Here is a 54642-nt window from a genome sequence, read left to right on the forward strand (position 1 = left end):
GGGACGGCCGTAGGCGGCTGTTCCCTCCTGTTCTCCCTCTGTTCGCTCAGCGGACGCTCAAATCCGCATAACGATCCGATTACCGCATCGGTATGGTTTGCGGTTTCCTAGGCGCTTTGTCCGGTTCTCCTTGTGGTGTGCGCCACAACCCTCCGGGTGGATCACCCGTAAGGACGTGATAAATCTTCACGACCACCCGGGGACGCCACCCATGTTCCCGGGGGCGCTTCGGCCGGCTGACCGCCGGTGGCACTCCATCCACATCCGGGGGGATCAGGACCTGGTCCGCGGCTTCGACGACCGAAGCGGGCGGGTCAGCATGGAGAAAGGCGCACCACCATGACCTCAGCGCAGGTCGACAAGCAGGACGACCGCTCCGGCAATGAGGCCCTGGGAACCGCCCACGGCGCCGCCGAGGGCGAGGGATACCAGCGGGGCCTCGGCGCCCGCCAGATCCAGATGATCGCGATCGGCGGAGCCATCGGTACCGGGCTCTTCCTCGGCGCGGGCAAGGCCATCTCGAAGGCCGGCCCCAGCCTCATCCTGGCCTATGCCATCGCGGGCCTGGTGATCTTCTTCATCATGCGGGCGCTGGGCGAGCTGCTCATGTACCGCCCCGTCTCGGGCTCCTTCTCGGAGTACGCCCGTGAGTTCGTCGGCCCGTTCTGGGGCTTCGTGACCGGCTGGACGTACTGGCTCTTCTGGGTCGTCACCGGCATCACCGAGGTCACCGCCGCCGCCCAGTACATGGCCTTCTGGACGCACAACGACGTCCCGCAGTGGCTGTACGCGCTGGTCTTCACGCTCATCCTGTACGCGGTGAACCTGATCTCGGTGAAGCTCTTCGGCGAGCTGGAGTTCTGGTTCTCGATGGTCAAGGTGACGGCCATCGTCGGCATGATCCTCATCTGCGCCGGCATCCTCACCGTCGGCTTCTCGGACGCCGCCGACACCGCCACCGTCGCCAACCTCTGGAACGACGGCGGCTTCTTCCCCAAGGGCATCGGCGGCACGCTGATGACCCTCCAGATCGTGATGTTCGCCTTCCTCGCCGTCGAGCTGGTCGGTGTGACCGCGGGCGAGTCCAAGGACCCCGAGAAGACCCTGCCCAAGGCCATCAACACCGTGCCGTGGCGTATCGCCGTCTTCTACATCGGCGCCCTGATCATGATCCTCTCGGTCGTCCCGTGGCACGAGTTCAAGCCGGGTGTCAGCCCCTTCGTCGCCGCCTTCGAGAAGATGGGCCTCGGCGTCGGCGCCGCGGTCGTCAACTTCGTCGTCCTGACGGCCGCCCTGTCCTCCTGCAACTCGGGCATGTACTCCACCGGCCGAATGCTGCGCGACCTCGCCCTCAACGGCCAGGGCCCCAAGGTCTTCACCAAGCTGACCAAGAGCGGCACCCCGCTGATCGGCACCACGGTCTCGGCCGCGCTGATGCTGGTCGGCGTCTGGATCAACTACAAGGCGCCGGGCAAGGCCTTCGACTACGTCGTCTCCTTCGCCACCATCTCCGGCATGTGGGCCTGGATCATGATCCTGGTCTGCCAGATCCGCTACCGCGCCAAGGCCGACCGCGGCGAACTCCCGCACTCCACCTTCCGCGCCCCCGGCGCCCCGTACACCAGCTGGTTCGCGCTGCTGTTCATCCTCATGGTCATCGTGATGATGGGCGTCGACAAGGACTCGCGGGTCTCCCTGTACTGCGCCCCGCTGTGGGGCCTGATCCTGGGCGTCTCCTACCTGGTCCTCAAGGCGCGCAACCCCGACAACAAGGCGTTCGCCAAGCGCTCGTAACACCGCGCTTCTCAGCATGCGGGCCGTTCCGTACCACTCCTCGGTACGGGACGGCCCGTCTGCTTATCCTTGCGCTCATGCTGACCCTCACCCAGGCCCTCTACGACCAGATCGTCGCGCACGCCCGCGCCGACCACCCCGACGAGGCGTGCGGCGTGGTCGCCGGCCCGGCCGGCACCGGCCGCCCCGAGCGGTTCATTCCGATGCTCAACGCGGCGCGCTCGCCCACGTTCTACGAGTTCGACTCGCAGGACCTGCTGAAGCTGTACCGCGAGATGGACGACCGGGACGAGGAGCCGGTGATCGTCTACCACTCCCACACGGCGACCGAGGCCTACCCCTCGCGCACCGACGTGACGTACGCCAACGAGCCCGGCGCCCACTACGTCCTGGTCTCGACGGCGGACACGGACGGCCTCGGGGACTTCCAGTTCCGCTCGTACCGGATCGTGGACGGTGTGATCGAGGAGGAAGAGGTCCAGGTCGTCCAGGCGTACTGAACCGGCCGAGGGGGGCGCGCGGCGGGCTCCGCCGCGCCCGTCGCCCGCATCCTGAGCAGAGTGCGCCCACCATCTGAGATCACACTCCGGAAAGCGGACCGGGAATCGATACGATGACCGCATGGTTCCCCACGACGTGAGCGAAGAGAAGCCGAGCAGCCCGCTGCTGGTGGCGCGCCTGCACGTCGACCTGTGCCGCCTGGCGAGCGCGATGTGTCCGCGCCCCACCGCCGTCTGAGCCGCGCCCGCACCACCGCGTACGCCCCGCGTACCCTCCGCACCATCCGCAGCACGCGCGCCGAGCCGCGCACCCCTGCCTTCCCCTCCCGACTCCTGACAGGAGCCCACGCCATGGCCATCGAGGTCCGCATCCCGACCATCCTCCGCACCTACACCGACGGCGCGAAGGCGGTCGAAGGCAGCGGGGCGACCATCGGCGAGCTCTTCGCCGACCTGGAGACCCGCCACACCGGCATCCGCGAGCGCCTCGTCGACGAGAAGACCGGCGGCGAGCTGCGCCGCTTCGTGAACGTCTATCTCAACGACGAGGACGTCCGCTTCCTCGCGGGCATCTCCACCGCGCTGTCCGACGGCGACAGCGTCACGATCCTGCCGGCCGTGGCCGGCGGCATGGTCTGAGGCTGATCGCCGTCATGCGCTACGACTCCGCGCTCGCCGCGGTCGGCAACACCCCGCTGGTCCGCCTGCCCCGGCTGTCGCCCTCGGACGACGTACGCATCTGGGCGAAGCTGGAGGACCGCAACCCGACCGGCTCGGTCAAGGACCGCCCCGCGCTCCACATGATCGAACAGGCCGAGAAGGCGGGCCGGTTGACGCCCGGCTGCACCATCCTGGAGCCGACCAGCGGCAACACCGGCATCTCGCTGGCCATGGCGGCGAAGCTCAAGGGCTACCGCATCGTGTGCGTGATGCCCGAGAACACCTCCCAGGAGCGCCGCGACCTGCTGAAGATGTGGGGCGCGGAGATCGTCCCCTCGCCCGCGGCGGGCGGTTCCAACACGGCGGTACGGGTCGCCAAGGAGCTGGCGGCCCAGAACCCGTCCTGGGTGATGCTGTACCAGTACGGCAACCCCGACAACGCGGGCGCCCACTACGCCACGACGGGCCCGGAGATCCTGGCCGACCTCCCCTCGATCACGCACTTCGTGGCGGGCCTGGGGACGACGGGCACGCTGATGGGCGTGGGCCGCTATCTGCGCGAGCGCGTCCCCGGCGTCCAGATCGTCGCCGCCGAGCCGCGCTACGACGACCTGGTCTACGGCCTGCGCAACCTGGACGAGGGCTTCGTCCCCGAGCTGTACGACGCGTCGGTCCTGACGAGCCGCTTCTCGGTGGGCTCGGCGGACGCGGTGACCCGCACCCGCGAACTCCTCAAGGAGGAGGGCATCTTCGCGGGCGTCTCCACCGGGGCGGCGCTGCACGCGGCGATCGGCGTGGGCCGCAAGGCGGTCAAGGCGGGCGCGCCGGCGGACATCGTGTTCGTGGTGGCGGACGGGGGCTGGAAGTACCTGTCGACGGGGGTGTACACGGCGGAGACGACGGAGGAAGCGATCGAGAGGCTGCGGGGCCAGCTCTGGGCTTAGGCGCGGGGCGGGGCGGTTCGGCCTGGGGTTCGTCTGCGGGCCGGTGGTGGGCGGGCCGCGCAGTTCCCCGCGCCCCTGTTTTGGTTCGGCCGGGGTTCGTCTGCGGGCGGGTGGTGGGCTGGTCGCGCAGTTCCCCGCGCCCCTGTTTTGGTTCGGCCTGGGGTTCGTCTGCCGGCCGGTGGTGGGTTGCTCGCGCAGTTCCCCGCGCCCCTTGAGGCGCCTCCCGGGGCCGGACATTCGGCGGGGCGGCGGAAAATCAGCCCCTCCGGCGTTTGAGGAGCGGGGTGCGGGGGCCGCAGGTCCCGCTTTCGGGGGCGGGGGGCGTAGCCCCGGATGAGGCGGCGGTCACCCTCCCCACCCCCCGGAGGGTTTGGGGAAGGGGCGGGGTGGGGGCCGAACCCCCTAGCCCGCCAGATACCTCACCTGATCCCACACCGTCGGATCCACCACCCCCACCCGCCGCCGAAACCCCCACACCCCCACATCCCGCAACTCATCCGTCTCCAGAAAGCTCGGCCGCCCCCGCGCGTCCCCGACCGTCCCCGGCGCCAGCGGGATCACCCCCGCCCGCTCCTCGTGGAACTTGCTGGTGATCTTCGCGACGAGCGCGCTGTCCCCCCGTACCGACAGCACCAGACAGGGCCGGTCCTTCGACCCCGGGCCGTCCTCGTAGGGCACCTCCGCCCACCAGATCTCCCCGGGCTGCGGGCGCCGCTTGGGCGCGCGCCGCGGACCGGCCGGCCGGCCGGGCGGCCGAACCCGCCCCCGGGGCCGGCCCGGCGGCCGGGCGCGCCCCCGTCCGTCCACCACCGCGGCCCCCAGCGCGACCACCACCACGGCGATCACCGCGAGCCACCAGGACGTGTCCATACCGCAGACGTTACCCGGCGGCCCACCCCCCGCGCGCGCTCCGTCCGCACTCCGCCCGAACCGGTGACAGCGCAGGTGAGTTCCCCCACAACGGCCCGCCACTGAGGAGCGACCGGCAGTGTGGCACCTTACGCTCGACGCACCGCACGACCTCCCACAGCCTTGCCCGTATCCCTTGCCGCTCCCGGAGGTTCACGCTCCATGAAGCTCACCGTCGTCGGCTGCTCCGGGTCGTTCCCGTCCGCGGAATCGGCCTGTTCGAGCTACCTCGTCGAGGCCGACGGCTTCCGGCTGCTCCTCGACATGGGCAACGGCGCCCTGGGCGAGCTGCAGCGCCACATCGGTCTCTACGACCTCGACGCGATCTTCCTCAGCCACCTCCACGCCGACCACTGCATCGACATGTGCGGCTACTTCGTCGCCCGGTACTACCGGCACGAGGGCGGGCGCTGCGCCCCCCTGCCGGTGTACGCGCCGGAGGGCGCCGAGCAGCGTCTGACCACGGCGTACGCCGACACGCCCTCCACCTCCTCCATGAGCGAGGTCTTCGACTTCCACACCCTGAAGTCCGGCTCGTTCGACATCGGCCCCTTCGCGGTCCGTACGGAGCGGGTCTGCCACCCCGTCGAGGCGTACGGCATCCGCATCGAGCACGGCGGCGCGTCCCTCACGTACTCGGGCGACACCGGCGTCTGCGAGGCGCTGCACGAGCTGGCCGAGGGCACCGACCTCTTCCTGTGCGAGGCGTCCTTCACGTACGGCAAGGAGGACATCCCGGCCCTCCACCTCAACGGCCGCGAGGCCGGCGCGCACGCCGCCCGCGCCCGGGCGGGCCGCCTGGTCCTGACCCACATCCCCCCGTGGACGGACGGCGATGTCAACCTGGCGGACGCTCGTCACGCGTACGAGGGACCGGTGGAGCTCGCGGTGCCGGGCGCGGTGTACGAGGTCTGAGCGGCGCACGTACGCGAAGGGCCCCCGGAACCGAGCGGTTCCGGGGGCCCTTCTCACCTCACCCGTACGGCTTACGCCTTCGTCAGGTCCTCGAGCTCCTCCTCGGGCTCGCGGCCCGGGGTGGCGAGGTTGAACTTGACGATCGCGAAGCGGAAGACGAAGTAGTAGATCGCCGCGAAGACCAGGCCGATCGGGATGATCAGCCAGGGCTTCTCCGCGAACTTCCAGTTGAGCAGGTAGTCGATGGCACCGGCCGAGAACGTGAAGCCGTGGTGCACGCCCAGCGCCCAGGTGACGGCCATCGAGACGGCGGTCAGGATCGCGTGGATCACGTACAGGACCGGCGCGATGAACATGAACGCGAACTCGATCGGCTCGGTGATACCGGTGACGAAGGAGGTCAGCGCGAGCGAGATCATCATGCCGCCGACGGCCTTGCGGCGCTCCGGGCGGGCGGTGTGGGTGATGGCGAGGGCCACGGCCGGAAGGGCGAACATCATGATCGGGAAGAAGCCGGTCATGAACTGTCCGGCGCTCGGGTCGCCGTGCATGAAGCGCTGGATGTCACCGTGCCAGGTGGCACCGGACGGGTCCGTGTAGGTGCCGATCTCCTGCCAGGCGACGGTGTTCACGAACTGGTGCATGCCGACCGGCAGCAGCGCGCGGTTCACGGCGCCGAAGATGCCGGCGCCGACCGAGCCCAGGTCGGTCATCCACTGGCCGAAGGAGGTGATGCCGTCACCGATCGGACCCCAGACCAGGCCGAAGAAGACGCCCAGCGCGGTGCCGATGAAGGCCATGAGGATCGGGACGAGACGGCGGCCGTTGAAGAAGCCCAGCCAGTCCACGAGCTTGGTGCGGTGGAACCGCTGCCACACGACCGCGGATATCAGGCCCATGACGATGCCGCCGAGGACCTTCGGGTCGTTGTACGTGGCCGGGACATCGACACCGTTGTTCTTGGTCGTGTTGACCACGGCGTCGGTCACCGGGAACGCGGTGAGCACGTTCTTGTAGACCAGGAAGCCGACCAGCGCGGCGAGGGCGGTGGAGCCGTCGGACTTCTTGGCGAAGCCGATGGCGACGCCGATGCAGAACAGCAGCGGCATGTTGGCGAAGACCGCGTCGCCGGCGGTCGCGAAGACCTTGGCGACCTTGTCCCAGCCGAGGCCGTCCTTGCCGAAGACATCGTCCTGACCGAGGCGGAGCAGAATGCCCGCGGCCGGCAGTACGGCGATCGGCAGCTGCAGGCTGCGACCGACCTTCTGCAGACCCTGGAACAGGCCGGCACCCCGCTTCTTCGCGGGCGCCGCCGTAGCGGTGGCCGTACTCATCAACTTCCTCCAGTTGGCAAGGCGCCGCCCGGGCATGGGAAAGTACGGGGGGACGGCGGCGTCTCAGGGGGGAACGCGGTGAAGCCCGCGTGGTCTACACCATTGAGTGGTGTAGACCAGTTGTAGCACGGTGAGGGTTAGATAAGGAACCTGCAATTTCTGTGTGCTGAGCCACGCATTCCGGCATGACGGACAAAGGCCCCGGACCCTGAGGTCCGAGGCCTGTGCCGTATCACCGCTTGGTTATCCCGCCGTTATTACTTCGTGTTCTCCCGCTCGATCTCCTCTTCCAGCTCCTCCGGTTCACGGCCGGGAGTGGGAAGGTCGAACTTGGTGATCGCGAACCGGAAGATGGCGTAATAGACGGCCGCGAAGACCAGCCCGATCGGAATGATCAGCCACGGTCTGGTCGCCAGGTTCCAGTTGATGACGTAGTCGATGAGACCGGCCGAGAAGCTGAAGCCGTCCTTCACGCCCAGCGCCCAGCTCACGGCCATCGAGACACCCGTGAGCAGCGCGTGGATCACGTACAGCAGCGGCGCGATGAAGAGGAACGAGTACTCGATCGGCTCGGTGATACCGGTGACGAACGAGGTCAGACCCACCGACAGCATCAGACCGCCCACCTGCTTGCGGCGGTGCGGCTTGGCGCAGTGGGTGATCGCCAGAGCGGCGGCGGGCAGCGCGAACATCATGATGGGGAAGAAGCCGGTGGTGAACTGGCCCGCGTCCTTGTCGCCCGCCAGGAACATGCTGATGTCACCGTGGACGACGGTCCCGTCCGGCTTGGTGAAGGTGCCGAACTGGAACCAGATGGGCACGTTGAGGAACTGGTGCAGACCGATCACCAGCAGCGCCCGGTTGGCGACACCGAAGATGCCCGCACCCCAGGCGCCGAGACCCACCAGCCAGTCGCTGAAGTTCTCCAGGCCGTCACCGATCGGCGGCCAGATCCACAGACAGATCGCGGCGAACGCGATGGCGACGAACGACATGATGATGGGGACCAGCCGGCGGCCGTTGAAGAAGCCGAGCCAGTCGACCAGCTTCACCCGGTGGTAGCGCTGCCAGAACCAGGCGGCGAGCAGACCCATGACGATGCCGCCGAAGACACCCGGGTTCTGGTACGTGAAGGCCGCCACGGTCCCGTCGTTGGCCTGGCACCCCGCCGCGATGACCTTCGCACCGGCGGCGCAGTCCTTGGGGAACTGGCGCAGCACGTTGTAGTAGACGAGGAAACCGGCCACGGCGGCGAGCGCGGTGGAGCCGTCCGCCTTCTTGGCCATGCCGATGGCGACACCGATGCAGAACAGCAGCGGCAGACCGATGTTGGCGTCGAGCAGCGCGCCGCCCGCACCGGCCATGACCTTGGCGACATCGGTCCAGCCGAGGCCGTCCTTGCCGAAGACGTCCGGCTGGCCGAGCCGGTTGAGGATGCCGGCCGCGGGCAGGACGGCGATCGGCAACTGGAGGCTGCGCCCCATCTTCTGGAGGTTCTGGAAGGCCCCGTTCCACCACTTCGGCCGGTCCGCCGCCGTGCTGTCCGCGCTCATCGGCGGCCCTCCGTCCCGTCCGTCCCGTCGGAACAAGCCAGTTCCGGGGTGCGTTGCACACTGGTGTAGACCAGTTGCGGTATCGTCCGGATCCTGGCCGCACGGGCGCGGTACCGGTGATCGCCATCCTTGGCCAGCGCGCGGACGCTCGCTCGCGTAACTGGGCCAAACGTGCGTTACGGTGACAAAGCGGAACCGCGGTCGGACGGATCTGCGGTGCGCCGCCACAGCGTTCTTTGAAAGAACAGGGAGACAGACATGGCCAGCAAGGCTGAGAAGATCGTCGCCGGGCTCGGCGGTATCGAGAACATCGAAGAGGTCGAGGGCTGCATCACCCGCCTCCGCACCGAGGTCATCGACCCGAGCAAGGTCGACGAGGCCGCGCTGAAGGCCGCCGGCGCCCACGGCGTCGTCAAGATGGGCACCGCGATCCAGGTCGTCATCGGCACGGACGCGGACCCGATCGCGGCGGACATCGAAGACATGATGTAACCCCAGCCACGCGCTGACCAAGGGGCCCTCCCGGCTGGGAGGGCCCCTTTTCGACGGACGACCCACGGTCCGCGGACGACCGACGTTTTTAGGGGCGCGGGGAACTGCGCGACCAACCCCCACGAACGGGCAGACGCCAACGCTCCCCGGGGGGCGCGGGGAACGGCGCGACCGGCCCCCCACGGTCTGCGGACGACCGACGCCTTTAGGGGCGCGGGGAACTGCGCGACCAGCCCCCACGGTCCGCGGACGACCGACCCCCCGGGGCGAAGCCCCGAAGGGGGCCACGGGGCGAAGCCCCGGAAGGGGGGCCGGGGGGCACACCCCCAGGAGCGAGACGCCCACGGGCTACGCTCGTGGCATGTCTCGTATCGACGGCCGCACCCCCGACCAGCTCCGCCCCACCACCATCGAACGCGGATGGAGCAAGCACGCCGAGGGCTCCGTCCTCATCTCCTTCGGCGACACCAAAGTCTTCTGCACCGCCTCCGTCACCGAAGGCGTCCCCCGCTGGCGCAAGGGCAGCGGCGAGGGCTGGGTGACCGCGGAGTACTCGATGCTGCCGCGCTCCACCAACACCCGCGGCGACCGCGAGTCCGTCCGCGGCAAGATCGGCGGACGCACCCACGAGATCTCCCGCCTCATCGGCCGCAGCCTCCGCGCCGTCATCGACTACAAGGCCCTCGGCGAGAACACCATCGTCCTCGACTGCGACGTCCTCCAGGCCGACGGCGGCACCCGCACCGCCGCCATCACCGGCGCGTACGTGGCACTCGCCGACGCCATCGGCTGGGCCCAGAACAAGAAGCTGGTCAAGGCCAACCGCCAGCCCCTCACCGGCACCGTCGCCGCCGTCTCCGTCGGCATCGTCGACGGCACCCCCCTCCTGGACCTCTGCTACGAGGAGGACGTGCGCGCCGAGACCGACATGAACGTCGTCTGCACCGGCGACGGCCGCTTCGTCGAGGTCCAGGGCACCGCCGAGGCCGAGCCGTTCGACCGCAAGGAGCTCAACGCCCTCCTCGACCTCGCCACCGGCGGCTGCGCCGACCTGGCCGCGCTCCAGACGGAGGCGCTGGGCCGCACGCTCGGCGCGTAGGGCCGGGCGCGGCAACCACAGGGCCACTCCCCGCGTCCCTAACGACACGGGCGTACGGGCCGAACCGTACGCCCGTCCGTATCTCCCGGGGAGGACCCGCCCATGCGCAGCAGCCGCCGCCGCGCCCTCGCACTCACCGCCGCCACCGCGGCCCTCGCCCTGCCCGCCGCCGTCGGGTGCAGCGCGGTCAGCAAGGCGCTGGACTGCGTCCAGACGGCCGACGCGATCGCCTCCAGCGTCGACGACCTCGGCCGGGCGGTCTCCAACGCCACCGACAACCCGGCGCAGGCGGACCAGGCCCTCAACGACATCGACACCGACCTGTCGTCGCTGAAGAACAAGACGGACAACGCCGATCTCTCCAAGGCGGTCGACAACCTCAACAAGGCGGTCGCCAACGTACGTTCGGCGATCAAGAACGGCGACAGCACGCCCGACATCAGCCCCGTCAAGGACGCGGCGAAGGAAGTCGGCAAGGTCTGCACCCCGTGACGCCATGACGCCGGACGCGCCCGGCGATACTGGGGGCATGACCCGCCTGATCCTCGCCACCCGCAACGCCGGCAAAATCACCGAGCTCCGCGCGATCCTCGCGGACGCCGGACTGCCCCACGAACTGGTCGGCGCCGACGCGTATCCGGAGATCCCCGACGTCAAGGAGACCGGCGCCACCTTCGCCGAGAACGCGCTCCTGAAGGCCCATGCCCTCGCGCGCGCCACCGGCCTGCCCGCCGTCGCCGACGACTCGGGCCTCTGCGTGGACGTACTGAACGGCGCCCCCGGCATCTTCTCCGCCCGCTGGTCCGGCACCCACGGCGACGACAAGGCCAACCTGGACCTGCTCCTGGCCCAGCTCGCCGACATCGCGGAGCCCCACCGGGGCGCCCATTTCGCCTGCGCGGCGGCCCTGGCCCTCCCCGACGGCACCGAGCGCGTGGTCGAGGGCCGCCTCCTGGGCACCCTCCGCCAGGAGCCCGCGGGCACCAACGGCTTCGGCTACGACCCGATCCTCCAGCCGAAGGGCGAGACCCGCACCTGCGCGGAGCTGACGGCCGAGGAGAAGAACAGGATCAGCCACCGGGGGAAGGCGTTCCGGGCGCTGGTGCCGGTGGTGCGGGAGCTGCTGGGCTGAGGTCGGAGCACAGAAGCGGCCTGCGTCTCGGTACTTCGATTCGCAGGCCGTTTGGTGTGCGGCGGAAGGGATTCGAACCCTCAAGCCCTTTCACAGGCCACAGATCCTAAGTCTGCTGTGTCAACCAGTTGCACCACCGCCGCTAGCCGCCTGCCATGGTACCGGGGCGGGCGGCTGCGGTGGATTGGGCGGGTGTCAGTTCACTTCTGGCGGCGGCTTCCCCGGCACCAAGTGCCGGTGATCGCGTGACAGTTGGGGCACAGCAACCGCAGGTTCTCGGCGCGGTCGTCGCTCCAGTCACCGTTGATGTGGTCGATCTCAAGGGTCATGGGCATTCCGTGCCAGACGGGGCCGGTTCCACAGTCCACGCACTCTTCGGGGACGCCGATCTCGCACAGAGCCCGGCGCAGCACCACGGTTCGCGTACGGCGGTCGCTGTCGTGCTTCACCAGTACGTCTGCAGGCCGTTTGGCCTGGGTCGGGCCGGGCCTGCCTCTCTGGTGTGCCTGCCCCAGGAAGTGCGAGGTGTCGATGCCGTCCTCGTCGGTCCACTGACGCAGCAACGTGCGCTGTCGACTGTTGTCCGGCCGCCCCAAGCGCCGCAGCGTGGCTGCGATGGAGAGCGAATTCCCCACGGCCTGCCGTAGTTCGGTCCTCGCCGGACGCCGGCGCCTGCCGCTGGGTCGGAAGTGTGAGATGTCGATTTCGTAGTGGGCGAAGCGCCGCTGGAGGTAGCGGGCGAGATGGCCGTAGGGCTTCGTCCCGAAGAAGGCGATGACCTCCTCGATGCTCTCGCAATTCCGCGCTGCTTCGGCCAGCCGCTCGCGCGTGTAGCGCGCGGTCGGGCTCACTGCCTGCTCGCTTTCCTGGCCTTGCCCCGGCCTCGATAGGTGTCCGTGGTCGAATGGCAGTTGGGGCACAGGAGCCGCAGGTTCTCGACCCGGTTGTTGTGCCAGTCCCCGTCGATGTGGTCGACCTCCAGGGGGAGTGGCTGGTCCTGCCAGACCGGCCCGATGCCACACAGGGCACAGCGTTCGGCTACGCCCACTGCTGTGAGCGCCCGCTTGAGGCGTTCGCCCGGCACCCTGCGGCCCGCCGGCTGTGCGACGAGCAGCGCTTCGGGCTCGCGTCGCCTTCTCCTGTCCCTGCCGCGGGATGGCGGCCGGAAGTGCGACGTGTCGATCCCGTACGCCTCGATGCGGCGGCTGATGTGCGTGTGGTGGCCCCCGACTACCTCGACCCCCAGCCGACGCAGCACTTCATACATGCTCGTGGACACCGCCACCACCGGCTCCAGCACTTCCCTGGTCCAGCGCACGCCATCGCGTTCGAAGTGGGCGGTCGGTATTCCCAGCTTCTTCATGCGCTCCGCGATATAGCGCCGCGACCCGCTCTTCGGATCGACCCCCAGCCGCGTCAACGCCTCCGACAACGTCCCCGAAGCCCCGGCCGCCTCCGCGAGCCGCTCGCGCGTATACGGGCTCGTGCCCATGAATATTCCCTCCGCCCCCGGCCAAGCGTTCGCAGCCTCGTACGGACTAACGACCCGCTGATCGGACAGTCACGCCCGAAATACGGAACGGCCCGCACCGCATATCGCGCGGTGTGGGCCGTCGGGGTTCGCCAGGGGGCGGGGGCCGGTGGCGGGACTCAGATCCCCAGATCCTTGATGATCTTCGCGACATGCCCCGTCGCCTTCACGTTGTACAGCGCGCGCTCGACCTTGCCCTCCTCGTCCACGACCACCGTGGAGCGGATGACGCCGGTCACCGTCTTGCCGTACAGCTTCTTCTCGCCGAAGGCCCCGTACGCCTCCAGGACCTGCTTCGACGGGTCGCCGACGAGGGTGACCTTCAGGGACTCCTGGTCGCGGAACTTCGCCAGCTTCTCCGGCTTGTCGGGGGAGACGCCGATCACGTCGTAACCGGCGCCGGCCAGCAGCTCCAGGTTGTCCGTGAAGTCGCAGGCCTGCTTGGTGCAGCCGGGGGTGAGGGCGGCGGGGTAGAAGTACACGATGACCTTGCGGCCCTTGTGGTCCGCGAGCGAGACCTCGTTGCCGTCCGCGTCGGGCAGGGTGAAGGCGGGGGCGGTGTCGCCGGGGACGAGTCGCTCGCTCATGGGATCTTCCTCCGGAAGGAACGGGGCAGTCTTACTCCAGCAGAGCCTAATGGGGGCCTGTGACAGTGCAGCGCCGGTAGAGCTGACAGACTGTCGATGACTGACAACCCCATACCCCGACCGAACAGACGGAGGCGGCGCAGTGTCGGAAGCCAGGACCCCTGCGCAGATCGAGGCGGACATCAGGCGCCGCCGGGACGAGCTCGCGGTGACCCTCGACGAGATCGGCGTACGGCTGCACCCGTCGACGATCGCCGGTGACGCCAAGGCGAAGGTCGCCTCGGCCGTGGACCGGACGGCCGGCCGTGCCTTCGTCGCGGTGAACCGGGCCGTCTCGGATGTGAAGGCCCAGTTCGTGAACGAGGACGGCGCGCCCCGCGTCGAGCGCATCGTGCCGGTCGCGCTGCTGGCCGTGGGGCTCGTGGGGCTGTTCGCCCTGTCGTCCGCCCGCAAGCGCCGCGGCTGACGGCTCCCGCCGCCTCATCCGGCTTCTTCTTCCGTGGCCCTTCGGCATACGCCGGGGGCAGGGACAGGTAGGTTCGGGTCCGTGAGCGAGAACACCCACGACGACAAGCTGCCCATCCGGATGCTCCACGACCGCGTGCTGGTCCGGTCCGACACACCCGAGGGCGAACGGCGCTCCGGCGGCGGCATCCTGATCCCGGCGACCGCCGCCGTCGGCAAGCGGCTGGCCTGGGCCGAGGTGGTCGCGGTCGGCCAGAACGTGCGGACCGTCGTAGCGGGCGACCGGGTGCTCTACGACCCCGAGGACCGCGCCGAGGTCGAGGTGCGCGGTATCGCCTACGTACTGATGCGGGAGCGCGATCTGCACGCCGTCGCCTCGGAGCGGGTGTCCGAGGACTCGACAGGGCTTTATCTCTGAAGTCGTACCCCCTGTAGCGCGTGACGTTGCGGGAACGACGGAGCGAGCGGAACGAGCGGAACGAGCGGAACGAAAGGGCTGGTGACCGCCGTCACCAGCCCTTTTCGACGCACGCTGCCCCGGCCGCCCTTTGCTACGGTGGAAGCACCCCGACGAGACGCGTCGTACCGGGTCATGACAAGACGACGCACCCCGCGTGTACGCCACGTACGCGCGCGTACGTCTCTCGGAGGTGTCTGTCATGGCCTGGGTTCTGCTGGTCGTCGCCGGTCTGCTCGAAGTCGGCTGGTCGGTCGGGATGAAGTACACGGACGGGTTCACCCGGCTGTGGCCCAGTCTGTTCACCGGCGCCGGGATCGTCGCCTCGATGGTGCTGCTCTCGCGGGCCGCCAGGTCCCTGCCCATAGGTACCGCCTACGGCGTGTGGGTGGGCATCGGCGCGGCCGGTGCGGCGGTGCTCGGCATGCTGGTGTTTGGTGAGCCCGCGACCGCCGCCCGGATCTTCTTCGTCTGTCTGCTGCTGGTGGCCGTGGTCGGCCTCAAGGCGACCTCCGGCCACTAGGGCGTGTTCCCCGAGGGTCAGCCCGTGCCTGCCCGGCGGCGCGGCCGGTCGGCGCCCCCGGCCGTCGTCCCGGTGGTCGTCTGGCCCGCCGTGACGCCGCCTTGCGTGGCCGCCGTCGTGCCTCCGGTGGTGGGCGCGCCGTCCGTGGTCCCGCCGGTGCTGCCGCCGTCGGTGGCGCCCCCGGTGGTGGCCCCGCCGTTGGTCGGGCCGCCGGTGGTGGTGCCGCCCGTGGTGGTCCCCGCGTCGGTCGTGGCCCCGGTGGTGCCGCCGGTCGTCCCGCCCGTCGGACCGTCCGTGGTGGCGCCGCCGCCCGTCGTGCCGCCGTCGGTCGTCCCGCCCTCGGTCTGCCCCTGCGTGCGGCCCTCGTCCTGGCCCTCGGTCCGGCCGGGCGGCGGGTTGGGGGTCTCCGGGTTGGGTGCCTGGGTCTCGACCGGCGGGGGCACGGAGGCGCCCTCCTGGAGCTGGAGGTCGAAGTCCTGGGGCTCGGTGTCCTTGAGCGCGCGCGCCGTGTACTGCGCCCACACCTCCGCGGGCGGCCCGCCGCCGTTCATCCGGGGCAGCCCCAGCGCCCCGTACAGCGGCTTCTGGGCGGCCGTGTCGGGGTCCTGGCCCATCACGGCGACGACGGTGGCCAGATCGGGCGTGTAGCCCGCGAACCAGGCCGCCTTGTCGTCCTCGGCGGTGCCGGTCTTGCCCGCTGCCGTACGTCCCGAGGCCTGTGCGGCCGTACCGGTGCCGCCCTCCACCACGCTCTGCAGGATCGAGGTGGTGGTGTCGGCGGCCTCGCGCGGGACGGCCTGCCTGGCGTCCTGCGCGGGCAGTTCCGCCTTCTCGTCGTCCTTGGTGACGGACTCGACCATCGTGTACGTGCCGTGCTTGCCGTGGTTGGCGAGCGTCGCGTACGCCTCGGCCATGTCCAGTACGGAGGCGGTCGCGGTGCCCAGCGCGATGGAGGGTCCGTTGGGCATGTCGGGGGTGGTGGAGGGGATGCCCAGGCCGACGGCGGTCTGGCGGACGTTCTTGGGGCCGACGTCGACGGCCATCTGCGCGTACACGGCGTTCACCGAGAGGTCGGTGGCGGACCGGACGGTGAGCTGTCCGTAGGACCTGCCGTCCTCGTTGGAGGGGTTGTACGGGGTGCCGGACCAGCCCTGGACGAAGCGCCTGTCGGTGCCGTCGTAGACGGTGTTGGGGGTGATCGTGCGCCCGTCCTGCGTCTTGGAGGCGTTCTGGACGGCGGAGGTGAAGACGAACGGCTTGAAGGTCGAGCCGACCTGGTAGTCGCGCCGGGTGGCGTTGTTGACGTACTGCTTGGTGTAGTCGATGCCTCCGTACATCGCGAGCACCTTGCCGCTGTCGGGGTCGATGGAGGCGCCGCCCACGCGTACGTTGCGGTCCACCGGGCGCTCGGAGCTGACTTGGGACATCACCTTGTCGTCGACGGCTGCGACGAGTGCGTCCTGCTTGGGCTTCTGGAGCGTGGTGGTGATCCGGTACCCGCCCTTGGCCAGGGTGTTCTCGTCGATGATCTTGTTGTCCGTCAGATAGTCCTTCACCGCCTCCACCACATAGCCGCGCTGTCCGGCCATCCCGGCCGCCGGGCGCGCCTTGCCGGGTACGGGGAAGGTGGCGGCGGCCCGCGCGGCGGGCGTCATCCACTTCTTCTTGACCATGCCGTCCAGTACGTAGTTCCAGCGCGCCACGGCCCTGCCCTTGTTCTCCGGGTGCGCCACCACGTCGTAGGCGCTGGGGGCGTTGAGCAGCGAGGCCAGATAGGCGCCCTCGGCGGTGGTGACCTTCTCGATGTCCTTTCCGTAGTAGGCCTGGGCGGCGGCCTGGATGCCGTAGGCGTTGCGGCCGAAGTAGCTGGTGTTGAGGTAGCCCTCCAGGATGTCCGCCTTGCTGACCTCGCGGTTCAGCTTGATGGCGATGAAGAACTCCTTCACCTTGCGGCTGATCGTCTGTTCCTGTCCCAGGTAGTAGTTCTTCACGTACTGCTGGGTGATCGTCGAGCCGGACTGCTTGCCCTTGCCGGAGAGGGTGTTCCAGGCGGCGCGGACCATGGCCTTGGGGTCGACGGCCCGCTCGGAGTAGAAGTCGCGGTCCTCGGCGGCGAGCACGGTGTGCTGGACGGTCAGCGGGATCTGGGCGAGCCGGACGTTCTCGCGGTTGATCTCGCCGTCCCGCGCGAGCTGGCTGCCGTCGGCGTACAGGTAGACGTTGGACTGCGCGGTCGCGGTGGCGTTGGCGGGCGGGATGTGGACGAGGGTGTAGCCGGCGACGAAGCCGCCGATGAGCAGCAGGGCGATGACCAGGACGGTGCCGAGCACCCAGCGCCAGCCGGGCACGAAGCGCCGCCAACCGGTCCGCCGGGGGCGTTTCCCGCCGTTCCCGGCGGCTGCCTCGGCCCCGGCCTTCGCCCCGCCCCCGGTCTCGCCGCTGTCCGGGCCCTCGCCGCGTCCGGCCCTGTCGTCCGGGCCGTTCGCGCCGCCGCCGCCGGGTGAGGTGGGGCCCGGCGTGGCGGCCGGCGGGCCTTTGGCGGCCTCGGGGCCCGTGCCGTCGGGGTCCCGGGGGGCCCAGCCCCGAGGAGAGGGCCGGGTGGGCTGCTCGTCGTCGCTCATGTCTCTCTCGGCGCTGGGCTGTATCGGGTGATTCGCGTTGTACGCCCATCTTGCATGCCCGGGTCTGGAAAAGCCGTCGCGCACGATCACCGGACGGCACTAGGGTCGGGCGCTTTGGACGGCCCGGCCGGGACGCCTCCGGGTGCGGTGGGGCGGTCGGGCATGGGCCCTTCATACACGGACCGGACGGAAGGCGGCGTGGTGCGGCTATACCTGGCGGTGGCCGCAGGTGGGTTCCGACGCCATACGGCGTACCGGATCGCCACTGCGGCGGGGATGTTCACCAACACCGTCTTCGGTGTGATCATGGCGTACACCTATATGGCCCTGTGGAACGTCCGCCCTCGTCTGGGCGGTTACGACCAGGCCGAGGCACTGACGTATGTGTGGCTCGGACAGGCCCTCCTCATGACCGTCGCCATGATGGGCGGCGGCTTCGAGGACGAGCTCGTCGAACGCATCCGTACGGGTGACATCGCGATCGACCTGTACCGTCCCGTCGACCTCCAACTGTGGTGGCTCGCGGGCGATGTGGGCCGGGCCGCCTTCCACTTCCTGGGGCGCGGTCTGGTGCCGCTGGCGTTCGGGGCGCTCTTCTTCGACCTGGCGCTGCCCGTCGGCCCCGGGACATGGCTGGCGTTCGTGCTCGCCGTCCTGTTCGGCGTCGTCGTCAGCTTCTCGATCCGCTATCTGGTGGCGCTCTCGGCGTTCTGGCTGCTCGACGGGGCGGGCCTGACCCAGATCGCCTGGCTCGGCGGGACCTTCTTCTCCGGGATGCTGCTGCCGCTCAACGTCTTCCCCGGCGCCCTCGGCGAGGTGGCGCGGGCGCTGCCCTGGTCGTCGCTGCTCCAGATCCCGGCCGATGTCCTGCTCGGCCACCACTCCGGCTGGGGCCTGGCACGGGCGTACGCCTTCCAGCTCGGCTGGGCGGCGGTGCTGCTCGGCGCCGGGCGTCTGCTCCAGGCGGCGGCGACCAGGAGGGTGGTGGTCCAGGGTGGCTGAGACGGCGGCTGAGACGGGGGCGGGCGCGACCGCGGGGGCGGCGGCGGTCCGGGACACGGGCGCGCGCGTCGGGCGGCTGCGCGCCGTCGCGGAGGGCGTGCGCGCCTACCGGCTGATCGCGGGCATGTGGATCCGCTCCACCATGGCCTACCGGGCGTCCTTCGTGATGACGGCGTTCGGCAACTTCGCGGCGACCGCGCTCGACTTCGTGGCGATCCTGCTGATGTTCTCGCACATCGACGCGCTGGGCGGCTACACGCTGCCCGAGGTGGCGTTCCTGTACGGCGCGGCGGGCGCCGCGTTCGGGCTCGCCGACCTGGTGATGGGGTCCATGGACCGGCTCGGCCGCCGGGTGCGCGACGGCACCCTCGACACCCTCCTGGTACGCCCGGCGCCCGTGCTCGCCCAGGTCGCCGCCGACCGGTTCGCGCTGCGCCGCCTCGGCCGCATCACCCAGGGCCTCCTCGTCCTCGGCTACGCGCTGCTGACGCTCGACATCCACTGGACGCCGCTGCGGGCCCTGCTGATCCCGCTGATGCTGCTGAGCGGCGCCACCGTCTTCGCCTCGGTGTTCGTGGCGGGCGCGGCGTTCCAGTTCGTCGCGCAGGACGCCTCCGAGGTGCAGAACGCCTTCACGTTCGGCGGGAACCAACTGCTCCAGTACCCGCCGACGCTCTTCGCCAAGGACCTGGTGCGCGGGGTGACGTTCGTGGTCCCGCTGGCCTTCGTGAACTGGCTGCCCGCGCTGTACGTGCTGGGGCGGCCCTACCCGCTGGACCTCCCCGGCTGGCTGGCGTTCGCGCCACCGCTGATGGCGGTGGGCTGCTGCGCGCTGGCGGGGGCCGCGTGGCGGGCGGGCCTGCGGGCGTACCGGAGCACGGGAAGCTGAGAGGAAGCGGGGACGACGATGAGCGATGTGATCGAACTCGACGGGGTCGAGAAGGTCTTCGAGGTCCGGCGCAGGAACGGGCGGCGGCTGCGGCGCGAGCGCGGGCAGGTCAGGGCGGTCGACGGCATCACCTTCTCGGTGCCGCGCGGCGCGATGGTCGGCTACATCGGCCCCAACGGCGCCGGCAAGTCGACCACCATCAAGATGCTCACCGGCATCCTGACGCCGAGCGGCGGCAGGGTGCGGGTGGCGGGCCTCGACCCCGCGCGCGAACGCACCCGCCTGGCCCGCCGCATCGGCGTGGTCTTCGGCCAGCGCACCACGCTCTGGTGGGACCTGCCGCTGTACGACTCGTACCGCCTGGTCCACCGGATGTACCGCATCCCCGACGACCGCTTCCGCGAGAACCTGGCCCGCTGCGTCGAACTCCTCGACCTCGGACCGCTGCTGAACGTGCCGGTACGCCAGCTGTCGCTGGGCCAGCGGATGCGCGGCGACATCGCGGCGGCCCTGCTGCACGACCCGGAGGTGCTCTACCTGGACGAGCCGACCATCGGCCTGGACGTGGTGAGCAAGGCGAAAGTGCGCGCCTTCCTGAAGGACCTGAACGCCGAACGCGGCACCACGGTCCTGCTCACCACCCATGACCTGACCGACATCGAGCAGCTCTGCGCGCGCGTGATGGTGATCGACCACGGCCGTCTGGTGTACGACGGCGCGCTGGCGGGGCTGCACGAGGTCGGGGGCAGCGAACGCACCCTGGTGGTCGACCTGGAGCGCGAGCTCGCGCCGATCGAGGTCGACCACGCGCGCGTGGTGCGGGTCGAGGGGCCCAGGCAGTGGCTGGCGTTCCCGGCCACGGCGTCGGCGGCGCCGCTGGTGGCGGGGATCGCGGCACGCTATCCGCTGGTGGACCTCTCGGTGCGGGAGCCGGACATCGAGTCGGTGATCGCGCGCATGTACGCCGACCGGGGCCTTCATTAGGCTGGCCGTATGACGAGTGAACCTGCGGGGGCGGGCCTTCCCGAGATGAGGGCGTCGGACGCGGAGCGCGAACGGGTGGCCGAGGCGCTGCGGGACGCGGTGGCCGAGGGACGGCTCGACATGGAGGAGTTCGAGGAGCGTCTGGAGGCGGCGTACAAGGCGCGTACGCACGGGGAGTTGGCGCCGCTGGTACGGGACCTGCCGGCGCCCGGTGTGCGCCCCCCTGCCCCGGCCGTCTCCGGTTCCTCCGCGGACCTCGACTGGCCCGCGCGGATCGGCGGCACGGCCACCTCGCGGGGCGCCTTCGCCCTGTGGGGCGGGTTCGGGCGCCGGGGTACGTGGACGATCGGGCGGACGTTCACCGCGTTCGCGATGTGGGGCGGCGGCGAGATCGACCTGCGCGAGGCCCGTTTCGAGTCCGCCCGGACGGTGATCCGCTGCTTCACGCTGATGGGCGGGATGGGAGTGACGGTCCCGCCCGAGCTGACGGTGCGGGTGCGCGGCTTCGGCCTGATGGGCGGCTTCGGCGACAGGGCGACGGGCGAAGGCACCCCGGGCTCGCCGACGGTGACCGTGACGGGGTTCGCCCTGATGGGCGGCATCGACGTCAAGCGCAAGCCGCGGAAGACGGCGAAGCGGGGACGCGGCGACGACCCGCGCAAGGAACTGCGCTGACGCACTCCCTCGCCCCCCGGCCCGCGGACTGATCACCCCTGCGCATCCCCCTGCGGAGCCCCCCTTCGGCTCACCCCTTCGAATGAGAACGCGACGTGCGGGAACTCGGCATGCGTCCCGGGAGTCACTCAGGTAGGGACGATGGCGTACGGGGAGACGCGTACGCGTGGACGGGCGGAGCCAATGGAGCGTAGTGGAGCGGCGAGGGCGGGCGACCGGGAGGGACCGGCCGCGTCGCCCCCGCCTGCCGCCGGCCTGACGTCCGCGTTCTCGTACACGGCGGCGGACGAGGAGAAGCGCCGGGGCGTGCGCCGGATGAAGGCCACGGCGACGGGCCTGCTGCTCCTGGTGGCGCTGGTCTTCGCCCTGGCGACCTGGGCGGACCGCTCGGGCGCGGGCCCCTGGGCGGCGTATGTGGCGGCGGCGGCCGAGGCCGGGATGGTGGGCGCGCTGGCGGACTGGTTCGCGGTGACGGCGCTGTTCCGCCACCCCCTGGGCGTGCCGATCCCGCACACGGCGATCATCCCGAACAAGAAGGACCAGCTGGGCGTGTCGCTGGGCGCGTTCGTGGGGGAGAACTTCCTCTCCCCGCAGGTGGTGCGTACGAGACTGGGCGCGCTGGGCATGGGCGCCCGGATGGGCACCTGGCTGGCGGACCCCTCCCACGCGGACCGGGTCACGTCCGAACTGGCCACGGCGCTGCGCGGCGCGCTCACGGTCCTGCGGGACTCGGACGTCCAGGCGGTGGTGGGCGAGGCGATCACACGCCGGGCGGACGCGGCGGAGATCGCCCCGGGCATCGGCAAGACCCTGGAGAAGGTGGTCGCGGACGGCGGCCACCGCCGGGTGGTGGACCTGGTGTGCGCCCGGGCGCACGACTGGCTGGTGGTGCACGGGGACTCGGTGATGGAGGCGGTCCAGGGCGGCGCCCCCGGCTGGACCCCCCGCTTCGTGGACAAGAAGGTCGGCGAGCGGGTCTACAAGGAACTGCTCCGCTTCGTCACCGAGATGCGGGACATGCCGGGGCACCCGGCGCGCGGCGCCCTGGACCGCTTCCTGGCGGACTTCGCCTGCGACCTCCAGTCGGACACGGACACGCGCGCGAAGGTGGAGCGCCTGAAGTCCGACGTCCTGGCCCGTCCCGAGGTCCAGGACGTGATCGCCTCGGCGTGGTCCTCGGTCCGCTCGATGATCATCGCGGCGGCGGAGGACGAACGCAGCGAGCTGCGCCTGCGGGCGAGGGCGTCCCTGCTGTCCCTGGGCGCCCGCCTCTCCACGGACACCCGCCTCCAGGCGAAGGTGGACGGCTGGGTCGAGGACGCGGCGGCGTATGTGGTCTCCACGTACCGCACGGAGATCACTTCCCTGATCACGGACACGGTCCGCTCCTGGGACGCGGCGGACACCTCGAAGAAGATCGAGGCCCATATCGGCCGCGACCTCCAGTTCATCCGGATCAACGGGACGGTGGTGGGGGCGCTGGCGGGGGTGGTGATCTTTGCGGTGGCGCGGGGGGTCGGGGGGTAGGGGTTCTCGGGGCGGGGAGGGTCAGTAGGTACGGGTCTTCGGGGCGCGCGGCAGGTGCCGGGGCGCCCCGCCGCGGCTCGGTTCCCCTGCCGGGCGCGTGACCGCAGTCCTGTCCCTGCTCTGCGTGGCCACGCGCCCGAGGGGTCCATCCTGCGGGGAGTCGCAGTGTGCACCTTTACGTACGTACGAGTCGTCCGGCGCGTTCAGACGGTTCCCGGATGCGGCGGGACATTTTCCCGGGCGTCGCTATCCGGCCTTGCGGGTGACGGCCCAGGAGGCCGCGGCGACCCCACCGGCCACGGCGAACACGGACGGCCAGGCACCGACCTTCTTGGCGAGCGGGTGCGACCCGGCGAACGCGGCGACGTAGGCCGTGGTGAGCCCGACGGCTGCCTTGGTCCCGGCGGCCTGCTTCCACTCCCGCGCGGCCAGGGCCCCGGCGACGGCGAGCGCCACCCCACCGAGGGGCCGCTTCTTGGTGAACCGAGCGGTGGCATACCCACCCACGAGCCCACCCGCGGCTATAGCTGCTGCCGGAACCTTGGCCATGTTGTGCCTCCTGCGCCTCTGTGGTGTGTCCTCTCCGAGGCTAATGGCCGGCCTCAGGCCCCGGGCAGCCGGTCCTGCCGGATGGCGGCGGTGAAGGCGTGCCAGGCGGGGGCGGCGAAGGCGAGGCGGGGGCCTCGCGGACGCTTGGAGTCGCGTATGGCCGTCCCCAAGGTGGTGAATGAGGCCTCGACGCATTCCGTACCGCTGCCGCCACTGTAGGTGGACTTCACCCAGGAGGTGTGTCCATCGCCGTGATCCATCAAAGCTCCTTGCACGCCCGATCCAGAAGCGCGGCCGATGCTTCGATGTCCAGCGCCTGCGCGCGCAGGTATTCGAACGCCAACTTATAGCGCTCCAGTTCCTCGGGCTTCTCCATGAACAAGCCACCGCCGATGATGTCCACGTAGACGACGTCGAGTTCGGCGGTGGGCCCACCGAGGATGACGAAGCTGCCGACGGCCGCGGCGTGGGCGCCGCTGGCGAACGGCAGTACCTGGACCGTGACTTGGGGCTGCTCTGCCCGGGCACGCAGGTGTATCAACTGCTCCCGCATGACATCCCGCCCGCCGACCAGGCGACGCAGAACGGCTTCGTCGATCACGGCCCAGATGTGCGGAGCGTCCTCGCGAGCCAGCAACTCCTGCCGCTTCATACGGATGTCGACCATGTGCGCGATCTCCTGCTCGGAACAGCGCATCTCGGAGGCGCGGTGCACGGCCTCGGCGTAGGCGCGGGTCTGGAGCAGCCCCGGCACATACATACAGGCGTAGTGGTCCTCACGGACCACCTCGTCCTCCAGAGTCAGCATGAGGTTCATCGACTCGGGGATCGGGTCGGCGAGGGACCGCCACCACCCTTGGATCTTGGCGCCCTTGGCCAACTCGACGAGCGTCAGCCTCTCCTGCTCGGAAGCCCCGTACTCACGACAAAGGGCGTCGACAGTGGGCCACTTGACGGTCCCCTCCTTGGTTTCGTAGCGGCTCAGGGTGGCCTTGGAGACACCGACGAGCGCTCCGGCCTCCTCCAAGGTGAGGCCCTTGAGGTCGCGCAGCCGACGCAAGTCGGCACCGAGCTGGCGCCTGCGAGTGGTCGGACCAACAGCCATGTCATGACCCTTCATGTCGATCTACCCGAGCGTGCACGGCGCAGCGCGCTGCGGGCAAGACAGCGCACGCCGGGGGCGCACCAGAGGCAGCATGCTCCTACAAGGCCTTTGTGAGAGTTCCATATTGAGAGTTCCACTGTCACGCTGGAAGCCGGTCCAAGCGGAAGGGTGGCTCAGGTGAATGAGTGCAGGTTCAAGGTCCCCAGAAAGCCGTGGCATCTGCCCTTCCTGGCGGAGCCCGAGGAGCTGAGGGGGCTGCGGAACGTGATGCGGTTACATCTGGGCATCTGGGGCCTGCCGCACATGATCGACGCTGCTCAGTTGTGCGTGACAGAGCTGGTCACGAACGTCATCACGCACGTCGGGCGGGGGACGCCGACGACCCTCGCCGTCTCGATGCGCGGCGGCTCACTACGCCTCGCAGTGACCGACCCGGACGCCCGGGCGCTGCCGACCCTTCTCGCGGCCACGGAGGGCGACGAGTCCGGGAGGGGCATGGCGCTGGTGGACGCGGTGGCGACGCAATGGGGTGTAGTCCTGCGCGCGGACTCCAAGGTGACGTGGTGCGAGCTCGCTACCGGGCTCCCCTCCGCAGACGGTCACGTCGCAGAGCCCGGTGTCGACACCGCCGAAGCGTTGCTGTCGCTGTACTGCTACCTCGACCACCACGCGGCCGGAGGAGATGCCACGTCGTTCAGCGTGGCCCTCGCGGAAGAGACCACGATCCAGATCATCGCGGACCTCCTCGACTGGTTGCGAGCACACGGCTGCGACCCGAGCGACACGCTGGACCGGGTCTTGATGCGCCGCGAAGTGGCAGCTTCGTGACAGTCACGACTGCTGAGTCAGCTCGCCACGATGTGGGCGTACGTCCAGACGTCGGCCGGCAGTTCGTTGTGAAGCCGCCACGTTATAGCCATGGGCTTGTTGCCCTCGTGTCCTACGTACGTTGCCGGGCCCAGCAGCATCCACGGCTGGGACTTGCCGATGTCATTGTCCTTGTAACGGCGCATGAAGAGCATCACGTGGCTGCCCTGTTCGACGTGGTGCTGATAACGCCGCCCCGTGGGGGAGTCCGCCGCGGTGGTGCTCTGCGACTCCCAGTGAAACTGTGTGGGACTCAGGGCGAAGTCCTTGTAACGGATCGAGGGGGAAAAGTCCTTCTCGTTCTTCTCCAGCGTGATCAACAGAGCATCCGTCTTGAGGGCATCGACCCAGGCCACACCTTGGGCGAAAGAGCCCGGCATTTGCCCGCCGAGTCGGGCCACGCCGAGGGCGGCCAGGATCTCCGACCGGTTGTACGAGCTGTGGATCTTCAACGGGAGCTCGTGGTGGGGCGCTGCCAGATCGAGCGGGAGGTGGTCCGTACGGTCATGGATGTGAGCCAGAACCTGACGGATCTCACTGCGCAGGGCGACCTGTTCGCGCAGGGAATCGAAGCCCTCCTGGTAGCTGGAGAAGCCGCCCGCCTTGTCCCAGAGATTGAAGAAGAGCATGCGGGCATAGCCCTGCTGTTTCGCGTCCAGCTCGGCGTACGCGGGCGCGTCGTCTTCCAGAAGCCGCGTGTACGCCTCTACGCGCTCGCGGTCGTCAGCATGTAGGAAAGCGTGCACGCGCTTGAGGAGCTGCTCCTCTCCGGGCGGAGCGTCCTCCGGGATGAGCTTCGCGTAGCGCAGTATGTGCGTCCATGAGTTGGATCCCTTGTAGAGCTCCTTGATCTCCCGACGGCTCTCGGTGAGATAGCCCGAAAGGCTTGCCTCGGCGAAACTCTTCACTTCGGACGCCAAGACCTTGATGCCCGCCTTGAGCTGCGTGCGGACGTTGTTCAGCACGATGTCCTTGGCGACGCGTTCGAGCATGATCTGGCAGCCGGAAGGGAGCTGCGGGAAGTCGCGCTCCAGGTTCTCGACCAGGCGGTTGCGGGACAGTCCTGTCAGGGCGCGGAACTGCTCTTCGAAGCGGAATTCGGCGCGGTGCTCACCGATGAAATCGAGGACGGTGAGCACCGGTTTGTCCGGGGTGCGACGCAGACCGCGGCCCAACTGCTGGAGAAAGACCGTCGCACTGTTCGTCGGTCGCAGGAGCAGCAGGGTGTCGACCTCCGGAATGTCCAACCCTTCGTTGAAAAGATCGACGGAGAAGATCACTTGAAGATGACCCTTGCGTAGCCTGGCCAGTTCGGCATCCCGTTCGGCAGGAGTTGAATCGCTGTCGAGGGCGACGGCCCTGATGCCGGCTTTACGGAAGCAGCTGGCCATGAAGTGCGCATGCGCCTTGGTCACGCAGAAACCGAGCGCGCGCATGGACTCGGGATGAGCGATCTTCTGCTGTATAGCCTTGATGACCAGTCGCACACGGGCTTCGTTGCCGGTGTAGAGGCCGCCCAACTCGGCGACGTCGTACGATCCCCCCTTCCAGGTCAGCGCCTTGTGGTCGGTGCCGTCCGCAATGCCGAAGTAGTGGAACGGGCACAGCAGATCGTTGTCCAGCGCCTCCCATAGGCGCATTTCGGCTGCGATGCGACCATCGAAGAACTCGTCCTGGACGTTCAGCCCGTCCATGCGCTCGGGCGTGGCCGTCAGGCCGAGCAGTTCGGTGGGTGCGAAGTGGTCGATCACCTGCCGATAGGTATTCGCCGTCGCATGGTGGAATTCGTCGATGACGATGACGTCGAAATGGGTCGGGTCAAGCGGTGCCAAGCGCTGCTCAGTAAGGGACTGGACGCTGGCGAAGACGTGCTTCCACTCGCGCGGCTGCTCACCGTTGTGGAGGAGCTCCCCGAAAGAGGCGTCGTCGAGGACCTCGCGGTAGGTGCGCCGGGACTGCTTGAGGATCTCCTTGCGGTGCGCCACGAAAAGCAACCGTAGGTCCCTGCCCATGCTGCGGAGCAGATCCCGGTAGTCCAGCGCGGCCATGACGGTCTTGCCCGTGCCGGTCGCCGCCACCAGCAGATTGCGGTGGCGGTCGTGGACCTCCCGCTCGATGGTGAGCCGCTCCAGCATGTCCCGCTGGTGCGCGAAGGGGCGCACTGCGAGCCCGGACAGGCTGATGGGCGTCTCACCCGGGGTGATGGTGCCGCCCGCCATGCCAAGCGCCTCGTCCAAGCGCTGCGCATCCGTATCCGGGTCGTACAACTCGAACGCGGTGCTGTTCCAATACGCGTCGAAGGTGGACTCGAACTTGTTGAGGACATCGCGGGTCGCGACCGAGGACAGCCGTACATTCCATTCCAGGCCGTCGAGCAGCGCCGCCTTGGACAGGTTGGAGCTGCCGACGTACGCGGTGTCGAAGCCGGTGTTGCGTCGAAACAGCCACGCCTTGGCGTGCAGCCGGGTGGAGCGGATCTCATAGTTGATCCGGACCTCGGCGCCGAACTCCCGCACCAGCCGGTCGAGTGCGTGTCGGTCGGTGGCTCCCATGTAGGTCGTTGTAATGACCCGGATCGGCACACCGCGTTCCTTCGCTGCGCGCAGCGAGCCTTCCAGTACCCGGAGGCCATACCACTTCACGAAGGCACAGAGCAGATCGACGCGGTCCGCGGTGGCCAGCTCGGCCCGCAACTCGCTGCCCAGACTCGGGTCTTCAGGCGCATTGGTGATGAGAGCCGTCTCGGAAAGAGGCGTGAGCGGGCGCACCGCGTACACACCTGGTGCCTCCTGCTTGGCGAGAGCAAGCAGCTGGCGCGGCCCGTCGACGATGAGGTCCTCGGGGGCCGGGGTCGGCTCAGCCGCCGCAGACCCGGATGGGACGGCGCCTGATGGTGCCGAAGCTTCGGTATCGGCGGCCAATGAGGAGAAGGACGCCATGATGCGGTTGGCCGCGGCCACCTGCTTGTCCTGCGGAAGCTCCTGCAACTTCCGCTGCACGGCCGCGGCCACGAACCGCGCGAGCACATGGGGCGAGGACTCCTGACTGACCTCGGCGTCGACGACCTTCCACCCAGTGGTGGTCAGGCCGTCGATCTGCTCCTGGACCTGCTGCGTGATCAGCTTTTCGTACACGCCGGTGATCGGCTGTGTGAAATCCCCCGAGTCCGTCACGGCCTCTCCCTGCGTCGCTGGGTGAATCGACTCCGTGCGACTCAGTTGTAACAAAGGCCACTGACAACCCCGACAGCGGCCGTCACATCACCCCATGGCACTCCCCATACCCCCGCCCAGACCCGCACCAGCAAACCTCCCCCCTCCGCGGCGGCCACGCCACCGCGCGCCCACGGGCCGCCAGTGTCGTGGCGTACTGGGGGAGGAGGTCCGCGTTCGAGGGGGAGGAGGATTCCGAGGCCGCGAAGGCCTCGTAGGACGGGACCGTGCCCGTCACGATGCCCAGGTTCGCCGTGCCGGTCGCCGACAGTTCGCGCAACGACGCCTCGATGTCCAGGAGATGGGCGTCGTGGGTCGGGTACTCCGTCGCCAGGTCGGGGTAAGCCGCGAGGAGCTCGTCCAGCTCCGCGGCCGGCCAGTGCAGGACCGCCACCGGGAACGGGCGCGAGAGGGCCGCCCTCGCCGTGCCCAACTCCGTGCGCAGGCGCGCCAGTTCCGCCTTCAGCTCGGCCGGGTCGTCCGATCCCAGCGACCACAGGCGCTTGGGGTCGTGGAGTTCGTCCAGGGTGATCTCGGCGCGGTGCAGACGGTCCGCCAGCTCGTCCCAGGCGTCGTGGTCCAGGGCGAGCAGGCGGCGTACCCGGTGGCGGGCCGTCAGCAGGGACTGCGTGGGGTACGGGATGTCCGCCGCCGGGTCGTCGGCGGGGAGCAGGAGCGTGAGCGCCGTCGTCAGGGTCGCGTGCGCCGCGTCCAGCTCGTCGTGCGTCTCCAGCGTCTCCGCCACGATCTCCCACGCCGCCGGGTCCCGGGGCGCCGAGCCGCGGACGCCCTCGATGATCGCCCGTGCCTCGGCCTCGTGGCCGTACTCCCAGAGGTTGGCCGCCTTGAAGGCCTTGATCAACGCCGGGTGCTCGGGGTCGGCGGCCAGCAGGCGGTCATAGAGCGTCGTGGCCCGCTCGCGGTCGCCGGCCAGCTCCCAGTGGGCTGCGGCCTGGAGCAGGAGGGGCTCGTGGTCCTCGGGGTACTGCGCTGCGGTGCGCAGCAGACGCTCGGCTTCGGCGGTGTGATCCGTGTGATCGGCAGGAGTGTCGGGGCGCATGAGGAACACCGTACTGCTGTGCGGGGTCCAAGCGGAGGGGTGTTCGGGCCCTGGTGAGTTGACGGAGCAGCGCTTATGGTGCGCGCGTGCGCATACCCGTGGTGGTGCAGGGGCGCTCGCGATGGCGGGGCGCTCCGGTGCGCGCCGCCCTCCGGTTCGTACGCGGGGTGCGTGCGTCCTCGGCCCGTACCCGTTCGCGTGCCGTCCGGCGGTACGTACGAGGGGGGCGCCCGTCCGCCCCCATCCGCCCCCGCCTCAACCCCCTCGCGCGCGCCCTCTGGGCCGGCTCCGAAGGCGTCGTCACGCTCGGGCTCGTCCTCCTCCTGCTCGTCGCCCACCAGCTGTGGTGGACCAACCGCGAGGCCCGGCACGAGGCGCGGCAGACCGTACGGTCGCTGGAGGGGGAGTGGGAGCGGAACGGGGGAGCCCGGGGGGACAAGACGCGCCCCCGGGCAGCGCCCGCCGGGGCCGCCGCGCCCGCCAGGGCCGCCGCACCCGCCGGGACCGCCGTCGAGCCCGCCGCCCCCTCCGGCGCGGACCCCTCGGTTCCCGCCCCGGGCCCCGGCCGCCGGGACCGCCCCGGCCCCGACCGCGCCTACGCCGTCCTCCGCCTCCCCTCCCTCGGGGTCACCGCCCCCATCGCCGAGGGGATCAGCAAGCACGGCGTCCTCGACAAGGGGTACGTGGGGCACTACACCGGCACCGCCCAGCCCGGCCGGGCCGGGAACTTCGCGCTCGCCGGTCACCGCAACACCCATGGCGAGCCCTTCCGCCGGCTCGACCGGCTGCGCGCCGGGGACCGGATCGTCGTCGAGACGCGGGACGCCGTCTTCACCTATCTGGTGGACAAGATCCTCCCGGAGACCTCCGCGCGGGACGGCGGAGTGATCGCTCCCGTGCCGCGCAGTGACGTCCGTACGGCCTATGGGTACGGGACGCCGGGGTACTACGTCACCCTCACCACCTGCACCCCGGAGTTCACCTCCCGGTACCGGCTCGTCGTGTGGGGGACGTTGGCCTCGAAGCGACCGCGCTGACTGTCCGAGCCGTCGTGTATAACGTGAGAAGAGTCAGGAGTCGGACAGGCGTTCTGGAAACCGGACGCGCGTCTGTGTGTGTCTGTGTGTGTGCGTGCGCGTGTGTATGTGCGTGTACGCGCGTTTGTACGGAGATGGGGGGAGACGGCATGAGCGGCAACCGCATGGCTTCCGCGCGCTGCGCCCTCGCCCTGCTCCTCTTCCTCCTCGCCGAGCTGCTGCTCGCCAACGGCGCCACCCTCTCCGGCGCCGTCGCCCTGGCCGCCACCGCCGCGGCCGGCTCCGCCCTCGCCGTCTGCGCGCTGCTTGCCTCCCGAGCGGTGCCCACGGTGCCGCGTACGCGCATACGTACCGCGATACGGGACCGCGAGCGGCGCACCGCCTTCCTGCCGCAGCGCGATCCCGACGCCTCCGGGCGGCCCAGGCCCCGGGCTCCCGGCCGCCTCGCCCTGACGGCCGCCGCGTAGGGCAGCGCCCCTTCCCCGCCCCTTTCTGGGGGGCTCCCCCTTCCCGAAGGCTCTCCCTTCCCGGGGGCTCCCCCTTTCCGAAGGCTCCCCTTCCCAGGGGTCTCGTAGGGCTGCGTTCCTGCTTCTTCCTCGCACCCTCCGCCTTCCGCCCTCCGCCGGCCGTCACGCCGTTCTGTCCCGCGCGCCTACGCACCCCACCGCGCCCGCGGCGCCGCCACAGCGCGCCGTCGGACCGACGCGTCCGCGCGCCCCCAGACGTGATTCCGGAGGCTTTCCCATGTCCGTGTTCGACGTATTCGCCAGCCTGGTCGAGCGCCTCGCCGACCTCGTCCAGCCGCTCTTCCACGGCTCCGCCACCGCCGCCGCGATCGTGCTGTTCACCCTGCTCGTACGGCTCGCCGTGCACCCCCTCTCCCGGCAGGCGGCCCGGGGGCAGCAGGCCCGCGCCAAGCTCCAGCCGCACCTGGCCGAGCTGCGCAGGAAGCACCGCAAGGACCCGGAGCGGCTGCGCAAGGCGGTCGCGGAGCTGCACGCGGCGGAGAAGGTGTCGCCGTTCTCCGGCTGTCTGCCGAGCCTGCTCCAACTGCCCGCGTTCTTCCTCCTCTACCAGCTCTTCTCCAACTCCGGTCTGGGCGGCGGCCACACCACACTGCTCGACCACACCCTGCTCTCCGCCCCGCTGCGCGGCCACTGGGCGGACGCGCTCGGCCACGGCGGGCTCATAGGCGGCGAGGGGCTCGTCTACCTCGGGCTCTTCGTCCTCGTCGCCGCGGTCGCCACCTTCAACTACGGACGGACGAAGCGGCAGCTCGCCGCCCAGCCGCTGGTCCCGGCCGACCAGCAGGAAGGCGTGCCGGGGCTGGGGGCGATGACGAAGTTCATGCCGCTGATGTCGTTCGGCACGCTGATCACGGTGGCGGTCGTGCCGCTGGCCGCCGCGCTGTACGTGGTGACCAGTACGACCTGGACGGCGCTGGAGCGGGCGTACCTCTACCGGGAGGCGCCCACGACGCCGTCCTCGGCGCCTGCGGCTACCGACGCGTAACAGTCCAGTGTGTGAACGGGGTCTTGCCGAGTGGACCTCGACCTTGGAGGATCGAACGATCCTTCCGATGGCCGCCACCCATCGGCCGGGCCAGGCTCGACCTAGGGAGACAGACCATGAAGCTGCTGCGCGTAGGCACGGCGGGCAGTGAGCGCCCCGCGCTGCTCGCCGCCGACGGGACCCTGCGGGACCTGTCCGGCCTTGTGGCGGACATCGACGGCGACCTGCTCGCCGACGAGTTCGCCCTGGACCGGATACGGGCCGCGGCCGACACCGGTGTGCTGCCCGGGCTCGACGCGGCCGGGCAGCGCGTCGGGCCGCCGGTCGCCCGGATCGGCAAGGTCGTGTGCATCGGGCTGAACTACCACGACCACGCCGCCGAGACCGGAGCCACGGCCCCGGCCGAGCCGGTCGTCTTCCTCAAGGCGGCCGACACGGTGGTCGGCGCACACGACACGGTCCTGGTGCCGCGCGGGTCGGTGAAGACCGACTGGGAGGTCGAGCTCGCGATCGTCATCGGACGCACGGCCCGCTATGTGGCAGACGACGAGGACCCGCTTGCGTACGTCGCGGGGTACGCGGTGTCGCACGACGTGTCCGAGCGCGAGTACCAACTTGAGCGCGGCGGCACCTGGGACAAGGGCAAGAACTGCGAGACCTTCAACCCGCTGGGCCCCTGGCTGGTCACCCGGGACGAGGTCCCGGACCCGCAGGCGCTGGCGCTGCGGCTGTGGGTCAACGGCGAGCTGCGGCAGAACGGTTCCACGGCCGACCAGATCTTCCCGGTCGCGGAGGTCGTCCGGTACGTGAGCCGGTTCATGACCCTGTACCCCGGCGACATCATCAACACCGGCACCCCGGCGGGCGTCGCGATGGGGCAGCCGGAGCCGAAGCCGTATCTGCGGGCGGGTGATGTCGTGGAGCTGGAGATCGAGGGGCTGGGGAGGCAGCGTCAGGAACTGAAGGGCGCGTAGGCGTCGGGCGCCGCGCTCCGACGGAGTGCGCGGCCGGGACCGAGGCCGGTACCGGCCGCTTCCGGCCGCGGACCGTGCCGGGGCGCTCGCGCGGCTCCCGCGCCGCTGCCCCCCGGGGGGCGCGGGAGACCCTCGGCGGTGCTACCCCCTGAACCGCCGCAGCGCCTCCACCACCAGCGCGTGGTCCTCCACCTGCGGCAGGCCCGAGACCGTCACCGTGCCGATGACGCCCGCGCCCGTGACCCGCAGCGGGAACGAACCTCCGTGGGCCGCGTACCTGTCGGGGTCCAGGCGCGAGGACGCCTCGAACGTCGTGCCCTTGGCACGGAAGCGGGCGCCGACCAGGTACGAGCCGGCCCCGTACCGCTCGGTGACCCGCCGTTTGCGGTCCACCCAGGCGTCGTTGTCCGGGGTCGAGCCCGGCAGGGCGCAGCGGAAGAGCTGCTGGGCGCCCCGGTGGATGTCGATCGTCACCGGGGCGCGGCGGGCCACCGCCAGCTCCCGCAGGAGTGAGCCGAGCGCCCACGCGTCCTCGTATGTGAACCGCGCGAGCTCCAGCTCGGCCTCCTGCGCCTCCAGTTCGGGGATCGTGAAGGCGGCCGGGGGGTCGGGGGTGGCCGGGGCGGTCGTCACAGTGCCACCTCCACCGTCACGCCCTCGCGCGCCGAGCGGCGCGCCGCCTCCAGCACGTCGAGGGCCGCCGCGGCCTCCTGCGCGGTGACCGGCGGTTCGCCGCCCTCGCGCAGGGCGGTGGCGATCGCCGTGTAGTACGCGGGGTAGTCGCCCGGCAGGCTCGGGGCGGGGCGCCCGCCGTCCGTCAGCGGGGACTCTCCCCCAGCGCCGAAACGGGTGGAGCCCCCGGAGCCGACCCGGCCCCACATCTCCTCGGGCTCCAGGCCCCAGGGCTCGCCGGTGCCCGGCCGCAGGCCCTCGCGCAGGGCGGCCTCCTGGGGGTCGAGGCCGTACTTGACGTAGCCCGCGGCGGAGCCGAGCACCCGGAAGCGGGGGCCGAGCTGGGCCGTCGTGGCGCTCACATAGAGGTGCGAGCGCACCCCGCCCGCGTGGGTGATCGCGATGAAGGTGTCGTCGTCGGCCTGGGCGCCGGGACGGCGTACGTCTGCCTCCGCGTACACCCGCAGCGCCGGGCCGAACAGGACCAGGGCCTGGTCGACGAGGTGGCTGCCCAGGTCGTACAGCAGACCGCCGATCTCCGTCGGGTCGCCCGACTCGCGCCAGCCGCCCTTGGGCTGCGGACGCCAGCGCTCGAAGCGGGACTCGAAGCGCTGGACCTCGCCGAGTTCACCGGTGGCGAGCAGGGCTCGCAGGGTCAGGAAGTCGTTGTCCCAGCGGCGGTTCTGGAAGACCGACAGCAGCAGGCCGCGCTCCTGGGCGAGCGCCGCCAGGTCCCGCGCCTCGGCGGCCGTGCCCGCGAGCGGCTTGTCGACGACGACCGGGATGCCGGCCTTGAGGGCGTCGGTGGCGATCGGGACGTGTGTCTTGTTGGGGGAGGCGATCACGATCAGGTCGAGACCGGCGTCGAGGAGCTCGTCCGGCGATGCCGCGAACCGCAGCCCGTCGCCGTGCTCGGCGCGGGCCTGCGCGCGGCGCTCGGGGCTGGATGTGACGACCGTGTCGAGGGTCAGGCCCTCCGTCGCGGCGATCAGCGGGGCGTGGAAGACGGAGCCCGCCAGGCCGTAGCCCACGAGTCCGACGCGGAGGTCAGTATCCGTACGAGCGTTCATGGCACCCACTTAAGCAACGCTGTTGCCAAAGTGCAAGCGCAGGAGACAATGGGGTCGTGAACAGGAGTAACTCGGGAGCCAACCTGCCGGCCCTGCGCAGCCACAACGCCGCGCTGGTGCTCGATCTGCTGCGTACGGCCGGGGAGGCCGGGATCAGCAGACTGGAGCTCGCCGAGCGGACCGGGCTCACCCCGCAGGCCGTCAGCAAGATCACCGCGCGGCTGCGGGCGGAAGGGACGGCGACCGAGGCGGGCCGCCGCGCCTCGACCGGCGGCAAGCCGCGCACGGTGCTCAAGCTGGTGCCCTCCGCCGGGCACGCGATAGGGCTGCACCTCGACCGCGACGAACTCACCGCGGTCCTGGTCGACCTCGCCGGCACCCTGGTGGGCGTGCGGACCGTACCGCTCGACCTCGGCGCGGACCACGACACGGTGGTCGGGGCCGCGGCGGACGAGGCCGCCTCGCTGATCGGGGGGCGCCCGATACTCGGCGTCGGCGTGGCCAGCCCCGGCCCCCTCGACCACCACACCGGCGTCCTCCACCGGGTCACCGGCTTCCCGCAGTGGAACGGCTTCCCGCTGCGCGACGCGCTCGCCGCGCGCCTGGGCCTGCCGGTCGTCCTCGACAAGGACACCAACGCCGCCGCCCTCGGACTCGCCCTGCGCGGCCCGGCCGACTCCTTCGCCTACCTCCACCTCGGTACGGGCCTGGGCGCGGGCCTCGTCCTGGGCGGCACGCTGCTGCGCGGCGCGCGGACCGGCGCGGGGGAGTTCGGCCACCAGACGATCCTGCTCGGCGGCCCCGCCTGCGGCTGCGGGGCGCGCGGCTGCATCGAGGCGCTGTGCCTGTCGTCGGTGGCCCGCGGCGACATCGCCGCCGCCGCCCGCTTCCTCGGGGTGGGCGCCGCGAACCTCGTCGGCCTGCTGGACATCGACCGCGTGCTGCTCGGCGGACGTACGGTCACGGGCGCGCGGGACGGATTCGTCCGGGGGGTGAGTGCGGTCCTGGAGGAGCGGGCCCGCCGGGGCGGCGACGCGCGGCCGGTCCCGGTGTCGGTGGCACCCGGCGGGCCCCACGCGGTGGCGGAGGGGGCGGCGCGGCTGATCCTGGGACCGGTGTTCGGGCACGGGGCGGGGGCGCCCGTGTCCGTGAAGGGGCGCGGCGAACCGCACGACCAGCCCTAGTACCGCAACGGTGGTGCGATGCCAGGCACCACCCGCGCCCGTCGATGTCGCCGTCGCCGCCGGTCGGGGGCCGATGGACAGGAGTCAGGGACTGGTCGGCGGCCGATGGGCAGGAGCGCCAGGGACCGGTCGGCGGCCGATGGACCAGGGACCAGGGACCAGGAATTAGGGATGAGGCGCAGGGGCCAGCGCGCAGGGACCTGAGACCAGGGACGAGGGGCCACGCCTCGGCGGGGTGGCTGATCGTACCGTCCGATATTGCGCTGATCGGGTCGGTTTCGCGGGGCGTACGGGCGTGGCTGGTCCGGGCCGCCGCGTACCCGTGGCAGGGTCCCTGAGCACGTACGCCCGCGAGCAGCAGAGGTCCCCCATGCGACTGCGCAACGCCCTCGCCATCTCCGTCACCGCGGCCACGGCCCTCTCCGCGCCCGCGGTCGCGGTGGCCGACGAGCGCGAGCCGCGGGGGCGGCAGGGGCACGCCCTGCTCTCCGCCGCCAACCAGCCGGCCTGTGGGGACCGGGCCGCGGCCGACTTCCCCGTGGACACGCGGATCCACGGGGGGCCGGCGGAGTACGTTCCGGGTGGTGGCGCGCAGCTCTGGTACGTGGACCTCACCAACACCACCGCGCACACCTGCCGCAACATCCACCCCGTGGTCGTCCTCGTCGACCGGGACCGGACCCTCAAGGACTCCCAGGCCAAACTGGAGTTCTTCGACGCGGCGGCGGGGCGTGCGCACCCCGTTCCCTTCGAGCGGACGGACGCCGACGAGCACATCGGGGTCTTCGACGACGGCTTCCCCGGGTTCGTGATCGGCGCGGGGGAGACGGTGACCGTCAAGGTCCGGCTCGCGTTCACGGCCGACACCCGGCCCAACGAGGTCACCGTGAACGCGGCGGTGGTGCAGCGGCGGGGCGACGACGGGGATTGGGTCGGGGAGTCGGGGGGTTACCGGTTCGGCATCGGGCCGGTGGCGCCGGAGGCGGCCGAGGCGGCGCAGACACCCCGGGCGCCGCAGCTCGCGGGGCCGCCGGAACTGGCCCGTACGGGGCCCCGGTTCCCCTCCGGGGCCGCGGCTGCCGCTCTGCTGCTCGGGGGCGGGGCGCTGGTCGCGGGGGTGTGGCGGCTGCGGAGGCGCTGACGCGGGGGCGGTCCGGCCGCGCGGCCGGACCGCCCGGCGCGGCGGGCGGTCCGGGTTCCGGGTGATCGGCCAGGTGAAACCCGGCGGTTCCTGACTAGGCTGGGCGCTGTCGGTACGGCACAGCGCGGTGCACCCCGGCACCGCCCAGCTCACCCCATCGCACACCGCAGGAGAGTCCGCCCCATGGCCGAGCGCAAGCCGATCGAATCCTGGCTCACCGACATGGACGGGGTCCTCATCCACGAGGGCACGCCGATCCCGGGGGCGGACGCCTTCCTCAAGGGGCTCAAGGAGTCCGGCAAGCCCTTCCTGGTCCTGACCAACAACTCCATCTACACGCCCCGCGACCTCCAGGCGCGGCTCGCCCGTATGGGTCTGCACGTGCCGGTGGAGAACATCTGGACCTCGGCGCTGGCCACCGCCAAGTTCCTGGACGACCAGCGGCCCGGCGGCACGGCGTACGTGATCGGGGAGGCCGGGCTCACCACCGCCCTGCACGACATCGGTTACGTGCTCACCGACCACGAGCCGGACTACGTGGTGCTGGGCGAGACCCGTACGTACAGCTTCGAGGCGCTCACCAAGGCGATCCGGCTCATCAACGGCGGGGCGCGGTTCATCTGCACCAACCCCGACGAGACCGGTCCCTCCGCCGAGGGCCCGCTGCCCGCGACCGGCGCGGTGGCCGCGCTGATCACCAAGGCGACCGGCAAGAAGCCGTACTTCGCGGGCAAGCCCAACCCGCTGATGATGCGGACCGGGCTGAACGCGATCGGGGCGCACTCGGAGACCAGCGCGATGATCGGCGACCGGATGGACACGGACGTCCTGGCGGGGCTGGAGGCGGGAATGCAGACGTTCCTGGTGCTGACCGGGCTCACCCGGCCGCAGGACGTGGAGAACTTCCCGTTCCGGCCGTCCACGACCGTGGACTCGATCGCGGATCTGGTGGAGCTGATCTAGCCGCCGCGCGCCCAGCCCGGCGTCGGCGGCGTGCAGCCGTTCGGGCGCGCCCGGGATGCGAAACGCGGCGCGGCGGGTGAATCTTCGTACAGGAGGTTCACGATGCGTTTTCGACAGGTCACGATCTGTGCGGCCGTGGCAGCCGCCACCGCTCTGATGCCCGTGTCCGCCGCGACCGCGGATTCCGATGGGCACGGCTCGCTGACGGTGACGCCGTCCACGATCGCCCCCGGCGGCGAAGTGGCTCTGCGGGTCAGCGTCTGCAGCGGCCGGCAGGCCATCGGGACCTCGGAGGCCTTCGTCTCGCAGGCGCACTTCACGCCTGCGGCGGACGGGGGCCTCTTCGCCCAGGCCCGCATCCGCTCGGACGCGCAGGCGCACGACTACGACATCTGGGTCAACTGCAAGGACAGCTCGGGCCAGGCCTCCGGCCGTGTCACCGTCGTCCACGGCGGCGGCCACAACGACGGCCACCACGACGGGCAACACGACGGCCGGCACGACGGGCAACACGACGGCCGGCACGACGGCGACCGCCGCCCGGACGAGCACCCCGACCACCGCGCCACCCCGCACGCCCCCGTCCACGCCGGCGGCGGCGGTACCGCGCGGCTCGCCGAGCGGCAGGCCACCGAGCAGGGCCCGGGCACCCGGCACGCGGTGATCGGCCTGGCCCTGGCGGCCGTGGCGGCGATCGCGGTGGCGGGCCGCAGTGTGCGGCGCCGGCGCGGCGGCGGCTGAGGCGAGCGGGCCATGTCCTGCGAGCACACGTCCGGCACCGGGCGGCTGCTGACCGGCGTGGCGTGGGCGGTCCTGCTGGTCGGTCTGTGGCTGTGGGGCCGCGACGTGACCGACGGCCCGGGCGCCAGCTCGGCCCCGACCACCGGTGATGTGGCCGCCGTGGGGCGCCCGTTGGGCGTACCCCTGCCACCGGCGCACGACCCCGTGACGGCGGCGCCGCCCCGGCGGGTCGACATCCCCTCCATAGGCGTGACCGCACCCGTCGTGCCGCGCGGCCTCGACACCTCGGGCGCGGTCGATCCGCCACCGTACGACCGGCCGGGCACGGTCGGCTGGTTCGGTGCCGGGGTCGAACCCGGCGGGCCCGGCCCGGCGCTGCTCGTCGGCCATGTCGACACCGAGCGCAGGCCCGCCGTCTTCTACGGCCTGAGCGCCACCCGGCCCGGCCAGAAGGTCCGGGTGACCAGGAGCGACGGTTCGGTCGCCGAGTTCACCATCGACGACGTGCAGGTCTTCGGGCGGGACCGGTTCGACGCGCACAAGGTGTACGGGCCGCGCCGGGCGGGGCGCGCGGAGCTGCGGCTGATCACCTGCGGGGGCACCTACGACCGCAAGGCGCGTACGTACACGGCGAACGTGGTGGTGTCGGCGTATCTGACGGACATGCGCGCGCCGGTGCCGTCCCCCCGGTCCTGAGCGCGCGGCGGCGCCCGTCGCGTACCTGGCCCGGCCGACGGCCCGCTCCCCCCGGAGCCGCCGGCCGGGCTGGTCCTCGACCGCGGGCGCGCGGGCTGCGGGAGAAGCCCGGCACCTCCACGGGAGGTTCGGTGGACCGGCGTCGGACTGGGGCCGGGGACGGGGACGGGGCCGATGCGACCACTGTAGAACCGGTGTGCGCTTTCGGCCTAGGGCCGGATGACGCCAAGTCGCCCTCCGTGCGCGCTCGGTGGGATCTGGCTCGTGAGGGCATGCGCCGGTGTGCCACGATGGATCGGGGGAAGCGTCCGGAAAAGTACGTCGAGGGGGATCGGATGTTGCTCAGTGGTACGCGGACGGGCGCGGTCGGGGTGGCGGTTGCGGTGGGCGCGGTCCTGCTGCTGACGTCCTGCTCGTCCTCTTCGTCCTCCTCGGACGGCAGCGGGAAGCCCGAGGTGGCGCAGCAGCCCAAGGCGACCGATCCGTTCTGGGTCAACCCGGACGGCAACGCGGCGCGGCAGGCCGCCGCTTACCGCAAGGACGGGGACGACACGAGGGCCGCGCTGATCGGGAAGATCGCGGAGCAGCCGGTCGGGGAGTGGATCGGACCGGAGAACCCGGAGTCGGAGGCGAGGGGCTTCACCGAGGCGGCGGCCGAGGCCGACCGGACGGCGCTGCTGGTCCTCTACAACATCCCGCACCGCGACTGCGGCCAGTTCTCCAAGGGCGGGGCGGCGGACGGGGACGCGTACCGGGCGTGGGTGGACAAGGTGGCGGCGGGGATCGGGGACCGGTCCGCCACGGTGGTCCTGGAGCCGGACGCGGTACTGCACCTGGTGGACGGCTGTACGCCCGCGCGGTTCGCGGAGGAGCGGTACGACCTGCTGAAGAAGGCGGTCGAGCGGCTGAAGCGGCAGCCGGGCGTGAAGGTGTACGTGGACGCGGGCAACGCGGGGTGGCAGCGGCCGGACGCGCTGGACGAGCCGCTGCGGCGGGCGGGGGTGACGGCGGCCGACGGCTTCGCCGTCAACGTCTCCAACTTCCAGACGACGGCGGCGAGCCGGGGCTTCGGCCACCAGCTCTCGGCGAAGCTCGGCGGCAAGCACTTCGTGATCGACACGAGCCGCAACGGGAACGGGCCGTACGGGGGCGGCGACCCCAAGGAGACCTGGTGCAATCCGCCCGGCCGGGCGCTGGGGGAGCGGCCCACGACGCGGACGGGGGACGCGCTGGTGGACGCGTATGTGTGGGCGAAGCGGCCCGGGGAGTCGGACGGGGACTGCAAGGGGGGGCCGAAGGCGGGGGAGTGGTGGCCGGAGTACGCCCTGACCCTCGCCCGCAACACGAAGTAGCCCCCGTACGGGCCTGCGCCCCGAACCCCTGTAGGGGGCTGCACCCCGACCCCTCTTCCGTCCGCGGACCGTGCCGGGTCGCTCGCGCAGTTCGCCGCGCCCCCAACTGCCTCGGGCCGCGCGGAACTGCGCGAGCGAGCAACCCACCACCGCCCCGCAGACGAAGGCCGGGCATCCCCCTACCGCACCTCCACCCACACCGCCCGTGACGGCACCCCGTCCCCGTCCGTCACGAACAGCATGTACCAGCCCGCCGGCACCAGGTTCCGGTTCTTGGGGACCGTCACCCGTACCCCGTCCCCCGCCTTCACCACGTCCAGCGCGATCGACCGCTGGTCGATGTCCGTGACATGGGTCGTCGCGCTCGGACGGATCAGCCGGGCCGTCTTCACCGACGCCGCGTCCTTCGTACGGAACACCCCGCTCCCGCCCCGCGCCAGCGACGTGGGGCCGGGCCCGAGTTCTGGCCGGGTGCCCTTGCCCTTGTACAGGTACGGCGGGGTGTAGATCTCGATGCGCTGCTCGAAGACCCCCGGCTTGGTGTCGTCCTTGTCCGCGAACAGCGAGTCCCCGCCGAAGGTGACGACGCGGCCGTCCGGCAGGAGGATCGAGCCGGAGTGGTAGTTGCGGCCGACCTCCGGGTCCGCGACCCGCCGCATCGTGCCGGTCTTCGCGTCGTAGATCCGCGCCTGGTGGAGGTTGGAGCCGCCCCGGCCCCGGTAGTCCCTGGAGCCGCCGCTGATGAGCATGGTGTCGTCGGGGAGCACCGACGTCTCGGGGTAGCGGGTGCCGTCGGACAGGGAAGGGCCGTCCTTGAAGGACGGATGGGGGTCCTTGAGGTCCACGACGCGGGTCTTCTTCGACGCCTTGGACGACTCCCCGACCCCGCCCCCGCCGATCACCATGTACTTCTCGTCCTGCGCGGGCGGCATCAGCACCGTCCCGGACGTCTCCATCTCCAGCGGGTCGCTCAACCCGGGGATCTTCGTGAACTTGTTGCTCGCGAAGTCCCAGATGCCGGGGTCGCGGCCGACGTTGTCCGGCCCGTACCCCGCGTTGGAGCCCGAGTAGAACAGCTTGCCGTTCTGGAGCAGGAACACCGCCGGGTAGGTCGGGAACTGCCTGATCCCCTTGGTGTACGTCCACTTCTTCGTCTTCGGGTCGTACACCTCGTTCTTGCCCGGGACAAGTTGCCCGATGTCGTCCAGGCCGGAGAGGGCGAGCACCTTGCCGTCGGCGAGCGTCGTCAGGGTGGGGTACCAGCGGGCCTCGTTCATCGGGTCGACGGTGATGTACCGCTCGGCCACCGGGTCGAACTCGTACGCGTCCCTGATCCCCTGGAAGTCCTTCTTGTCCAGGGCGAGTTTCTGCGCGATGCCGTAGACGTTGCGGGTGTCGGAGCCCTTGAGGCCCTGGATGCGGTAGTTGTCCTCGGTGCCGGTCTCGTGCTCGGTGCCGGACTCCTCTGCCTCCACGTAGATCCGCCCGAGCCCGGCCTCCGTGCGCAGGAACTTCCCGGTCTTCTTGTCGAAGACCTTCTTGGCGCGCTGGACGAGGACGGGGTCCTTGGAGACGAACGTCTTGCCGTTGGACTTGCCGGTGAACCGGCTGCCCGCGGGCAGCGTGACCGGCTTGTCCGGGTCCTCGTTGTGGACGATCATCAGGCCGCCGGCCTTGGTGACGTCCCCCTTGAGCTTCTCGTACCGCTTGGTGCCGCCCGCGATCAGCAGATTGCCGTCGGCCAGCTGGGTGTGGCCGGTGCAGAACAGGTCGTTGGGCGTGGGGATCTTCTTGAAGGTGTTCTTGTCCGGGTCCCACAGCACCGTGTCGAACTTCTTCGCGTCGAAGTTCTTGGCGTTGTTGCCGGAGCCCGCGACGAGCAGGATCTTGCCGGTGTGCAGCAGCGCCGCGTGGATCGTGTTGAGCCGGAACTCCTTGGGCATGTTGACCATGTCCCAGTGGCCGTTGTCCGCCTTGTACCCCGGCTGGTTGATCTTGTAGTCGTGGTACTGGTCGGAGGAGAACCGGTAGAGCCAGGGCCCGTTGGCGCCCGCGAGCGCGAGGACCACCGTCGTCCCGATCGCCCAGCGGCGAGTACGGCGGGTCGGACGGAATCTCATGGGTTACGTCCCCCAAGGGCGATCTGCGCGGTCTGGTCGGCGGGCGGCTGCGGTGTGCCGGGCGCGGCGGGCGGCTGCGGGGTCCACTGCGGGCGTTCCTGCTGGTGCGGGCCGGCCGGCGGGCCGGAGCGCCGGCGCCTGCCGCGCTTCTTCTTCTCCGCCCGGACGGTCCAGCGCCAGCCGATGATCGGCGCGGCCGTGATCAGCATGGCCAGGGTGGCCCAGGTGATCATCGCGGGGTGGCTGTGGCCGTTGAAGAACGAGGATATGAGCGAGCCGCCGAACAGGGCGATGAAGAACAGGTGGATGCGGAAGGTGCCGAAGAGGGTGTCCGGACTGGACGAGTCGCCCTTGGGGGTCACCACGAAGGAGCTCTTGCGGCGCAGTACGGCGTCCATCAGCGAACGGGCGTAGATGGGCGCGGAGAGCGCGGACATCACCATGCCGGCGATCCCGCCGGAGCCCTCCGGCTCGTGCGGCGAGACGTTGTGGCGGCGGTTCCAGATGTAGAGCCCGATCTGGAGCGCCGAGGCGTTGCCGTACAGCATCATCCAGATGGCCGGGTCGATCTGCACGCCCGAGGCGCCGAGCCCGAGGAACAGGGCGCAACTGAGCGCCGCCAGGATCCAGTTGAGGGCCGACATCGGGTAGAAGATGATCATCATGGTGTAGTTGAAGAGCTTGCCGGCCGGCAGGGTGCCGAAGCCCTTCCAGTACTGCTTGAGGATCGTCTCGTACGTCCCTCTGGACCAGCGCAGCTGCTGGGTGAAGAAGTCGGTCCAGGCGGTGGGGCCCTCACCGACGGCCAGCACGTCCGGGGTGTAGACCGAGCGCCACTTCTCGCCGGTGGCCGGGTTGGTGGCGCGGTGCATCTCGAAGCCGGTCGCCATGTCCTCGGTGATCGAGTCGTAGAGCCCGCCGATCTGCTTCAGCGCGCTGATGCGCACGGCGTTGCTGGTGCCGACGAACATGGGCGCGCCGTACTTGTTGCCGGCCCGCTGGATCAGCGCGTGGAAGAGGAACTGCTGGGACTCGGCGGCCTTGGTGACGAAGGTGTCGTAGTTGCCGTAGACCTGCGGGCCGATGACGAAGCCGACGTCGGGGTCGCGGAAGTAGCCGAGCATCCGCTCCAGGTAGTTGGGCAGCGGCACGTGGTCGGTGTCGACGGAGGCGAAGAAGTCGTAGTCGCCGCCGTGCGCCTCCAGCCAGGCGTTGTAGTTGCCGTGCTTGGTCTTGGCGCGGTGCGGGCCCTTGGGCTGGTTCCAGCGCGCGACGCCCTTGCGGGAGAAGTGGTGCACGCCCAGGCGCGCGCAGACCTCCTTGACCGCCGGGTCGTCGCCCTCGTCGAGGAGCCAGACGTGCATCAGGCCCCGGTGGCGGATGCGGACCGCCGCCTCCAGGGTCCTGGTCACCATCTCCAGCGGCTCCTTGCCGGGTACGAAGGAGGTGAGGAAGGCGACCTTGGTGCCGGTCTCGGGCACCACCGGGACCGGGTCGCGCGCGACCAGCGTGGCGTGCGCGTTGGAGAGCACGTTCATCGTGCGGAAGAGCTCGATCAGCCCGATCGAGACCAGCATCACGATGTCCAGCACCAGCAGGGAGTGCGAGGCGTGGTCGCGCTTGGTCCAGTGCTCGGGCTGCATCAGCCAGGCGAACAGGCCGAGCGAGACCAGCGGGGCGGCGCCCAGGAGCAGGGCCGCGCGTATCCGGTGCGGCTCCTGCGAGAGGAGCGAGCGGTAGCGGACCCGGTACGGCTTGGCCGGGTCGGGCTCGGTGAGCGGGCCGGCCAGTCTGCTGTAGTGCTCGTAGTCGTAGCGCGGCAGCGACTTCTTCAGCCGCTGCCGGGCCCCGGGCCGCAGATGCGGCGGGAGCCGGAGCTGGGTGGTCTGGGACGGGTCGTCGTGGTGCCGGGCGCCGGTCGGCGTCGACGTCATGAGTCATCCCCCCGCACGCAAGGGTCAGGTTGCGTGTGTGTCGTTGTTCCGTCGTCCGCGGCGGTCCCCCTCGACCCCGCGGACGTGGTGATGGTCGGTCAAAGGGCGGGCCGCCCCCTTGATCCAAGATATGGGAGGAGGCCCTTCCGGTTGCATGATGCCTTCCTCGGCACCGCTTCCTGAACAGGGCCCCCACCCCACAGACGGTGCAACCGGGACATTCCCCTCCGAACCTCATGTGCGATCTCCAAGTGATGGAGACGCGCAGCCCCTTGGGAACCGATGGTCCTCAGCCAGGTTTCTACGCCCGGCGGCTTGATCGCAAGGGTGAAACGAGGTGTTTACCGGTCAAACGCGGGCTTTACGGGGCGCTTGTGCAGGGCGTGCGGATTCTGGGCGGTGCTCCCGTGGGAGCGTCACGCGCCGCACGGCGCGGGAGGCGCGGGCGCGCGCCCCCGAACGACCACAGCCCCCTCACCGATGGTGAGGGGGCTGTGGCTGTCTGTGCGCCGCCAGGGACTCGAACCCCGGACCCGCTGATTAAGAGTCAGCTGCTCTAACCAACTGAGCTAGCGGCGCCTGCTGACACCGAGAACTCTACCGGACTCGGAAGGGTGGTTCCGACCGGCGCCACGCGGTGAGATGTTCGTTTCATCCGTTTTCATACGTCATAGTGCGGTTCAGGCGAACGGTGGGAAAGCTGTCGCCCGTGCAGAAGCGCAGAGAAGATCGCCAACGACCACGAGATCGCCGAGAGCGGCAGGTGACGCCCATGACGGTGCCGGTGTTCGAGGAGTACGAGCCGACCGGCGCGTGCGGCTGCCCCGGGTGCGCGGACCGGCGGCGGTCGGCCGCCCTCCCACGGCGCGCCGGCGGCCACCCGGCGGCCCACGGCGCCCGCCGCGTACTGGTGCTCGCGACCGCCGCCGGGGTGGTCCTGGGCGCCCAGACCGCGACCGCCGCCCCGGCGCCACCGCCGGCCCCGGGCGCCGGCCACGACCGGGCCGCCCCGGAAGACGACACCGCCGACCTCGACCCCGGGCCCGTGACCGAACAGGGGGTCACCGGCGCCCTGCACGGGAGCGCCGCCGCGCGGCCCGAGGCGCCGGTGCCGCCCGGGCGCCAGCCGGTCACCCGGGCCGACATCATCAACCGCGCCAAGAAGTGGGTGGCGGCGCAGGTCCCGTACAGCATGGAGAAGTACTGGTCGGACGGGTACCGGCAGGACTGCTCCGGGTTCGTCTCGATGGCCTGGAACCTGGGCACCAACGAGTGGACCGGCAGCCTGGGCAACTTCTCCGTCCGGATCGCCAAGGAGGAGCTCCAGCCCGGCGACATCCTGCTCTTCCACAACCCCGACAACCCCACCAAGGGTTCGCACGTAGTGATCTTCGGCGGCTGGACGGACTACACGCACACCTCCTACATCGCCTACGAGCAGACGCCGCCGCTCGCCCGCAGACTGCCCACGCCGTACGCGTACTGGACCAACTCCTCGCGCTATGTGCCCTACCGGTACAAGGGGCTCAGCACCGGCAACGGCGGTGCCATCGTCACCGAGCAGCCGGTCGCCGAGCAGCCCGTCACCGTGTCGCTCATGACGGACTTCCCCGGGACGGGGGCTTTCGGACCGGGCGCCGACAACCCGTACGTCACCCGCCTCGGCGAGATGCTGGTCGCGCGCGGCGGCAAGCGCTTCTACACCCAGGGCCCCGGGCCCGTCTGGGGCGCCGCCGACCGCCTGGCGACCCAGGCCTTCCAGCTCGCCCAGGGCTGGACCGGCAGCGGCGCCGACGGTCTGCCGGGTGTCCAGACCTGGAGCCTGCTCGTGCGGGGCGCGGGCAAGGACATCCCGCCCGCGAACGGGACCACGGGCGTCCTGACGGCGGCCACCGCGACCGCCCGGCCCGAACCCCCGGCCCCGGTGCCCGCCGCCCCGCCGCCCCCGGCGGGCGCACCGGCCGCGCCGACCGCGGCCGTCCAGGCGGGCTGGGTGCGGGTGCCCGCCTTCCCCGGCCGGGCGTACTTCCGGCCGGGCGAGTCCAGCGCCCATGTGACCGAACTCGGGCGGCAGCTGCTGCGCAAGGGGTTCGGGCGGTACTACACCTCGGGCCCCGGCCCGCGCTGGAGCGAGGCCGACCGGCGCAACGTCGAGGCCTTCCAGCGCGCCCAGGGCTGGTACGGTGCCGCCGCCGACGGCTACCCCGGCCCCGAGACCTGGCGGCGGCTGTTCGCATGACGGAGGCATCGATGCGCAGGACGACGGACACCCCAGGCCCCGGACAGGGCGTCCCCACGCCCCCCGGGCAGGGCGCCCCCGGCCCCGGCGCCCGCCGGGTCGCGGTGATCAGGGGCGGGTCCACGGCCGAGATCCCGGTGCACCTGCTGTTCCGGGACGACACCGCGCCCGCCCCCGTGGTGCCGCAGCCGGGGCCGAAGCCGGTGGCGCCCGTCGCGGCCCGGCGGGCGGCGCGGCCCCTGCCGGCGCCCTCGCGGCCCGCCACGCCGTCCGACCCCGACCTCGTCGAGCGGGACGGGCCCGTGGTGCCGGGGATGGTGGCGGTGGTCGCGGGGCTGGCCGCGCTGGCGGGGTGCGCGGCACTCGTCTGGTCGGCCGGGCTGCTCCCGGCGGCGGTGACCGAGGGGCTGCGACTGCCCCCGTACGAGCGCGGCGGCGGACCTGCCGGTATGGGCCCGGCGCGCTGGGCGCTCCTCGTGCTCGGCGCCGCCCTGGTGGTGGTCTGCTTCGGCGGGCTCGGGCGCGGCCGGGTCGGGAGCGCCTGGGTGCTCTCGCTCTGCGGCGACTACCGGGGGAGCGTGCGGCGCACGGGGCTGGTGTGGATCAACCCGCTGCTGCTGCGCCGACGGGTCGACGTACGGCTGCGGCACTGGCGCAGCGAGCCGATGCCCGCGGTCGACGCGGACGGCACCGCGCTGCTGGCCGTGGTGCTCGTGGTGTGGCGGGTCGGGGACACCGCGCGGGCGGCGCTCGCGGTCGAGGACCACGTGGGCTATCTGCGCGACCAGGTGGAGGCGGCGACGGCCCGGGTGCTCTCCCGGCTCCCGGCCGACGCCTTCCACGAGGACGCCCCGACCCTGCGCGACGCGGAGGCCGTCGGGGACGCGCTGACCCGGCTGCTGAAGGCGGAGGCGGAGCCGGTGGGGATCGAGGTGTACGCGGCCCAGCCGACCCGGATCGAGTACGCACCGGAGGTGGCGGCGGCGATGCGGCGCCGGCGGGTCGCCGCGATCGACGCCCGGCACCGGGACGCCGTGCTGAGTTCGGTGGTGGACGCGGTCGACGACACGGTGGCCCGGCTCACCTCGCGCGGTCTGGTGGACCTGGACGACTACGAGCGCCGGGTGCTGGTGAAGGACCTGACGGTGGCGTTCTACACGGGCGGGGGCGTCGCGCGGGAGGTGTGAGCGCGGGGGAGCGGCGGGGCCCTGGCCCGCGGTGCGATTGGTCTGGACATGCTCAACTGGCGGGAATAGCCTGTGAGTTGGTCCAGACCAGATTGCACGCGTGCCACGGCCCCAGAACTCCCCCACGTTCTCCAGGAGCGTCAGCATGCGCAAGAAGAAGCTGGGCGCGGCCGTGGTCGCGCTCGCGGCCACGGGTGTCTCCCTGTTCGCCACCTCCAGCGCCGACAGCCACGGCTACACCGACCAGCCGCTCAGCCGCCAGAAGCTCTGCGCCAACCGCACGGTGAGCAACTGCGGCGACATCCAGTGGGAGCCCCAGTCGGTCGAGGGTCCCAAGGGCTTCCCGGCCGGGGGCCCCGCCGACGGCACGCTCTGCGCGGGCGGCAACAGCCGGTTCGCCGAGCTCGACGACCCGCGCGGCGGCACGGGCTGGCCGGCGACCAGGCTGACGGCCGGTCAGTCGTACACCTTCCGCTGGCAGTTCACCGCCCGGCACGCCACGACCGACTTCCGTTACTACCTCACCAAGCAGGGCTGGAACCCGGCTCAGAAGCTGACCCGGGCGGCCCTCGACCCCCAGCCGTTCCTGACCGTCCCGTTCTACGGGAAGCAGCCGCCGCCCACGCTCTCCCACGAGGGCACCCTCCCCACGGGCCGGACCGGCCGCCACATGATCCTCGCGGTGTGGACGATCGCGGACACGGGCAACGCCTTCTACGCCTGCTCGGACGTGCAGTTCTAGCGCGCCCGGGACTCGTCCGCGGGCGGGACGTCAACGACCGCCGGGCGGGCTCGTCATGAGCCCGCCCGGCGGTCGCGCACTGCGGTGGCTCACGCCACCAGCTCACTCTCCGGCTCGGGTGCGGGGACCCCCGCGCTGGTGTTGCGCAGCAGGGCCACCGTCGCCCCCGCCGCCACCAGCAGCAGCACCGTCCCGCCGACCGCCGCGTACTGCATCCCGTGGACGAAGGCCTCCCGGGCCGTCGCCACCAGGGTGTGGTCGGTGCTCGCGACCGCCGCGCCCAGGGTCTCGCGGGCCGTCGCCGGGGCCGAGCCGGGCATGTCCGAGCGGTAGACCGCGGTGCCGATCGAGCCCAGGACCGCCATCCCCATCGCCCCGCCGAACTCCTGGCCGGTCTCCAGGAGCGAGGCCGCCGAGCTCGCCTTCTCGGCCGGGGCCGAGGCCAGCGCCATGTCGGAGACGAGCGCCATCACCGCGACGATGCCGCTGGCCAGTACCGCCGCGCCGGTCAGCAGCAGCCAGAGGGAGTCGGTGCCGGTGAGGGCGAGGATGCCGTAGCCCCCCGCGCCGATCACGAATCCGGCCGTCATGACCGGGGCCTTGCCCGCCCTGGCGGCGACCGCCGTGGCCGTCGGGGCGGCGACGCCCACCGCGAGCGAGGGGGCCATCGACCATAGGGCCGCCTCCATGGTGCCCATGCCGAGCACCGACTGGAGGTACTGGGTGGTGAAGTACGCCGAGCCCATCATCGCGAAGGCGGCGACGGCGTTGAGCGAGATCCCGGCGCCGAAGACGCGGTCGCGGAAGAGCTCACGGCTGATCATCGCGTCCTGCCGGGTCCGCTGGCGGCGGACGAAGACCCAGCCGATCAGCAGGCCCACGGCGACCGAGACGAGCCGGGCCGTGCTGAAGCCCTCGGCGGCGAACTCCTTGAGCCCGTAGACCACCGGCAGCACCGCGCCCATCGACAGCGGCACGCTCAGCAGGTCGAACCTTCCCGGCGCGGGGTCCTTGAACTCGGGGACCAGGACCGGGACGAGGACCAGCAGGAGCAGCATCGCCGGCACGTTGATCAGGAAGACCGAGCCCCACCAGAAGTGCTCCAGCATCACGCCGCTCATCACCGAGCCGAGTGCTATGCCGCCGGCCATGGCGCCGGACCAGATGCCGATCGCCTGGCCGCGCTGCTTGTCGTCGCGGAACATGTTGCGGACCAGCCCCATGGTGGAGGGCATCAGGGTGGCGCCGCCGACACCGAGCAGGGCGCGGGCTGCGATCAGCATCTCGGCGCTGGTCGCGTACGCCGCCGTCACCGAGGCGAGGCCGAAGGCCGCCGCGCCGATCAGCAGCAGCTTGCGGCGGCCGATCCGGTCACCGAGCGAGCCCATCGTGATCAGCAGTCCGGCGAGCGCGAAGGCGTAGATGTCGAAGATCCACAGCTGCTGGGTGGCGCTCGGGTCCAGCTCGCGGGTGAGCGAGGGGATCGCGAAGTAGAGGACGGAGACGTCCATCGAGACCAGCAGGAGCGGCAGCAGCAGGACGACGAAGGCGGTCCATTCCTTGCGGCCCGCGCGGAGGTTCGTGCTCGGTGTGTGCGTCATGACAGGAACTGTACGGCTGTTTAATACGGCCGTCTAGAACGAATGTATAGGACATGTGTATGGAGTGGTGGTGTGGTTCGTCCGGCGCCCGGTGGGGCGTGCTCGCGCAGTTCCCCGCGCCCCTTACGGCAGAAGGCCTGGCCCCGTACCGCGATGACCATGCGATACGGGGCCAGGCCTGTAGGGGCGCGAGGAACTGGGCGATCAGCCCCCCGCCGGCCCGCGGACGAACTCCGGGCAACTAGGCCCGCGGCTGCCACGGCGGGGTCTGGTTCCAGCCCCACCTGGGCACCGTGGCGCCCGTGCCCTCCACCGGCGGCGGGTTCGGCCCGGAGTAGACGAGCGCCATCCGCGTGCCCCACTCGATGTAGTACGCGAACACCGCCCGGAACTCCGGGTCGTCCGGCAGACCCACCTCGTCCGCCGTGTCCATCAGCAGGGAGACCCAGCGCCGCCGCTGCTCCTCGGTGATGCCGCGGCCCAGATGGCGCCCGGCCATCCGGTCGTGGCCGCCGTGGGCCGCGGTGTACTCGGCGGGACCGCCGAAGACCTCGGCCAGCCAGACGGCCACATGGTGGGGGTGCTCGGGCGGGGCCGCCGCGAACACCGGCGCCAGGACCGGGTCCTTGTGCACATGCCCGTAGAAGACCTCGGTCAGGTGGTCCAGTGCCTCCTGGCCGCCCATCCACTCGTAGACGCTGGGAATCCCCGGAGCGTCGCTCATGCGTTTTCCTCCTCGGCCGGCCCCGGCGCGCGGTCGGGGCCCTGGGCGCGGACTTCGCGTACCCGCTCCAGGGAGTCGCGCAGCTCCCCGAGCCAGTCGTCGGTGTGACTCTGTACGAGCCGTACGCACCAGGCAAGGGCCTCGCTGCGACTGCGGACCACCCCGCCCGCCACCAGCGTGTCCAGCACCTGGCGTTCGGGCTGGCGCAGCCGGGTCATGACCGGGGCCGCGACCTGGGTGAACATCACCCGGCGACCACCGCACTCGGCACCCCAGGACACCTTGCGCCCGTAGCGGTGCTCGGCGTCGCGGGCGACGGCGATCCGCTCGTCGCGGGTGCGCTCGCGGAACTCCTGGACGCGGCCGTCGAGGGCGGCGGTGCGCTCGGCGGGGGAGACGTCGTCCGCGAGCGCCGGCTCGGGGACGCGTCCGATGACGGTGATCTCCTCGCGATCGACGGTCACCTCGACCAGGCTCTCGTAGAGCCCCTCGGGGATGCGGCCGGAGAACCAGCCGCGAAGCTGCTCGTGCTGTTCGGCTGTAATCATGTAATCAGCATTACGCGCCCAGGGCGGTACGCCAAGCGTGTTCGCCGTGGGCCGGAAACATGTAGGGACAACGCAAGAAGCCCTCCGCTTTCGCGAAGGGCTTCTGCTGTCTGTGCGCCGCCAGGGACTCGAACCCCGGACCCGCTGATTAAGAGTCAGCTGCTCTAACCAACTGAGCTAGCGGCGCCTGCTGACAGAGAAAATACTACCTGGTCCGCCGGGGTGCTCCTGCCACCCGGCGGATCACGGAAACGAAACGTCTAGATCGCCAGCGACAGCACCACGGGCGCCGCCCGTCGGTTCAGGGTGTCCGCCGCCGAGCGCAGTCGGTGGGCGTGTTCGATCGGGAGGGAGAGCGCCAGGCAGCCGACCGCCGCGCCCGCCGTGAGGGGGACGGCCGCGCAGACCGTGCCCACCGCGTACTCCTGGAGGTCGAGGACCGGGACCGTCGCGGGCTGGCTGTCCAGCTTGCTGAAGAGCACGCGTTCGTTGGTGATGGTCCGCGAAGTGAGCCGGGCGATCTTGTGGCGGGCGAGGTGGTCGCGCCGGCCGTTCTGGTCGAGCTGGGTGAGCAGGCATTTGCCGACCGCGCTGGCGTGGGCCGCCGAGCGGAAGTCCACCCACTCGTTGACCTTCGGGGCGCGCGGCCCGTCCGCGTACTGCGTGATCTTGACTTCGCCGTCGATGTACCGGCTGATGTAGACCGCCGCGCCGACCGAGTCGCGCAGTTCGGTCAGGGTGCTCTGGAGCTTGGCCTCCAGGGCCTGCTGGCGCACCACGCCGGAGCCGAGCAGGACGGTGGAGTCGCCGATGACGTACGCCCCGTCGCTCACCTGCTCCACGTAGCCCTCGCAGCGGAGCATGAGCAGCAGGGAGGCGAGGTGGGCGGTCGGCAGACCGGTCTCTCGTGCGATCTGGACGTCCGTCACTCCGCTCGCGTGCTTGGAGATCGTCTCCAGGACGCGGAAGGCGTACTGCACCGAGTGGAACGGCGCGGTCGGCTCGGGCTTCAGCGCCACGGTTTCCCCCTAGCAGGTCGAGGCTGCGAAGGTGGACAGCTTCACCGTTCCACGATAGCCGCCAAGACCCCGTTCCGGTGGGGGTGTTGACGAGATTGATGATGCGCCCCGGCCCGCACGCTGGGGCGCATCCGTATGGCATATGCCAGAGGAAAGGTCTCTGGCCGGAAGGTGAGGTCAGAGCACCGCGCCCAGGAACTCGCGCGTACGTTCGTGCTCGGCCGCCGTGAAGATTTTCTCCGGCGGACCCGACTCGATGACCTTCCCGGAATCGAACATCATGACCTCGTCCGAGATGTCGCGCGCGAAGTTCATCTCGTGGGTGACGCAGAGCATGGTGATGTCCGTCGTCGTCGCGATGTCCCGCAGGACGTCGAGGACCCCGGCCACCAGCTCCGGGTCGAGCGCGGAGGTCACCTCGTCGAGAAGCAGCACCTGGGGGCGCATGGCCAGGGCCCGGGCGATCGCCACCCGCTGCTGCTGGCCGCCGGAGAGCTGGGAGGGCCTGGCGTCCGTGCGGTCGGCGAGCCCCACCAGGTCGAGCAGCTCCCGCGCCCGTGCCTCGGCCTCGTCGGGGGAGAGCCCGAGCACCCGCACCGGCGCCTCGGTGAGGTTCCTCAGGACGGTCATGTTGGGGAAGAGGTTGAACTGCTGGAAGACCATCCCGATCTTCTTGCGGGCCTCCCGGCGCTCTCTCTCGGCGGCCGGAAACAGTCGGTCCCCATTGACCTGGATCGTCCCGGAGTCGGGTGTTTCCAGGGTCATCAGCAGCCGCAGGATGGTGGTCTTGCCGGAGCCGGACGGGCCGATCAGCGTGACGTGCCGCCCCGGCCGCACCGAGAAGCACAGGTCGTCCAGGACCGTGGTGGACCCGAAGCGCTTGGTGACGTTGTCGAAGGTGATCAGGGGCGCCCCGGGCGGGGTGGCGGGGGAGGCGGGGGCGGACGCGGGGGAGAGGTCAGCGGGCAAGGCGGCGCTCCAGGGCTCGTACGAGAAGGGAAGCCGGATAGGCGATGAGGACGAAGGCGACGCCGACGACGGTCAGCGGCTCGGTGTACTGGAAGGTCGACGCGCCCGCCAGACGGGACTGCTGGAGGAGTTCCAGGACGCTGATCCCGGCGAGCAGCGGGGTGTCCTTCAGCATCGAGATGACGTAGTTGCCGAGCGCCGGAACGACGCGGCGGACCGCCTGCGGCAGGATCACCGCCAGCCAGGTCCGGTGCGCGGGCAGGCTGAGCGCGGTGGCCGCCTCCCACTGGCCCCGGGGCACGGCGTCGATGCCGGCCCGGTAGACCTGCGCGGTGTACGTCGAGTAGTGCAGCCCGATGGCGAGGACGCCGGTGGTCAGGGCGGAGAACTGCACGCCCCACTCGGGCAGCACGAAGAACAGGAAGAACAACTGCACCAGCAGCGGGGTGGTGCGGATGAACTCGGTGACGGCCGTCACCGGCCACCGCACCGCCCGGGACGAGGCGCGCAGACCGAGCGCCCACACCAGCCCCAGCGAGAACGAGATGAGTGAGCCGAGCGCGAGGACTTCCAGGGTGACCAGCACCCCGTCCCAGAAACGCGGCATGAAGTCGCCGACGGCGGACCAGTCCCAGGAGGACTGCGCCGCCTGGGCCGAGACCGAGTGCGTCACTTGACCGTCACCCCCAGATTGGCCTTGGTGCGGCGCTCCAGCGCCTTCATGCCCCGGGTGATCCCGAGGGCGAGGACGAAGTAGATGACGAGGGTGACGCCGTAGATCCGGGCGCTGTCCTGGGTGGCGAGGCGGACCAGGTACGCGGCGAACGACAC

Annotated in this window: 55 protein-coding genes, 3 tRNA genes and 1 riboswitch (1 of these 59 running past the window's edge); of the genes, 32 read left to right on the forward strand and 26 right to left on the reverse strand. The window is 70.9% G+C overall.

All coding sequences use genetic code 11. The features are described from left to right. Positions 1 to 339: 339 nt before the first annotated feature. From ACZ5ID_RS15620 to ACZ5ID_RS15640, 5 genes are all read left to right on the forward strand, one after another. Complete coding sequence (locus ACZ5ID_RS15620) at positions 340 to 1794, forward strand: amino acid permease (RefSeq protein WP_468897627.1); 1455 nt, start codon at positions 340 to 342, stop codon at positions 1792 to 1794. A gap of 77 nt (positions 1795 to 1871) precedes the next feature. Further along, a complete protein-coding gene (locus tag ACZ5ID_RS15625; RefSeq protein ID WP_468897628.1) occupies positions 1872 to 2294 on the forward strand; it encodes a M67 family metallopeptidase in 423 nt (140 codons plus the stop codon). A gap of 121 nt (positions 2295 to 2415) precedes the next feature. Next, a complete protein-coding gene (locus tag ACZ5ID_RS15630) occupies positions 2416 to 2532 on the forward strand; it encodes a putative leader peptide (RefSeq protein ID WP_324616203.1) in 117 nt (38 codons plus the stop codon). 113 nt (positions 2533 to 2645) lie between these two features. After that, positions 2646 to 2933 carry a MoaD/ThiS family protein gene (locus ACZ5ID_RS15635; RefSeq protein WP_406554140.1) on the forward strand — a complete coding sequence of 96 codons (288 nt, stop codon included), beginning with the start codon at positions 2646 to 2648 and terminating at the stop codon, positions 2931 to 2933. A gap of 14 nt (positions 2934 to 2947) precedes the next feature. Beyond that, positions 2948 to 3898: a PLP-dependent cysteine synthase family protein gene (locus tag ACZ5ID_RS15640; protein ID WP_468897631.1), complete on the forward strand. Its 951-nt coding sequence runs from the start codon at positions 2948 to 2950 to the stop codon at positions 3896 to 3898. A 402-nt stretch (positions 3899 to 4300) separates the two neighbouring features. Here the strand turns inward: ACZ5ID_RS15640 and ACZ5ID_RS15645 are convergent, their stop codons facing one another. Beyond that, positions 4301 to 4768 carry a type II toxin-antitoxin system PemK/MazF family toxin gene (locus ACZ5ID_RS15645; protein ID WP_468897633.1) on the reverse strand — a complete coding sequence of 156 codons (468 nt, stop codon included), beginning with the start codon at positions 4766 to 4768 and terminating at the stop codon, positions 4301 to 4303. 201 nt (positions 4769 to 4969) lie between these two features. Here ACZ5ID_RS15645 and ACZ5ID_RS15650 point away from each other — a divergent pair, with 201 nt between their 5' ends. After that, positions 4970 to 5722 carry an MBL fold metallo-hydrolase gene (locus ACZ5ID_RS15650; RefSeq protein ID WP_468897635.1) on the forward strand — a complete coding sequence of 251 codons (753 nt, stop codon included), beginning with the start codon at positions 4970 to 4972 and terminating at the stop codon, positions 5720 to 5722. A 71-nt stretch (positions 5723 to 5793) separates the two neighbouring features. Here ACZ5ID_RS15650 and ACZ5ID_RS15655 read toward each other — a convergent pair whose 3' ends face one another. Beyond that, a complete protein-coding gene (locus ACZ5ID_RS15655) occupies positions 5794 to 7056 on the reverse strand; it encodes a PTS transporter subunit EIIC (RefSeq protein ID WP_468897637.1) in 1263 nt (420 codons plus the stop codon). Positions 7057 to 7313: 257 nt separating this feature from the next. After that, on the reverse strand, positions 7314 to 8609 hold the full coding sequence (locus ACZ5ID_RS15660; RefSeq protein WP_468897638.1) for a PTS transporter subunit EIIC: 1296 nt from the start codon (positions 8607 to 8609) through the stop codon (positions 7314 to 7316). A gap of 258 nt (positions 8610 to 8867) precedes the next feature. Here ACZ5ID_RS15660 and ACZ5ID_RS15665 point away from each other — a divergent pair, with 258 nt between their 5' ends. From ACZ5ID_RS15665 to rdgB, 4 genes are all read left to right on the forward strand, one after another. After that, positions 8868 to 9101 carry a PTS sugar transporter subunit IIB gene (locus ACZ5ID_RS15665; RefSeq protein WP_018517946.1) on the forward strand — a complete coding sequence of 78 codons (234 nt, stop codon included), beginning with the start codon at positions 8868 to 8870 and terminating at the stop codon, positions 9099 to 9101. A gap of 361 nt (positions 9102 to 9462) precedes the next feature. Next, on the forward strand, positions 9463 to 10200 hold the full coding sequence (gene rph, locus ACZ5ID_RS15670) for a ribonuclease PH (RefSeq protein ID WP_468897640.1): 738 nt from the start codon (positions 9463 to 9465) through the stop codon (positions 10198 to 10200). 102 nt (positions 10201 to 10302) lie between these two features. Beyond that, complete coding sequence (locus ACZ5ID_RS15675) at positions 10303 to 10692, forward strand: hypothetical protein (protein ID WP_468897642.1); 390 nt, start codon at positions 10303 to 10305, stop codon at positions 10690 to 10692. Between the two features lie 37 nt (positions 10693 to 10729). Then, entirely contained in the window at positions 10730 to 11332 is a 603-nt protein-coding gene (gene rdgB, locus ACZ5ID_RS15680; protein ID WP_468897644.1) for an RdgB/HAM1 family non-canonical purine NTP pyrophosphatase, read from the forward strand. Between the two features lie 57 nt (positions 11333 to 11389). Here the strand turns inward: rdgB and ACZ5ID_RS15685 are convergent. The 4 genes from ACZ5ID_RS15685 to bcp all read right to left on the reverse strand — a co-directional run bounded on the left by ACZ5ID_RS15685 (position 11390) and on the right by bcp (position 13450). Further along, positions 11390 to 11475, reverse strand: a tRNA-Leu gene (locus ACZ5ID_RS15685). A 57-nt stretch (positions 11476 to 11532) separates the two neighbouring features. After that, the gene (locus ACZ5ID_RS15690) at positions 11533 to 12183 is read right to left on the reverse strand and encodes an HNH endonuclease (protein ID WP_468897645.1); all 651 of its coding nucleotides are present in this window, start codon (positions 12181 to 12183) and stop codon (positions 11533 to 11535) included. Continuing rightward, entirely contained in the window at positions 12180 to 12824 is a 645-nt protein-coding gene (locus ACZ5ID_RS15695; RefSeq protein WP_468897647.1) for an HNH endonuclease signature motif containing protein, read from the reverse strand. The genes ACZ5ID_RS15690 and ACZ5ID_RS15695 overlap by 4 nt, the downstream gene beginning before the upstream one ends. A gap of 158 nt (positions 12825 to 12982) precedes the next feature. Continuing rightward, positions 12983 to 13450 carry a thioredoxin-dependent thiol peroxidase gene (gene bcp / locus ACZ5ID_RS15700; RefSeq protein ID WP_468897649.1) on the reverse strand — a complete coding sequence of 156 codons (468 nt, stop codon included), beginning with the start codon at positions 13448 to 13450 and terminating at the stop codon, positions 12983 to 12985. 142 nt (positions 13451 to 13592) lie between these two features. Between bcp and ACZ5ID_RS15705 the strand changes: the two genes are divergently transcribed. The 3 genes from ACZ5ID_RS15705 (at position 13593) to ACZ5ID_RS15715 (ending at position 14895) form a co-directional block, all read left to right on the forward strand. Beyond that, the gene (locus tag ACZ5ID_RS15705; RefSeq protein WP_468897651.1) at positions 13593 to 13916 is read left to right on the forward strand and encodes a DUF3618 domain-containing protein; all 324 of its coding nucleotides are present in this window, start codon (positions 13593 to 13595) and stop codon (positions 13914 to 13916) included. An 81-nt stretch (positions 13917 to 13997) separates the two neighbouring features. Beyond that, complete coding sequence (locus ACZ5ID_RS15710) at positions 13998 to 14333, forward strand: GroES family chaperonin (RefSeq protein WP_468897653.1); 336 nt, start codon at positions 13998 to 14000, stop codon at positions 14331 to 14333. 127 nt (positions 14334 to 14460) lie between these two features. Further along, positions 14461 to 14525, forward strand: a riboswitch (guanidine-III (ykkC-III) riboswitch). 49 nt (positions 14526 to 14574) lie between these two features. Further along, entirely contained in the window at positions 14575 to 14895 is a 321-nt protein-coding gene (locus ACZ5ID_RS15715) for a DMT family transporter (protein WP_468897655.1), read from the forward strand. A gap of 17 nt (positions 14896 to 14912) precedes the next feature. Here the strand turns inward: ACZ5ID_RS15715 and ACZ5ID_RS15720 are convergent, their stop codons facing one another. Further along, positions 14913 to 17516: a transglycosylase domain-containing protein gene (locus ACZ5ID_RS15720; protein ID WP_468897656.1), complete on the reverse strand. Its 2604-nt coding sequence runs from the start codon at positions 17514 to 17516 to the stop codon at positions 14913 to 14915. 201 nt (positions 17517 to 17717) lie between these two features. On the opposite strand from ACZ5ID_RS15720, the gene ACZ5ID_RS15725 reads away from it, so the two are divergent. The 5 genes from ACZ5ID_RS15725 to ACZ5ID_RS15745 all read left to right on the forward strand — a co-directional run bounded on the left by ACZ5ID_RS15725 (position 17718) and on the right by ACZ5ID_RS15745 (position 22593). Beyond that, positions 17718 to 18518 (forward strand): ABC transporter permease, encoded by an 801-nt coding sequence (locus tag ACZ5ID_RS15725; protein WP_468897970.1) that lies wholly within the window; start codon positions 17718 to 17720, stop codon positions 18516 to 18518. Next, a complete protein-coding gene (locus ACZ5ID_RS15730; protein ID WP_468897658.1) occupies positions 18511 to 19407 on the forward strand; it encodes an ABC transporter permease in 897 nt (298 codons plus the stop codon). The genes ACZ5ID_RS15725 and ACZ5ID_RS15730 overlap by 8 nt, the downstream gene beginning before the upstream one ends. Positions 19408 to 19425: 18 nt before the next feature. Then, positions 19426 to 20391, forward strand: a complete 966-nt coding sequence (locus ACZ5ID_RS15735; RefSeq protein WP_468897660.1) for an ABC transporter ATP-binding protein — start codon at positions 19426 to 19428, stop codon at positions 20389 to 20391. Positions 20392 to 20400: 9 nt separating this feature from the next. Continuing rightward, a complete protein-coding gene (locus ACZ5ID_RS15740; RefSeq protein ID WP_468897662.1) occupies positions 20401 to 21066 on the forward strand; it encodes a DUF1707 SHOCT-like domain-containing protein in 666 nt (221 codons plus the stop codon). 183 nt (positions 21067 to 21249) lie between these two features. Beyond that, positions 21250 to 22593, forward strand: a complete 1344-nt coding sequence (locus ACZ5ID_RS15745; RefSeq protein ID WP_468897664.1) for a DUF445 domain-containing protein — start codon at positions 21250 to 21252, stop codon at positions 22591 to 22593. 246 nt (positions 22594 to 22839) lie between these two features. Here ACZ5ID_RS15745 and ACZ5ID_RS15750 read toward each other — a convergent pair whose 3' ends face one another. Genes ACZ5ID_RS15750 through ACZ5ID_RS15760 form a run of 3 tightly spaced genes read right to left on the reverse strand, consistent with a single transcriptional unit; the run spans position 22840 to position 24247 of the window. Next, positions 22840 to 23142 carry a hypothetical protein gene (locus tag ACZ5ID_RS15750; protein ID WP_468897666.1) on the reverse strand — a complete coding sequence of 101 codons (303 nt, stop codon included), beginning with the start codon at positions 23140 to 23142 and terminating at the stop codon, positions 22840 to 22842. A 53-nt stretch (positions 23143 to 23195) separates the two neighbouring features. Next, positions 23196 to 23402 carry a DUF397 domain-containing protein gene (locus ACZ5ID_RS15755; protein WP_468897667.1) on the reverse strand — a complete coding sequence of 69 codons (207 nt, stop codon included), beginning with the start codon at positions 23400 to 23402 and terminating at the stop codon, positions 23196 to 23198. Continuing rightward, a complete protein-coding gene (locus ACZ5ID_RS15760) occupies positions 23402 to 24247 on the reverse strand; it encodes a helix-turn-helix domain-containing protein (RefSeq protein WP_468897669.1) in 846 nt (281 codons plus the stop codon). Before ACZ5ID_RS15760 ends, ACZ5ID_RS15755 begins: the two co-directional genes overlap by 1 nt. Positions 24248 to 24424: 177 nt before the next feature. Between ACZ5ID_RS15760 and ACZ5ID_RS15765 the strand changes: the two genes are divergently transcribed. Continuing rightward, positions 24425 to 25075, forward strand: coding sequence for an ATP-binding protein (locus tag ACZ5ID_RS15765; RefSeq protein WP_468897671.1), 651 nt, complete (start codon positions 24425 to 24427; stop codon positions 25073 to 25075). Positions 25076 to 25092: 17 nt separating this feature from the next. Here ACZ5ID_RS15765 and ACZ5ID_RS15770 read toward each other — a convergent pair whose 3' ends face one another. After that, positions 25093 to 28287: a DEAD/DEAH box helicase gene (locus ACZ5ID_RS15770; RefSeq protein ID WP_468897673.1), complete on the reverse strand. Its 3195-nt coding sequence runs from the start codon at positions 28285 to 28287 to the stop codon at positions 25093 to 25095. Positions 28288 to 28369: 82 nt separating this feature from the next. Further along, positions 28370 to 29386, reverse strand: coding sequence for a tetratricopeptide repeat protein (locus ACZ5ID_RS15775; RefSeq protein ID WP_468897674.1), 1017 nt, complete (start codon positions 29384 to 29386; stop codon positions 28370 to 28372). A 242-nt stretch (positions 29387 to 29628) separates the two neighbouring features. Here ACZ5ID_RS15775 and ACZ5ID_RS15780 point away from each other — a divergent pair, with 242 nt between their 5' ends. The 4 genes from ACZ5ID_RS15780 (at position 29629) to ACZ5ID_RS15795 (ending at position 32909) form a co-directional block, all read left to right on the forward strand. Beyond that, positions 29629 to 30423, forward strand: coding sequence for a class E sortase (locus tag ACZ5ID_RS15780; RefSeq protein ID WP_468897973.1), 795 nt, complete (start codon positions 29629 to 29631; stop codon positions 30421 to 30423). A gap of 149 nt (positions 30424 to 30572) precedes the next feature. Continuing rightward, positions 30573 to 30890, forward strand: coding sequence for a DUF6412 domain-containing protein (locus ACZ5ID_RS15785; protein ID WP_468897676.1), 318 nt, complete (start codon positions 30573 to 30575; stop codon positions 30888 to 30890). A 277-nt stretch (positions 30891 to 31167) separates the two neighbouring features. Continuing rightward, positions 31168 to 31935 carry a YidC/Oxa1 family membrane protein insertase gene (locus ACZ5ID_RS15790; RefSeq protein WP_468897678.1) on the forward strand — a complete coding sequence of 256 codons (768 nt, stop codon included), beginning with the start codon at positions 31168 to 31170 and terminating at the stop codon, positions 31933 to 31935. 116 nt (positions 31936 to 32051) lie between these two features. Further along, positions 32052 to 32909 (forward strand): fumarylacetoacetate hydrolase family protein, encoded by an 858-nt coding sequence (locus ACZ5ID_RS15795; RefSeq protein ID WP_468897680.1) that lies wholly within the window; start codon positions 32052 to 32054, stop codon positions 32907 to 32909. Positions 32910 to 33050: 141 nt separating this feature from the next. Here the strand turns inward: ACZ5ID_RS15795 and ACZ5ID_RS15800 are convergent, their stop codons facing one another. Continuing rightward, entirely contained in the window at positions 33051 to 33542 is a 492-nt protein-coding gene (locus ACZ5ID_RS15800; RefSeq protein WP_468897682.1) for a heme-degrading domain-containing protein, read from the reverse strand. Further along, positions 33539 to 34651 carry a Gfo/Idh/MocA family oxidoreductase gene (locus ACZ5ID_RS15805; RefSeq protein WP_468897684.1) on the reverse strand — a complete coding sequence of 371 codons (1113 nt, stop codon included), beginning with the start codon at positions 34649 to 34651 and terminating at the stop codon, positions 33539 to 33541. Before ACZ5ID_RS15805 ends, ACZ5ID_RS15800 begins: the two co-directional genes overlap by 4 nt. 56 nt (positions 34652 to 34707) lie before the next feature. On the opposite strand from ACZ5ID_RS15805, the gene ACZ5ID_RS15810 reads away from it, so the two are divergent. The 6 genes from ACZ5ID_RS15810 to ACZ5ID_RS15835 all read left to right on the forward strand — a co-directional run bounded on the left by ACZ5ID_RS15810 (position 34708) and on the right by ACZ5ID_RS15835 (position 40728). Further along, on the forward strand, positions 34708 to 35835 hold the full coding sequence (locus ACZ5ID_RS15810; RefSeq protein WP_468897686.1) for an ROK family transcriptional regulator: 1128 nt from the start codon (positions 34708 to 34710) through the stop codon (positions 35833 to 35835). 370 nt (positions 35836 to 36205) lie between these two features. Beyond that, the gene (locus tag ACZ5ID_RS15815; RefSeq protein WP_468897688.1) at positions 36206 to 36976 is read left to right on the forward strand and encodes a hypothetical protein; all 771 of its coding nucleotides are present in this window, start codon (positions 36206 to 36208) and stop codon (positions 36974 to 36976) included. Between the two features lie 183 nt (positions 36977 to 37159). Further along, the gene (locus ACZ5ID_RS15820) at positions 37160 to 37939 is read left to right on the forward strand and encodes an HAD-IIA family hydrolase (protein ID WP_406556684.1); all 780 of its coding nucleotides are present in this window, start codon (positions 37160 to 37162) and stop codon (positions 37937 to 37939) included. Between the two features lie 102 nt (positions 37940 to 38041). Next, positions 38042 to 38680 carry a hypothetical protein gene (locus tag ACZ5ID_RS15825; RefSeq protein WP_468897690.1) on the forward strand — a complete coding sequence of 213 codons (639 nt, stop codon included), beginning with the start codon at positions 38042 to 38044 and terminating at the stop codon, positions 38678 to 38680. Between the two features lie 12 nt (positions 38681 to 38692). Continuing rightward, complete coding sequence (locus ACZ5ID_RS15830; RefSeq protein WP_468897692.1) at positions 38693 to 39376, forward strand: class F sortase; 684 nt, start codon at positions 38693 to 38695, stop codon at positions 39374 to 39376. A 335-nt stretch (positions 39377 to 39711) separates the two neighbouring features. Then, entirely contained in the window at positions 39712 to 40728 is a 1017-nt protein-coding gene (locus tag ACZ5ID_RS15835) for a glycoside hydrolase family 6 protein (protein WP_468897694.1), read from the forward strand. A gap of 179 nt (positions 40729 to 40907) precedes the next feature. Here the strand turns inward: ACZ5ID_RS15835 and glxA are convergent, their stop codons facing one another. The 3 genes from glxA to ACZ5ID_RS15850 all read right to left on the reverse strand — a co-directional run bounded on the left by glxA (position 40908) and on the right by ACZ5ID_RS15850 (position 45361). Further along, positions 40908 to 42848 (reverse strand): radical copper oxidase GlxA, encoded by a 1941-nt coding sequence (gene glxA / locus ACZ5ID_RS15840; protein ID WP_468897696.1) that lies wholly within the window; start codon positions 42846 to 42848, stop codon positions 40908 to 40910. After that, a complete protein-coding gene (locus ACZ5ID_RS15845) occupies positions 42845 to 44782 on the reverse strand; it encodes a glycosyltransferase family 2 protein (protein WP_468897698.1) in 1938 nt (645 codons plus the stop codon). The genes glxA and ACZ5ID_RS15845 overlap by 4 nt, the downstream gene beginning before the upstream one ends. Before the next feature lie 505 nt (positions 44783 to 45287). Next, a tRNA-Lys gene (locus tag ACZ5ID_RS15850) sits at positions 45288 to 45361 on the reverse strand. A gap of 193 nt (positions 45362 to 45554) precedes the next feature. Here ACZ5ID_RS15850 and ACZ5ID_RS15855 point away from each other — a divergent pair. The 3 genes from ACZ5ID_RS15855 (at position 45555) to ACZ5ID_RS15865 (ending at position 48950) form a co-directional block, all read left to right on the forward strand. After that, on the forward strand, positions 45555 to 47021 hold the full coding sequence (locus tag ACZ5ID_RS15855; protein ID WP_468897700.1) for a peptidoglycan-binding protein: 1467 nt from the start codon (positions 45555 to 45557) through the stop codon (positions 47019 to 47021). Positions 47022 to 47032: 11 nt separating this feature from the next. Then, positions 47033 to 48208 (forward strand): SPFH domain-containing protein, encoded by a 1176-nt coding sequence (locus tag ACZ5ID_RS15860; RefSeq protein ID WP_468897702.1) that lies wholly within the window; start codon positions 47033 to 47035, stop codon positions 48206 to 48208. Positions 48209 to 48353: 145 nt separating this feature from the next. Beyond that, positions 48354 to 48950, forward strand: a complete 597-nt coding sequence (locus tag ACZ5ID_RS15865; protein ID WP_468897704.1) for a lytic polysaccharide monooxygenase auxiliary activity family 9 protein — start codon at positions 48354 to 48356, stop codon at positions 48948 to 48950. Positions 48951 to 49039: 89 nt separating this feature from the next. Here ACZ5ID_RS15865 and ACZ5ID_RS15870 read toward each other — a convergent pair whose 3' ends face one another. The 8 genes from ACZ5ID_RS15870 to ehuC form a co-directional block, all read right to left on the reverse strand. Then, the gene (locus tag ACZ5ID_RS15870; RefSeq protein ID WP_468897706.1) at positions 49040 to 50551 is read right to left on the reverse strand and encodes an MFS transporter; all 1512 of its coding nucleotides are present in this window, start codon (positions 50549 to 50551) and stop codon (positions 49040 to 49042) included. Positions 50552 to 50792: 241 nt separating this feature from the next. Beyond that, positions 50793 to 51275 carry a group II truncated hemoglobin gene (locus tag ACZ5ID_RS15875; RefSeq protein WP_468897708.1) on the reverse strand — a complete coding sequence of 161 codons (483 nt, stop codon included), beginning with the start codon at positions 51273 to 51275 and terminating at the stop codon, positions 50793 to 50795. Continuing rightward, positions 51272 to 51823, reverse strand: coding sequence for a hypothetical protein (locus ACZ5ID_RS15880; protein WP_468897710.1), 552 nt, complete (start codon positions 51821 to 51823; stop codon positions 51272 to 51274). Before ACZ5ID_RS15880 ends, ACZ5ID_RS15875 begins: the two co-directional genes overlap by 4 nt. A 113-nt stretch (positions 51824 to 51936) precedes the next feature. Next, positions 51937 to 52010, reverse strand: a tRNA-Lys gene (locus tag ACZ5ID_RS15885). A gap of 73 nt (positions 52011 to 52083) precedes the next feature. Beyond that, complete coding sequence (locus ACZ5ID_RS15890; RefSeq protein WP_406555980.1) at positions 52084 to 52842, reverse strand: IclR family transcriptional regulator; 759 nt, start codon at positions 52840 to 52842, stop codon at positions 52084 to 52086. Positions 52843 to 53019: 177 nt separating this feature from the next. Next, the gene (locus ACZ5ID_RS15895; protein WP_468897712.1) at positions 53020 to 53811 is read right to left on the reverse strand and encodes an amino acid ABC transporter ATP-binding protein; all 792 of its coding nucleotides are present in this window, start codon (positions 53809 to 53811) and stop codon (positions 53020 to 53022) included. Further along, positions 53801 to 54418, reverse strand: coding sequence for an ectoine/hydroxyectoine ABC transporter permease subunit EhuD (gene ehuD, locus ACZ5ID_RS15900; protein ID WP_468897975.1), 618 nt, complete (start codon positions 54416 to 54418; stop codon positions 53801 to 53803). Before ehuD ends, ACZ5ID_RS15895 begins: the two co-directional genes overlap by 11 nt. A 62-nt stretch (positions 54419 to 54480) precedes the next feature. Continuing rightward, positions 54481 to 54642, reverse strand: partial view of an ectoine/hydroxyectoine ABC transporter permease subunit EhuC gene (gene ehuC, locus ACZ5ID_RS15905; protein ID WP_468897715.1) — the final stretch only. 498 nt of this gene lie beyond the right edge of the window; 162 of the gene's 660 nt are visible here — the last part of the coding sequence; the start codon falls outside the window, past its right edge — the gene reads right to left on this strand; the stop codon is at positions 54481 to 54483.

The organism is Streptomyces sp. NPDC031670 (assembly GCF_055580545.1).

Coding starts and splice junctions, on each gene's coding strand:
- ACZ5ID_RS15790 (WP_468897678.1), top strand. CDS start 31,168: ATGTCCGTGTTCGACGTATTCGCCAGCCTGGTCGAGCGCCTCGCCGAC.
- ACZ5ID_RS15855 (WP_468897700.1), top strand. CDS start 45,555: ATGACGGTGCCGGTGTTCGAGGAGTACGAGCCGACCGGCGCGTGCGGC.
- ACZ5ID_RS15805 (WP_468897684.1), bottom strand. CDS start 34,651: ATGAACGCTCGTACGGATACTGACCTCCGCGTCGGACTCGTGGGCTAC.
- rdgB (WP_468897644.1), top strand. CDS start 10,730: ATGACCCGCCTGATCCTCGCCACCCGCAACGCCGGCAAAATCACCGAG.
- bcp (WP_468897649.1), bottom strand. CDS start 13,450: ATGAGCGAGCGACTCGTCCCCGGCGACACCGCCCCCGCCTTCACCCTG.
- ACZ5ID_RS15760 (WP_468897669.1), bottom strand. CDS start 24,247: ATGGCTGTTGGTCCGACCACTCGCAGGCGCCAGCTCGGTGCCGACTTG.
- ACZ5ID_RS15720 (WP_468897656.1), bottom strand. CDS start 17,516: ATGAGCGACGACGAGCAGCCCACCCGGCCCTCTCCTCGGGGCTGGGCC.
- ACZ5ID_RS15795 (WP_468897680.1), top strand. CDS start 32,052: ATGAAGCTGCTGCGCGTAGGCACGGCGGGCAGTGAGCGCCCCGCGCTG.
- ACZ5ID_RS15835 (WP_468897694.1), top strand. CDS start 39,712: ATGTTGCTCAGTGGTACGCGGACGGGCGCGGTCGGGGTGGCGGTTGCG.
- ACZ5ID_RS15745 (WP_468897664.1), top strand. CDS start 21,250: ATGGAGCGTAGTGGAGCGGCGAGGGCGGGCGACCGGGAGGGACCGGCC.
- ACZ5ID_RS15715 (WP_468897655.1), top strand. CDS start 14,575: ATGGCCTGGGTTCTGCTGGTCGTCGCCGGTCTGCTCGAAGTCGGCTGG.
- ACZ5ID_RS15740 (WP_468897662.1), top strand. CDS start 20,401: ATGACGAGTGAACCTGCGGGGGCGGGCCTTCCCGAGATGAGGGCGTCG.
- ACZ5ID_RS15695 (WP_468897647.1), bottom strand. CDS start 12,824: ATGGGCACGAGCCCGTATACGCGCGAGCGGCTCGCGGAGGCGGCCGGG.
- rph (WP_468897640.1), top strand. CDS start 9,463: ATGTCTCGTATCGACGGCCGCACCCCCGACCAGCTCCGCCCCACCACC.
- ACZ5ID_RS15785 (WP_468897676.1), top strand. CDS start 30,573: ATGAGCGGCAACCGCATGGCTTCCGCGCGCTGCGCCCTCGCCCTGCTC.
- ACZ5ID_RS15875 (WP_468897708.1), bottom strand. CDS start 51,275: ATGAGCGACGCTCCGGGGATTCCCAGCGTCTACGAGTGGATGGGCGGC.
- ACZ5ID_RS15845 (WP_468897698.1), bottom strand. CDS start 44,782: ATGACGTCGACGCCGACCGGCGCCCGGCACCACGACGACCCGTCCCAG.
- ACZ5ID_RS15675 (WP_468897642.1), top strand. CDS start 10,303: ATGCGCAGCAGCCGCCGCCGCGCCCTCGCACTCACCGCCGCCACCGCG.
- ACZ5ID_RS15750 (WP_468897666.1), bottom strand. CDS start 23,142: ATGGCCAAGGTTCCGGCAGCAGCTATAGCCGCGGGTGGGCTCGTGGGT.
- ACZ5ID_RS15860 (WP_468897702.1), top strand. CDS start 47,033: ATGCGCAGGACGACGGACACCCCAGGCCCCGGACAGGGCGTCCCCACG.
- ACZ5ID_RS15630 (WP_324616203.1), top strand. CDS start 2,416: ATGGTTCCCCACGACGTGAGCGAAGAGAAGCCGAGCAGCCCGCTGCTG.
- ACZ5ID_RS15880 (WP_468897710.1), bottom strand. CDS start 51,823: ATGATTACAGCCGAACAGCACGAGCAGCTTCGCGGCTGGTTCTCCGGC.
- ACZ5ID_RS15815 (WP_468897688.1), top strand. CDS start 36,206: ATGCGACTGCGCAACGCCCTCGCCATCTCCGTCACCGCGGCCACGGCC.
- ACZ5ID_RS15775 (WP_468897674.1), bottom strand. CDS start 29,386: ATGCGCCCCGACACTCCTGCCGATCACACGGATCACACCGCCGAAGCC.
- ACZ5ID_RS15640 (WP_468897631.1), top strand. CDS start 2,948: ATGCGCTACGACTCCGCGCTCGCCGCGGTCGGCAACACCCCGCTGGTC.
- ehuD (WP_468897975.1), bottom strand. CDS start 54,418: ATGCCGCGTTTCTGGGACGGGGTGCTGGTCACCCTGGAAGTCCTCGCG.
- ACZ5ID_RS15825 (WP_468897690.1), top strand. CDS start 38,042: ATGCGTTTTCGACAGGTCACGATCTGTGCGGCCGTGGCAGCCGCCACC.
- ACZ5ID_RS15755 (WP_468897667.1), bottom strand. CDS start 23,402: ATGGATCACGGCGATGGACACACCTCCTGGGTGAAGTCCACCTACAGT.
- glxA (WP_468897696.1), bottom strand. CDS start 42,848: ATGAGATTCCGTCCGACCCGCCGTACTCGCCGCTGGGCGATCGGGACG.
- ACZ5ID_RS15635 (WP_406554140.1), top strand. CDS start 2,646: ATGGCCATCGAGGTCCGCATCCCGACCATCCTCCGCACCTACACCGAC.
- ACZ5ID_RS15650 (WP_468897635.1), top strand. CDS start 4,970: ATGAAGCTCACCGTCGTCGGCTGCTCCGGGTCGTTCCCGTCCGCGGAA.
- ACZ5ID_RS15870 (WP_468897706.1), bottom strand. CDS start 50,551: ATGACGCACACACCGAGCACGAACCTCCGCGCGGGCCGCAAGGAATGG.
- ACZ5ID_RS15830 (WP_468897692.1), top strand. CDS start 38,693: ATGTCCTGCGAGCACACGTCCGGCACCGGGCGGCTGCTGACCGGCGTG.
- ACZ5ID_RS15660 (WP_468897638.1), bottom strand. CDS start 8,609: ATGAGCGCGGACAGCACGGCGGCGGACCGGCCGAAGTGGTGGAACGGG.
- ACZ5ID_RS15665 (WP_018517946.1), top strand. CDS start 8,868: ATGGCCAGCAAGGCTGAGAAGATCGTCGCCGGGCTCGGCGGTATCGAG.
- ACZ5ID_RS15865 (WP_468897704.1), top strand. CDS start 48,354: ATGCGCAAGAAGAAGCTGGGCGCGGCCGTGGTCGCGCTCGCGGCCACG.
- ACZ5ID_RS15655 (WP_468897637.1), bottom strand. CDS start 7,056: ATGAGTACGGCCACCGCTACGGCGGCGCCCGCGAAGAAGCGGGGTGCC.
- ACZ5ID_RS15625 (WP_468897628.1), top strand. CDS start 1,872: ATGCTGACCCTCACCCAGGCCCTCTACGACCAGATCGTCGCGCACGCC.
- ACZ5ID_RS15620 (WP_468897627.1), top strand. CDS start 340: ATGACCTCAGCGCAGGTCGACAAGCAGGACGACCGCTCCGGCAATGAG.
- ACZ5ID_RS15645 (WP_468897633.1), bottom strand. CDS start 4,768: ATGGACACGTCCTGGTGGCTCGCGGTGATCGCCGTGGTGGTGGTCGCG.
- ACZ5ID_RS15820 (WP_406556684.1), top strand. CDS start 37,160: ATGGCCGAGCGCAAGCCGATCGAATCCTGGCTCACCGACATGGACGGG.
- ACZ5ID_RS15735 (WP_468897660.1), top strand. CDS start 19,426: ATGAGCGATGTGATCGAACTCGACGGGGTCGAGAAGGTCTTCGAGGTC.